The organism is Paenibacillus sp. JT22N15 (genome assembly GCF_059383755.1).
The window spans coordinates 115,344-172,541 of sequence record NZ_JBXENV010000007.1 but is presented as its reverse complement, the minus strand read 5'-3'; the positions used below and the strand labels follow the sequence as shown (position 1 = coordinate 172,541).

The 57,198-nt window shown below is 49.6% G+C and carries 64 protein-coding genes and 1 pseudogene; 3 read left to right on the top strand and 62 right to left on the bottom strand.

Annotated elements, in window-relative coordinates:
- Window positions 1–355 precede the first annotated feature (355 nt).
- The 50 genes and pseudogenes from trpA to AC50X8_RS15425 form a co-directional block, all read right to left on the bottom strand.
- A complete protein-coding gene (trpA, locus tag AC50X8_RS15670) occupies window positions 356–1,162 on the bottom strand; it encodes a tryptophan synthase subunit alpha (protein ID WP_056028778.1) in 807 nt (268 codons plus the stop codon).
- Window positions 1,149–2,354 (bottom strand): tryptophan synthase subunit beta, encoded by a 1,206-nt coding sequence (trpB, locus tag AC50X8_RS15665; protein WP_056028780.1) that lies wholly within the window; start codon window positions 2,352–2,354, stop codon window positions 1,149–1,151. Before trpB ends, trpA begins: the two co-directional genes overlap by 14 nt.
- A complete protein-coding gene (locus tag AC50X8_RS15660) occupies window positions 2,351–3,085 on the bottom strand; it encodes a phosphoribosylanthranilate isomerase (protein ID WP_063892456.1) in 735 nt (244 codons plus the stop codon). The genes trpB and AC50X8_RS15660 overlap by 4 nt, the downstream gene beginning before the upstream one ends.
- Window positions 3,085–3,879, bottom strand: a complete 795-nt coding sequence (gene trpC / locus AC50X8_RS15655; RefSeq protein WP_494880280.1) for an indole-3-glycerol phosphate synthase TrpC — start codon at window positions 3,877–3,879, stop codon at window positions 3,085–3,087. Before trpC ends, AC50X8_RS15660 begins: the two co-directional genes overlap by 1 nt.
- Entirely contained in the window at window positions 3,866–4,921 is a 1,056-nt protein-coding gene (trpD, locus tag AC50X8_RS15650; RefSeq protein ID WP_056028784.1) for an anthranilate phosphoribosyltransferase, read from the bottom strand. Before trpD ends, trpC begins: the two co-directional genes overlap by 14 nt.
- On the bottom strand, window positions 4,918–6,510 hold the full coding sequence (gene trpE, locus AC50X8_RS15645; protein ID WP_056028786.1) for an anthranilate synthase component I: 1,593 nt from the start codon (window positions 6,508–6,510) through the stop codon (window positions 4,918–4,920). The genes trpD and trpE overlap by 4 nt, the downstream gene beginning before the upstream one ends.
- Before the next feature lie 407 nt (window positions 6,511–6,917).
- On the bottom strand, window positions 6,918–7,286 hold the full coding sequence (aroH, locus tag AC50X8_RS15640) for a chorismate mutase (RefSeq protein ID WP_056028788.1): 369 nt from the start codon (window positions 7,284–7,286) through the stop codon (window positions 6,918–6,920).
- Between the two features lies 1 nt (window position 7,287).
- On the bottom strand, window positions 7,288–8,385 hold the full coding sequence (aroB, locus tag AC50X8_RS15635; RefSeq protein ID WP_494880277.1) for a 3-dehydroquinate synthase: 1,098 nt from the start codon (window positions 8,383–8,385) through the stop codon (window positions 7,288–7,290).
- A gap of 3 nt (window positions 8,386–8,388) precedes the next feature.
- Window positions 8,389–9,558: a chorismate synthase gene (aroC, locus tag AC50X8_RS15630; RefSeq protein ID WP_056028792.1), complete on the bottom strand. Its 1,170-nt coding sequence runs from the start codon at window positions 9,556–9,558 to the stop codon at window positions 8,389–8,391.
- Window positions 9,559–9,926: 368 nt separating this feature from the next.
- Window positions 9,927–10,094, bottom strand: coding sequence for a hypothetical protein (locus tag AC50X8_RS15625; protein ID WP_150131589.1), 168 nt, complete (start codon window positions 10,092–10,094; stop codon window positions 9,927–9,929).
- A gap of 66 nt (window positions 10,095–10,160) precedes the next feature.
- On the bottom strand, window positions 10,161–10,946 hold the full coding sequence (locus AC50X8_RS15620; protein WP_056028794.1) for a CheR family methyltransferase: 786 nt from the start codon (window positions 10,944–10,946) through the stop codon (window positions 10,161–10,163).
- A 33-nt stretch (window positions 10,947–10,979) separates the two neighbouring features.
- Window positions 10,980–11,423, bottom strand: coding sequence for a nucleoside-diphosphate kinase (ndk, locus tag AC50X8_RS15615; RefSeq protein ID WP_430156383.1), 444 nt, complete (start codon window positions 11,421–11,423; stop codon window positions 10,980–10,982).
- 27 nt (window positions 11,424–11,450) lie between these two features.
- On the bottom strand, window positions 11,451–12,425 hold the full coding sequence (locus tag AC50X8_RS15610; RefSeq protein WP_056028798.1) for a polyprenyl synthetase family protein: 975 nt from the start codon (window positions 12,423–12,425) through the stop codon (window positions 11,451–11,453).
- Window positions 12,426–12,433: 8 nt separating this feature from the next.
- Window positions 12,434–13,288 carry a menaquinone biosynthesis protein gene (locus AC50X8_RS15605; protein WP_494880274.1) on the bottom strand — a complete coding sequence of 285 codons (855 nt, stop codon included), beginning with the start codon at window positions 13,286–13,288 and terminating at the stop codon, window positions 12,434–12,436.
- Entirely contained in the window at window positions 13,278–13,913 is a 636-nt protein-coding gene (locus AC50X8_RS15600; protein WP_494880272.1) for a UbiX family flavin prenyltransferase, read from the bottom strand. Before AC50X8_RS15600 ends, AC50X8_RS15605 begins: the two co-directional genes overlap by 11 nt.
- A complete protein-coding gene (locus AC50X8_RS15595; protein ID WP_056028804.1) occupies window positions 13,907–14,782 on the bottom strand; it encodes a UbiA-like polyprenyltransferase in 876 nt (291 codons plus the stop codon). The genes AC50X8_RS15600 and AC50X8_RS15595 overlap by 7 nt, the downstream gene beginning before the upstream one ends.
- Window positions 14,779–15,495, bottom strand: coding sequence for a demethylmenaquinone methyltransferase (locus AC50X8_RS15590; protein ID WP_056028806.1), 717 nt, complete (start codon window positions 15,493–15,495; stop codon window positions 14,779–14,781). The genes AC50X8_RS15595 and AC50X8_RS15590 overlap by 4 nt, the downstream gene beginning before the upstream one ends.
- A gap of 10 nt (window positions 15,496–15,505) precedes the next feature.
- Window positions 15,506–16,375 (bottom strand): heptaprenyl diphosphate synthase component 1, encoded by an 870-nt coding sequence (locus AC50X8_RS15585; protein WP_056028808.1) that lies wholly within the window; start codon window positions 16,373–16,375, stop codon window positions 15,506–15,508.
- Window positions 16,376–16,517: 142 nt separating this feature from the next.
- Window positions 16,518–17,141, bottom strand: coding sequence for a hypothetical protein (locus AC50X8_RS15580; protein WP_494880271.1), 624 nt, complete (start codon window positions 17,139–17,141; stop codon window positions 16,518–16,520).
- A gap of 398 nt (window positions 17,142–17,539) precedes the next feature.
- A complete protein-coding gene (gene mtrB, locus AC50X8_RS15575) occupies window positions 17,540–17,761 on the bottom strand; it encodes a trp RNA-binding attenuation protein MtrB (RefSeq protein ID WP_046232031.1) in 222 nt (73 codons plus the stop codon).
- A gap of 179 nt (window positions 17,762–17,940) precedes the next feature.
- Complete coding sequence (locus AC50X8_RS15570) at window positions 17,941–18,516, bottom strand: RNA-guided endonuclease TnpB family protein (protein ID WP_081418560.1); 576 nt, start codon at window positions 18,514–18,516, stop codon at window positions 17,941–17,943.
- Between the two features lie 6 nt (window positions 18,517–18,522).
- Window positions 18,523–18,675: pseudogene (locus AC50X8_RS15565) on the bottom strand (transposase); the annotation flags it as partial.
- A 72-nt stretch (window positions 18,676–18,747) separates the two neighbouring features.
- Window positions 18,748–19,059: an HU family DNA-binding protein gene (locus AC50X8_RS15560; RefSeq protein WP_074904845.1), complete on the bottom strand. Its 312-nt coding sequence runs from the start codon at window positions 19,057–19,059 to the stop codon at window positions 18,748–18,750.
- Window positions 19,060–19,206: 147 nt separating this feature from the next.
- A complete protein-coding gene (locus AC50X8_RS15555; RefSeq protein WP_494858735.1) occupies window positions 19,207–20,193 on the bottom strand; it encodes an ABC transporter permease in 987 nt (328 codons plus the stop codon).
- Window positions 20,193–21,707: a sugar ABC transporter ATP-binding protein gene (locus tag AC50X8_RS15550; protein WP_494880268.1), complete on the bottom strand. Its 1,515-nt coding sequence runs from the start codon at window positions 21,705–21,707 to the stop codon at window positions 20,193–20,195. Before AC50X8_RS15550 ends, AC50X8_RS15555 begins: the two co-directional genes overlap by 1 nt.
- A gap of 49 nt (window positions 21,708–21,756) precedes the next feature.
- Window positions 21,757–22,881 (bottom strand): sugar ABC transporter substrate-binding protein, encoded by a 1,125-nt coding sequence (locus AC50X8_RS15545; protein ID WP_494858731.1) that lies wholly within the window; start codon window positions 22,879–22,881, stop codon window positions 21,757–21,759.
- Between the two features lie 279 nt (window positions 22,882–23,160).
- Window positions 23,161–24,639 (bottom strand): stage IV sporulation protein A, encoded by a 1,479-nt coding sequence (gene spoIVA, locus AC50X8_RS15540; protein WP_056028826.1) that lies wholly within the window; start codon window positions 24,637–24,639, stop codon window positions 23,161–23,163.
- A 305-nt stretch (window positions 24,640–24,944) separates the two neighbouring features.
- Window positions 24,945–25,703 carry a YphF family lipoprotein gene (locus tag AC50X8_RS15535; RefSeq protein ID WP_494880266.1) on the bottom strand — a complete coding sequence of 253 codons (759 nt, stop codon included), beginning with the start codon at window positions 25,701–25,703 and terminating at the stop codon, window positions 24,945–24,947.
- Between the two features lie 28 nt (window positions 25,704–25,731).
- Window positions 25,732–26,076, bottom strand: a complete 345-nt coding sequence (locus AC50X8_RS15530; protein WP_099519924.1) for a 2Fe-2S iron-sulfur cluster-binding protein — start codon at window positions 26,074–26,076, stop codon at window positions 25,732–25,734.
- Window positions 26,073–26,690: a nucleotidyltransferase family protein gene (locus AC50X8_RS15525; protein WP_056028832.1), complete on the bottom strand. Its 618-nt coding sequence runs from the start codon at window positions 26,688–26,690 to the stop codon at window positions 26,073–26,075. The genes AC50X8_RS15530 and AC50X8_RS15525 overlap by 4 nt, the downstream gene beginning before the upstream one ends.
- 110 nt (window positions 26,691–26,800) lie before the next feature.
- A complete protein-coding gene (locus tag AC50X8_RS15520; protein WP_046232022.1) occupies window positions 26,801–27,097 on the bottom strand; it encodes a 2Fe-2S iron-sulfur cluster-binding protein in 297 nt (98 codons plus the stop codon).
- A gap of 54 nt (window positions 27,098–27,151) precedes the next feature.
- A complete protein-coding gene (locus tag AC50X8_RS15515; protein WP_056028836.1) occupies window positions 27,152–27,331 on the bottom strand; it encodes a DUF2768 family protein in 180 nt (59 codons plus the stop codon).
- A gap of 151 nt (window positions 27,332–27,482) precedes the next feature.
- A complete protein-coding gene (locus AC50X8_RS15510) occupies window positions 27,483–27,758 on the bottom strand; it encodes a stage VI sporulation protein F (RefSeq protein WP_056028838.1) in 276 nt (91 codons plus the stop codon).
- Between the two features lie 102 nt (window positions 27,759–27,860).
- Window positions 27,861–28,895: an NAD(P)H-dependent glycerol-3-phosphate dehydrogenase gene (locus AC50X8_RS15505; protein WP_494880264.1), complete on the bottom strand. Its 1,035-nt coding sequence runs from the start codon at window positions 28,893–28,895 to the stop codon at window positions 27,861–27,863.
- Window positions 28,896–28,902: 7 nt separating this feature from the next.
- Entirely contained in the window at window positions 28,903–29,511 is a 609-nt protein-coding gene (plsY, locus tag AC50X8_RS15500) for a glycerol-3-phosphate 1-O-acyltransferase PlsY (protein WP_494858726.1), read from the bottom strand.
- A gap of 12 nt (window positions 29,512–29,523) precedes the next feature.
- Entirely contained in the window at window positions 29,524–30,846 is a 1,323-nt protein-coding gene (gene der / locus AC50X8_RS15495) for a ribosome biogenesis GTPase Der (RefSeq protein ID WP_056028842.1), read from the bottom strand.
- Between the two features lie 78 nt (window positions 30,847–30,924).
- Window positions 30,925–31,104 (bottom strand): capping complex subunit for YIEGIA, encoded by a 180-nt coding sequence (locus AC50X8_RS15490; protein ID WP_056028844.1) that lies wholly within the window; start codon window positions 31,102–31,104, stop codon window positions 30,925–30,927.
- A gap of 2 nt (window positions 31,105–31,106) precedes the next feature.
- The gene (locus AC50X8_RS15485) at window positions 31,107–32,012 is read right to left on the bottom strand and encodes a YIEGIA family protein (RefSeq protein WP_494880263.1); all 906 of its coding nucleotides are present in this window, start codon (window positions 32,010–32,012) and stop codon (window positions 31,107–31,109) included.
- Window positions 32,009–32,704: a YphA family membrane protein gene (locus AC50X8_RS15480; RefSeq protein WP_056028848.1), complete on the bottom strand. Its 696-nt coding sequence runs from the start codon at window positions 32,702–32,704 to the stop codon at window positions 32,009–32,011. The genes AC50X8_RS15485 and AC50X8_RS15480 overlap by 4 nt, the downstream gene beginning before the upstream one ends.
- Before the next feature lie 47 nt (window positions 32,705–32,751).
- A complete protein-coding gene (locus AC50X8_RS15475; RefSeq protein WP_494880262.1) occupies window positions 32,752–34,116 on the bottom strand; it encodes an SMI1/KNR4 family protein in 1,365 nt (454 codons plus the stop codon).
- Between the two features lie 130 nt (window positions 34,117–34,246).
- Window positions 34,247–35,476 carry a 30S ribosomal protein S1 gene (gene rpsA / locus AC50X8_RS15470; RefSeq protein ID WP_056028850.1) on the bottom strand — a complete coding sequence of 410 codons (1,230 nt, stop codon included), beginning with the start codon at window positions 35,474–35,476 and terminating at the stop codon, window positions 34,247–34,249.
- 106 nt (window positions 35,477–35,582) lie between these two features.
- Complete coding sequence (locus tag AC50X8_RS15465) at window positions 35,583–36,161, bottom strand: lysophospholipid acyltransferase family protein (RefSeq protein ID WP_494858719.1); 579 nt, start codon at window positions 36,159–36,161, stop codon at window positions 35,583–35,585.
- Window positions 36,162–36,164: 3 nt separating this feature from the next.
- A complete protein-coding gene (gene cmk, locus AC50X8_RS15460; RefSeq protein ID WP_056028853.1) occupies window positions 36,165–36,860 on the bottom strand; it encodes a (d)CMP kinase in 696 nt (231 codons plus the stop codon).
- Window positions 36,861–37,033: 173 nt separating this feature from the next.
- Complete coding sequence (locus AC50X8_RS15455; protein ID WP_056028855.1) at window positions 37,034–37,264, bottom strand: hypothetical protein; 231 nt, start codon at window positions 37,262–37,264, stop codon at window positions 37,034–37,036.
- 59 nt (window positions 37,265–37,323) lie between these two features.
- Window positions 37,324–37,977 carry a flagellar brake protein gene (locus tag AC50X8_RS15450; RefSeq protein WP_056028857.1) on the bottom strand — a complete coding sequence of 218 codons (654 nt, stop codon included), beginning with the start codon at window positions 37,975–37,977 and terminating at the stop codon, window positions 37,324–37,326.
- A 59-nt stretch (window positions 37,978–38,036) separates the two neighbouring features.
- Window positions 38,037–39,404 (bottom strand): germination protein YpeB, encoded by a 1,368-nt coding sequence (gene ypeB / locus AC50X8_RS15445; RefSeq protein ID WP_494880261.1) that lies wholly within the window; start codon window positions 39,402–39,404, stop codon window positions 38,037–38,039.
- Window positions 39,405–39,478: 74 nt separating this feature from the next.
- Window positions 39,479–39,637 (bottom strand): hypothetical protein, encoded by a 159-nt coding sequence (locus tag AC50X8_RS15440; RefSeq protein WP_200931577.1) that lies wholly within the window; start codon window positions 39,635–39,637, stop codon window positions 39,479–39,481.
- 56 nt (window positions 39,638–39,693) lie between these two features.
- Window positions 39,694–40,392, bottom strand: coding sequence for a glutamic-type intramembrane protease PrsW (prsW, locus tag AC50X8_RS15435; RefSeq protein ID WP_056028862.1), 699 nt, complete (start codon window positions 40,390–40,392; stop codon window positions 39,694–39,696).
- 383 nt (window positions 40,393–40,775) lie between these two features.
- Window positions 40,776–41,390 carry a genetic competence negative regulator gene (locus tag AC50X8_RS15430; RefSeq protein WP_046232007.1) on the bottom strand — a complete coding sequence of 205 codons (615 nt, stop codon included), beginning with the start codon at window positions 41,388–41,390 and terminating at the stop codon, window positions 40,776–40,778.
- Between the two features lie 198 nt (window positions 41,391–41,588).
- On the bottom strand, window positions 41,589–41,909 hold the full coding sequence (locus tag AC50X8_RS15425; RefSeq protein ID WP_056028864.1) for a hypothetical protein: 321 nt from the start codon (window positions 41,907–41,909) through the stop codon (window positions 41,589–41,591).
- A 193-nt stretch (window positions 41,910–42,102) separates the two neighbouring features.
- Here AC50X8_RS15425 and AC50X8_RS15420 point away from each other — a divergent pair, with 193 nt between their 5' ends.
- Window positions 42,103–42,981, top strand: a complete 879-nt coding sequence (locus AC50X8_RS15420) for a polysaccharide deacetylase family protein (RefSeq protein WP_494880260.1) — start codon at window positions 42,103–42,105, stop codon at window positions 42,979–42,981.
- 254 nt (window positions 42,982–43,235) lie between these two features.
- Here the strand turns inward: AC50X8_RS15420 and AC50X8_RS15415 are convergent, their stop codons facing one another.
- Window positions 43,236–43,841: a CPBP family intramembrane glutamic endopeptidase gene (locus AC50X8_RS15415; RefSeq protein WP_494858711.1), complete on the bottom strand. Its 606-nt coding sequence runs from the start codon at window positions 43,839–43,841 to the stop codon at window positions 43,236–43,238.
- 107 nt (window positions 43,842–43,948) lie between these two features.
- On the opposite strand from AC50X8_RS15415, the gene AC50X8_RS15410 reads away from it, so the two are divergent.
- Complete coding sequence (locus AC50X8_RS15410) at window positions 43,949–44,866, top strand: hypothetical protein (protein ID WP_494880259.1); 918 nt, start codon at window positions 43,949–43,951, stop codon at window positions 44,864–44,866.
- 13 nt (window positions 44,867–44,879) lie between these two features.
- Here AC50X8_RS15410 and AC50X8_RS15405 read toward each other — a convergent pair whose 3' ends face one another.
- Entirely contained in the window at window positions 44,880–45,206 is a 327-nt protein-coding gene (locus tag AC50X8_RS15405; RefSeq protein ID WP_430156474.1) for a rhodanese-like domain-containing protein, read from the bottom strand.
- Between the two features lie 285 nt (window positions 45,207–45,491).
- Here AC50X8_RS15405 and serA point away from each other — a divergent pair, with 285 nt between their 5' ends.
- The gene (gene serA, locus AC50X8_RS15400; RefSeq protein WP_056028876.1) at window positions 45,492–47,081 is read left to right on the top strand and encodes a phosphoglycerate dehydrogenase; all 1,590 of its coding nucleotides are present in this window, start codon (window positions 45,492–45,494) and stop codon (window positions 47,079–47,081) included.
- Between the two features lie 337 nt (window positions 47,082–47,418).
- On the opposite strand, the gene AC50X8_RS15395 is transcribed toward serA, so the two are convergent.
- The 10 genes from AC50X8_RS15395 to ytfJ form a co-directional block, all read right to left on the bottom strand.
- On the bottom strand, window positions 47,419–48,885 hold the full coding sequence (locus AC50X8_RS15395) for an ATP-binding protein (RefSeq protein ID WP_056028878.1): 1,467 nt from the start codon (window positions 48,883–48,885) through the stop codon (window positions 47,419–47,421).
- Complete coding sequence (locus tag AC50X8_RS15390; RefSeq protein WP_046231997.1) at window positions 48,885–49,601, bottom strand: response regulator transcription factor; 717 nt, start codon at window positions 49,599–49,601, stop codon at window positions 48,885–48,887. Before AC50X8_RS15390 ends, AC50X8_RS15395 begins: the two co-directional genes overlap by 1 nt.
- Before the next feature lie 27 nt (window positions 49,602–49,628).
- Window positions 49,629–50,891, bottom strand: a complete 1,263-nt coding sequence (gene ccsA, locus AC50X8_RS15385) for a cytochrome c biogenesis protein CcsA (RefSeq protein WP_056028879.1) — start codon at window positions 50,889–50,891, stop codon at window positions 49,629–49,631.
- Window positions 50,888–52,549 (bottom strand): cytochrome c biogenesis protein ResB, encoded by a 1,662-nt coding sequence (resB, locus tag AC50X8_RS15380; protein WP_494880258.1) that lies wholly within the window; start codon window positions 52,547–52,549, stop codon window positions 50,888–50,890. The genes ccsA and resB overlap by 4 nt, the downstream gene beginning before the upstream one ends.
- 12 nt (window positions 52,550–52,561) lie before the next feature.
- Window positions 52,562–53,095, bottom strand: coding sequence for a redoxin domain-containing protein (locus AC50X8_RS15375; RefSeq protein ID WP_056028881.1), 534 nt, complete (start codon window positions 53,093–53,095; stop codon window positions 52,562–52,564).
- Window positions 53,096–53,185: 90 nt separating this feature from the next.
- Window positions 53,186–53,929: a pseudouridine synthase gene (locus tag AC50X8_RS15370; protein ID WP_046231994.1), complete on the bottom strand. Its 744-nt coding sequence runs from the start codon at window positions 53,927–53,929 to the stop codon at window positions 53,186–53,188.
- Window positions 53,930–53,983: 54 nt separating this feature from the next.
- Window positions 53,984–54,517, bottom strand: coding sequence for a spore maturation protein (locus AC50X8_RS15365; protein ID WP_056028883.1), 534 nt, complete (start codon window positions 54,515–54,517; stop codon window positions 53,984–53,986).
- On the bottom strand, window positions 54,510–55,178 hold the full coding sequence (locus AC50X8_RS15360) for a nucleoside recognition domain-containing protein (RefSeq protein ID WP_494880257.1): 669 nt from the start codon (window positions 55,176–55,178) through the stop codon (window positions 54,510–54,512). Before AC50X8_RS15360 ends, AC50X8_RS15365 begins: the two co-directional genes overlap by 8 nt.
- 103 nt (window positions 55,179–55,281) lie before the next feature.
- The gene (locus tag AC50X8_RS15355) at window positions 55,282–56,460 is read right to left on the bottom strand and encodes a D-alanyl-D-alanine carboxypeptidase family protein (RefSeq protein ID WP_494858699.1); all 1,179 of its coding nucleotides are present in this window, start codon (window positions 56,458–56,460) and stop codon (window positions 55,282–55,284) included.
- Window positions 56,461–56,703: 243 nt separating this feature from the next.
- On the bottom strand, window positions 56,704–57,192 hold the full coding sequence (gene ytfJ, locus AC50X8_RS15350; protein ID WP_056028889.1) for a GerW family sporulation protein: 489 nt from the start codon (window positions 57,190–57,192) through the stop codon (window positions 56,704–56,706).
- Between the last annotated feature and the right edge of the window lie 6 nt (window positions 57,193–57,198).

The window sequence follows — 57,198 nt, the reverse complement described above, 5'->3', positions numbered from 1 at the left end:
TCCCTTCTATAGACCGTCGGTCGGTCTATGTGTAGTATATGCCATTTTTTGAGCATAATCAATGTTATTTTTGAGATGACACAAGCGTAAACGGCTTTCGCCGTCCTCTGGCGGCAAAGCTTCCGTTTCGAGGGTGGAATATAAGCCGATTATAAGAGTGAAACTTATAATTTCTTATATTTTAAGAAAAACGCCTGGCGGCATCCTTTCTATTAGACGCCATCGTTTTGGCGATACGTATAGAGAAAGGATGAGAACATTCATATCCTTTCCTATATTTAAAAAAAGAGATGCAGAATACGTTCGTATTCTGCACCTCTTAAACTATGCCTCCCGATAAGAGGTTAAGTATGCCCTAGCCTTTCAGCGCGGCTACAAACTCGCCGATCTGCTTCAAGCCTGCTGCGCGAGTGCTCTCCTCTTCGAGCAGCGGAATGGATTCTTCAATTTTGCGTACGATCGCGCTGCCAACGACAACCCCGTCGCATTGCTTGGAGAAACGCTCTACTTGCTCGCGGCTCGAAATGCCGAAGCCAACTGCGATCGGCAGATCGGTCGCTTCCCGCACGGTAGCGAGGAAATCGTCGATCCCACTGTGGAATTCAGCCCGCACGCCCGTTACGCCCAGCGAGGAGACGCAATACACGAAGCCTTTAGCTTTTTGCGAAATACGTACGACGCGATCCTTGGAGGTCGGAGCTACGAGCGGAATGAGATGAATGCCTGCCGCTTCCGCCAACTGGCGAACCTCGGCATCCTCTTCGATCGGCAGGTCGGGAATGATTAGACCGCTGATTTCTTTATTTTTGACCAGCTCCATAAAAGCTTCCAGACCGAATTGGAGCACCGGATTGAAATAAGTAAATAAAATGAATGGCAGCTTCACGCCAGCTTCGCGCGCTTGCGCCGCAGCTTCAATGCAGTCGCGCAGCGTAATGCTGCTTCTCAAAGCACGCTCGGATGCCCGTTGAATAACGGGACCATCGGCAAGCGGATCAGAATAAGGAACGCCCAGCTCGATTAGATCGGCGCCAGACTCCTCTAGCTGCTTAATAATGGCCAGCGACGTGTTCAAGTCAGGATCGCCCACTGTTAAAAAAGGGATCAGCGCGGTACGCTTCTCCTCCCGTAGCTTTGCAAATACCGTATCAATGAGATTCATCGACTGCGCCTCCCAGCTTGCTCATAATCGTCTCTACATCTTTATCGCCGCGTCCCGACAGGCTGACAACGATAATTTTATCTTTAGCAAGCGTTGGAGCCAGCTTGACCGTCTGGGCAATCGCATGTGCCGACTCAAGCGCCGGAATGATGCCTTCTGTCCGCGACAGCAATTGCAAGGCATCCATCGCCTCGTCATCGGTAATCGGGAAATATTCCGCACGGCCCGAATCCTTCAAATAGGAATGCTCAGGGCCAATGCCCGGATAGTCAAGACCAGCCGAAATCGAATGCGCAGGCAGCACTTGTCCGTTATCATCCTGCAGCACATAGCTCAGCGAGCCTTGGAATACGCCATGGCGGCCTTTCGTCATTGTAGCCGCATGCTCCTCTGTCTCTACTCCACGTCCCGCTGCTTCTACACCAATTAAACGCACATCCGCATCTTCAATGAACGGGTAGAAAATACCGATCGCATTGCTGCCGCCGCCAACCGCTGCTACTACATAATCCGGCAGACGTCCTTCTTCTGCCACAATTTGCTTGCGCGATTCGTCACCGATAATCCGCTGAAAATCGCGGACGATCATCGGATATGGATGCGGCCCTGTCGCCGAACCCAAAATATAATACGTATCGTCTACATGGCTAACCCAGTAGCGGAGCGTTTCATTACAGGCATCCTTAAGCGTGCGCGTTCCCGAAAGAACGGGCACGACTTCCGCCCCAAGCAGCTGCATGCGGAATACGTTGAGCTGCTGGCGCTTCATATCTTCCTCGCCCATAAATACTTTGCATTCCAGTCCAAGCAAAGCTGCAATCGTTGCCGAAGCAACGCCGTGCTGGCCTGCGCCCGTTTCAGCAATAATTTTCGTTTTGCCCATGCGCTTCGCCAGGACGCCCTGACCAATTGTGTTGTTGATTTTGTGGGCGCCCGTATGGTTCAAATCCTCGCGCTTCAAATAAATTTTAGCGCCGCCAAGCTGCTCGCTCAGGCGCTCTGCATAATAGAGCGATGTAGGTCTTCCCGAATATTTATGCAGTAGATTGCGGATTTCCTCTTGGAATGATTCATCCTTGGAATAGTGGTTGTACGCTTCCTCCAGCTCAAGCAGTGCGTTCATCAACGTCTCGGGAACATAACGGCCGCCAAACTTGCCGAAACGACCATTTTCATCCGGTACTCGGTTCATCGTTGCATCACCTTTCTGACGAATAATCTAATTTTCTCGATATCTTTAACGCCGTCCGTCTCTACTCCGCTGGACACATCAAGGCCACTGGGAGCATGCGCAGCTAACAATTCATGTACATTGTCCGGGTTCAGACCGCCCGCTACATAAAGTGGCACATTCAGCTGCGCTGCCGCAGCCTGGTAGTCATCAATAACTTGCCAGTTGAACGCTTTGCCCGTTCCGCCCCCGGCCGTGTCGATCAGCACAGCATCAACTTTGCCGCTATATGGAGCAAGGCGGGCTGCTGCCTCATTCGCACTAGCATGATCGCCCGTACCCTTGTCGGCTCCCGTGCCTGTGTCCTCCTCAGACTGAACAACCGTTTCATTGCGTATAGAAAATACCTTCCACACCTTCACCGCAAATTGCTCACGCACCGTTTGGCAAAAAGCAGGCGTTTCGCTGCCATGCAGCTGCACCACATCAAGCGGAGCGATAGCGAGCGTCTCGCGCAGTTCCTCCAGCTCAGGATTTACGAATACGCCGACGGTTTGGGGACGCTGCCCATCTGCCGCCTTCAAGGCGTGTACAGCCTCAATCAGCTCCGCTGCTTGCGCAGGCAGCACTTGACGCTTGCTAGGTGCAAATACAAATCCAATGTCATGGAACGGCAGCCCGTCCATTTGCTGAATCGTCTCGGCAATCTTCAGGCCGCAAATTTTGATCCGAGGTGTCGTCTGCGTCTGCACTAGCGGCTCACCGGCCCCATCAGATCGATAATAGCCTGGCCAGCATCGGGTTGGCGCATAAAATGTTCGCCAATGAGAACGCCCTGCGCACCAACGCCTTGCAAATAATCCATATCTGCCGGGCCAGCAATGCCGCTCTCGCTAATAACGGTCACACCTTGCGGCATCAGGCCGATCAGCTGCTCCGTCGTACGCAAATCGGTGACAAAGCTTTTCAGATCGCGATTGTTCACCCCGATAAGCGTCGCTTTATTCAGATCAAGCACCGTCTCCAGCTCCTCGCGGTTATGCACCTCGACCAGCACATCCATGCCAAGCGCCGTTGCCGTATCATACAGCTCCGCCATTTGCTGCTTCGTCAATATCGCCGCAATGAGCAAAATCGCATCCGCGCCAATGACTCTCGCCTCATACACTTGGCGGTAATCAATAATGAAGTCCTTGCGAAGCAGCGGAATGCCGACCGTATCCTTCACGAGCGTCAAATACGCATTGGCCCCTTGAAAATATTGCTGGTCCGTCAGCACAGAAATACAATCCGCGCCGGCCTGCTCATATGCAGCTGCCAGTTCCGCCGGATGAAATTCAGGGCGAATCAGACCTTTAGACGGCGAAGCTTTTTTCACCTCGGCAATGAGTCCAACCGTGCGCTTGCGGCCCGCAGTCAATGCGCGCTCAAAGCCGCGGCACGGAGCAAGCTCGGCAATCGTCCGCTCATATTCCGCTAATTGGAAAGTGGCGGACAACGCTTCTACCTCTTCGCGCTTCGTTACTACGATTTTATCCAAAAACATGGGTCAGCTCTCCTGTCGTTTGAATCAGGCCCAGCAGCTTTTGCTCGGCTAATCCGGAATCAATCATATCCGCCGCAATTTTAACACCATCTGTCAAGCTCGCAGCAGCTCCGCCCACATAAATGCAAGCCCCTGCATTCGCAAGCACGATATCGCGATAAGCACCGCGCTGCTCGCCGCTGAATATGCCGCGAATAATCGCCGCATTGGCCGCAGGATCACCGCCCAGCACCTCGCTGATCGGATAGCGGGTCAAGCCCAGTTCCTCCGGCGTAATTTCATACGTGCGAACCTCGCCACTTCGCAGCTCCGAGACTCTAGTCGGCGCCGAAATGCTGATTTCGTCCAGCCCGTCATTGCTGCTGACGACCATCGCGCGTTTGACGCCAAGCTCTGCCAGCACCGAAGCGACGGTGTCCGTTTTCTTATAATCATACAAGCCGATTAGCTGGCGATCAGCACCAGCAGGATTCGTTAGCGGGCCCAGCATATTAAAAATCGTGCGGATGCCCAGCTCTTTACGCGGAACAGAAGCATGGCGAAGCGATGGATGGTACAGCTGCGCGAACATGAAGCAGATGCCCACTTGCTGCAAGCATTCCTCCGCTTGCTCAGGGGTAAGCGTAATTTGGACGCCCAGCGCCTCCAGCACATCAGCGCTTCCAGCTTTGCCGGACATTGCGCGATTGCCATGCTTGGCTACGCGAATGCCAGCCGCAGCCGCAATAATTGCCGATGACGTTGAAATATTGAACTTATGAATGCCGGAGCCGCCTGTGCCGCACGTATCAAGCAGCCCTTCCTGCTCGGTCTGCACATGGCTCGAATGCGCACGCATCGCCTGGGCGAAGCCTGTAATTTCGTCCTTCGTCTCGCCTTTCATGCGCAGCGCGGTCACGACGCCTGCAATTTGAACTGGCGTCGCTTCTCCGCTCATAATAATATCCATGACGGAGCGGGCTTCTTCCCGTGACAAATGCTCGCTGCCGATTAATTTGGTTAACGCGCTTTGCATCGTAATCGGTGTTAGGCTGTTTGTCATTGTACGAAACCCTCCCCTGCTTTAATGTAATAATCGCTATTGATGGCATTGAAGCTCTGGTCGCGAGCGTCTCCAGGCTTGCCGAACAGCTGCTCAGCGGCCCGAATGGCCGTCAGCAGCGCTTTCGCTTTATTCACCGTTTCGGTATATTCGCTTTCCGGAACAGAATCCCAGACGATGCCTGCCCCGCTCTGCACGTAGGCTTTGCCATTTTTGAAAATGATCGTGCGAATCGTGATGCAGGTGTCGAGCGTACCGCCAAAGCCTAAGTAACCAATGGCTCCAGCGTAGGCGCCGCGAGCTTCATTTTCAAGCTCCGCAATAATTTCCATCGCCCGCAGCTTCGGTGCGCCGGATACGGTTCCGGCAGGGAGACAGGAGAGGAACGCATCGTAAAAATCTTTGTCCTCCCGCAGCTTGCCCGTCACATTCGAGACGATATGCATAACGTGGGAATAACGCTCGATTTCCATGAAGGAATCGCATTTCACCGAGCCGAACTCGGATACACGGCCGATGTCGTTGCGGCCTAAGTCGACGAGCATCAGATGCTCCGCGCGCTCCTTCTCGTCTGCCAGCAAATCCTGCTCCAGCGCAAGATCCTCCTCCGGCGTTTTGCCGCGAGGGCGCGTTCCGGCAATTGGACGGGTTTCCACCTTGCTGCCATCTACTTTAACGAGCGCCTCCGGCGACGTTCCAACGATCACCTCTTCACCCATTTTCAAATAATACATGTATGGTGAAGGGTTCATCGTGCGCAATACGCGGTACACATGCAGCGGATCAACATCCGTCTCAATGCTGAAGCGCTGGGACAGCACCACCTGGAAAATATCGCCGGCGCGAATATACTCCTTCGCTTTGTCGACATTGGCAATGAACTGCTCCTTCGTCAAATTGGACTGCACATCGCCAACCTCGGGCATCGTCGGCACGCCAGCACCGATTGGCACCGGAATTTTCACCTGCTGCTGCAGGCGCTCGACCGTCGCTTCGATTTTGGCAACTGCTGCGTTGTATGCCTCCTCGACGCCGTAAGACTGAACAATGCCCGTCTGCGTCGTCTCCTTCGGCACATGCACATTGCCGATAATTTGCAGCTGCTGCTTGAAGTGGTCGAAGACGATGACCTGATCGCAGAACATAAACTGCAAATCATTCATTTCCAAATCATCAATGCGGTGGGGTGGGAGCTTCTCATAATATTGCAGCAAATCATAGCCGAAAAATCCGATAGCCCCGCCCGTAAATGGTGGAAGATGGGACATCGCCGGACTGCGATAGTAACGAAGATGATCCTTCAGCAAGCTTAGCGGCTTATCGTCGAAGCTGATTTTTTCACCATTTTTCTCAAAAATCATTTCGCCGTTTTTGCCGTACAGCATCATAAACGGATCGGTTCCAATGAACGAATACCGCGCCCATTTCACGCCGCCCTCTACACTTTCAAGCAGAAATGCATGCTTTTCCTTGGCAAAATGCTGAAACAGCCGAATCGGCGTCTCCGTATCCGCCATCATATAACGAACGATTGGAATGAGATTGTATTCCTCAGAGAGCTTGACCACTTGCTGTAATTCACTATTCATCGTTACGTCCCCCTTCTCGATATGTGTAGTCACATTCAAAATAAAAAGCCCCTGCCAAGGCAGGGGCGTTGATTTAAGATGAGGACAAAAAAGTAAAGGCTAGCCAACAAATAAACCTATAGCAGCATCTTGTACAAACATACGCAATGGAAAACAGCTGTCGCCATCTGAAAAGATGGATAGGCTCTTCCCGCAACGAAATAGAATATGATTATAAGCGCTAAACTTATACATCATCTATATTTCATCATCACGCACTCTGCTCTATAGTCTTTATATTCGTAACTTGGCTATGCTCGTCTCTGCTCTGCTCATCTAATTTCAACTAAAACCTGCTCACTTGCTACTCAACTAGTCTCATTCACTTCATCCAATATACAACATCTTGTGCCTGATCGTCAATTAGATTAGGATTGCGATAAATCTGGACGAAGCACTTGGGCTCCTCCCAAGTACACATGTTTAATCTCGGCTTGCGTTTTGTCCGTATTTACAGTAACCATCAGCCTAATGCAGCGAGCAAGGCTTCCCTTGACGGGCACTTCTAGCGCGCACATCAGTGGAACAAGCTCCCACCCGCTCATTTGGCGAATAGCCACGGCCGGAAAAGCATCGTCCAAATCATTCGTCACCGTAATAAATACGCTGCAAATATCGTCAGGCTGAACGTCATTGTCTGCGACAATGGCATGCAGCATTTCAAGTGTTGCTTTTAAAATAGGCTCTTTCTCGTTTGTATCAACGGTAATTGCCCCGCGAATTCCCCTAACGCTCATATTACTCGGCCTCCTGTTTCAATTCCTCCACGATTTCCCGAACCCATGACGCCGGTACATCCTTCTTGATTTCCACTTTGCCGATCGCCGTCGGAACCACGAAAATCATTGTGCTTTCGCTGAACTTTTTGTCATGCATCATCGCATCCATAATCGCGTCCACGTCAAAGTGCTCCGGCAGCTTCACCGGAAGCCCGCATTTAGCAAGCACTCGTTTCGTTGTTGTATAGACGTCCTCAGGCGCTCCATAACGCAGTCCTAGCTTGGCCGAGCCAATCATGCCTATCGAAATCGCCTCGCCATGAAGCAGCTCGCCATAGCCAGCTACAGCCTCCAGCGCATGACCAATCGTATGGCCCAAATTCAAAATCGCACGCAGGTCATTTTCGCGCTCATCCTTGGATACGACTGCCGCTTTTACACTGCAGCCCTTATACAAGGCATAGCCGAGTGCTTCTTGATCAAGCGCCAGCAGACGCTCGGAGTTTTCATCGCACCACTGCACGAAAGCGTCGTCCCAGATGAAGCCGTGTTTGACCACTTCTGACAAGCCTGCACGAACGTCGCGCGGCGGCAGCGTCTGAAGCGTATTAAGATCATACAGCACCATTTCCGGTTGATGGAAAGCGCCGATAATATTTTTCGCCAGCGGGTGATTGACTGCCACTTTGCCGCCAACGCTGCTGTCATGCGCCAAAATCGTCGTCGGAATTTGAATAAACTTCACGCCGCGCATATAAGACGCTGCTACGAATCCAGCCAAATCGCCAACTACGCCGCCGCCAAGGGCTACGATCGCCGATTTGCGGTCAAGCCCTGCCTTAAGCGCATGCGTGACCAAATCTTCCAGCATCGCTAAAGACTTCGAGCTTTCACCTGACGGAACGATTGCTGTCGACGGCTGGAAGCCCGCTGCGCTTAGCGTGTTTGCAAGCGGCTCCAAATAATGGGGTGCCACTTTGTCATCGGAGATGATCAGCAGCGGCGATTTTTTGCTAATGCCGTGCTTTTCGAAAAAAGAGGGAGCCTCCTGCAGGAGACCCTCCCCAATATAGATCGGATAAGAGCGTTCGCCTAAATCAACCGTTAGCTCTCTCATCCTTTAGTACCTGCCTATTTGCTCAAGGTATTGATTCAGGTTCGAGCGGATTTCCTCAATGGAATCGCCGCCGAACTTCTCCAGAAATGCTTTCGCTACTTCAAAAGCCACAACATGCTCCATCACAACGCTCGCTGCCGGAACTGCACAGCTATCGGAACGTTCGACTTGCGCCGTGAACGGCTCCTTCGTGTCAATGTCCACGCTGCGAAGCGGCTTGTAAAGCGTTGGAATCGGCTTCATTACGCCGCGGACGACGATTTGCTCGCCATTGGTCATACCGCCCTCGAATCCGCCCAGACGGTTCGTCGCTCTCGTATAACCTTCCTGCGCTGTGTACAAAATCTCGTCATGCACCTGCGAGCCGCGCAGCTTCGCTGCTTCAAAACCAATGCCGATTTCACAGCCTTTGAAGGCATTAATCGAAACGACAGCGCCCGCGATGCGCGCATCCAGCTTGCGGTCCCATTGCACATGGCTTCCAAGCCCAATTGGCACGCCTTCAATAATGCACTCGACTACGCCGCCGATAGAATCGCCTTCGGCTTTAATTTGGTCAATGTACGCGGTCATTTTTTCTTCGGTTTCTTTATCAACAACGCGTACAGGCGATTCTTCCGTAATGCGAATAAGCTCATCCAGCGGCAATTGGTTCGCCGGCGCTTCGATTTCGCCAATACGGATAACCTGTCCGCCCACTTTAATGCCGAATTCAGCAAGAAGCTGGCGTGCAACCGCGCCTACCGCTACGCGTGCTGCTGTCTCGCGGGCACTGGAGCGCTCCAGTACGTTGCGAAGATCCTTCAAATTATATTTCAAACCGCCGTTCAAATCCGCATGCCCAGGACGCGGACGGTGTACCCGGCGCTTCTCTTCATCTCCGCCTTCAATCGGGGCGATGTTCATTACGCTCGTCCAATGCTTCCAGTCATTGTTCTCAACGATTAGCGCTACAGGAGCGCCAGTCGTCCGACCATGACGAACGCCGCCGACAATGTTCGCCGTATCCTTCTCAATTTGCATGCGACGACCCCGGCCATGGCCTTTCTGGCGACGGTGAAGCTGAAAATTAATTTCCTCAAAATCAATAGTTAAATTGCTAGGAAGACCCTCAATAATGGCGGTCAATTGGGGACCATGTGTTTCCCCCGCTGTCAAATAACGTAAACTCAACCTAAAGCTCCTCCTTCAACGCAAACAACCTAATATGGCCTGGGGCGCTGCAAGCGTGCGCATTTGGCCGATTATTAGGCGCATGCTATCATCAGCTACCCTAAACATCTTTGCTCATTATAGTACAGCCTTGCGGGTTTGACAAGAAATGCGCACCGCCAATCCGCGCTCAAACGCCATTTTTATCTCAAGCGTAAACGGCTGTCGCCGTCCTCTGGCGGCAAAGCTACCGTTTCGAGGGTGGAATATAGAGAAAGGATCGAAAAATCATATCCTTTCCTAATATGTTTAAAAAGAGCAGGATCAAATGCCTGGTATGGCACCTGATCCTGCTCTTTTTCAAACGATGGCCTTCTATGGGCCTTCCCTTAGCTATTCACCGTGCGCTTGCTCTGCGAATCCGCATAGTCGGAAGCGAATTGTTGGGCTTTCAATAATCCAGGCAATTGCCCGCTGTCCAGTCCCAAAATCTGCGCGCACTCCTGAATCGATATAATGCCAAGCTTATAGGCTTGAATCACTTTGCGTTTATCCATCTTTCGTTCCGCCTCCAAATGGTGTTGACTACCACTAGTATAGGAGAACAAGGAAGACGATATACATTAATTGCTCGTTTTTCTGTAAAAGAACGTATCCGCCGTATCAAAGCCATACTGGGCTGGCGAAAAAATCTGCTCCGTGCTGCCGACGAACAAAATGCCGCCCGGCTTCAAAGCTTTTGCAAACTTGTGGTACAAAATGCGCTTCGCATCCTCGGTAAAATAAATCATAACATTGCGGCACACAATGAGGTCGAATCCGCTGTCAAACGTATCATGGAGCATATTTTGCTGCTTGAATTGGATCGATTTTTTCAAATCGTTCGAGACGGCAAAAGCTCCATGATCTGGAGCAAAATATTTTTGACGGAACGCTGGCGGCACATCCTTAAGCGAACGCTCTAAATAAATGCCCTCCTGCGCCTTCTGCAGCACGATATTATCAAGATCCGTCGCCAAAATCGACGATTTGCCAATGGCACCAATCTCCGTCAAAATCATCGCCAGCGTATAAGGCTCCTCGCCCGTCGAACATGCCGCGCTCCAAATTTTCAACCGGCTGTTGTTTTTCAGCATTTCAGGAAAAAACTGATTTTTCAGCACTTCCCACCGGTTCGGGTTACGCCAAAACTCCGAGACGTTAATCGTCATCCGGTCGAGAAATTCATTCATCAAAGTACGGTCATTCTCCAGCTTTCTCCAGTATTCATCGAATGTCTGGAATCCATGCTTCATGCGCAGCGTCGTGAGCCTGCGTTTCATTTGCGCTTCCTTATATTGCGATAAATCAATGTTGGTCTTATCTCTCATCTTCTGGATAAACGTTGCAAAATCCCGATCGTCCGTCATTAAGCCTTCAGCCTCCGTTTGTATTGCAGCTGGCTAAACCCAGCGCTGCATCGTTTGTTCGTATTCCACAAGCTGTTCAGGAGTGAAGAAAATGGAAATTTCCCGCACGGCATTTTCGGGAGAATCGGAGCCATGAATCAAATTATAATTCGTATGTACAGCAAAATCAGAACGAATGGTACCTGGAAGCGCATCCACTGCATTCGTCTTGCCAATTAAAGCGCGGGTTAGCGCAATGACGTTATCGCCTTGCCACACCATCGCAAACACGGGGCCAGACGTAATGAACGCCAGAAGCGGCTCATAAAAAGGCTTGCCTTCATGCTCCTCGTAATGCTTTTGTGCCAGATCGCTACTTACGGTCATAAACTTGGCTGCAACCAATTGAAGCCCTTTACGCTCAAAGCGAGACATAATTTCTCCAATGAGGCCACGTTGAACACCGTCAGGCTTAATCATTAAAAAAGTTCTTTCCACTAGTAGCAGCTCCTTTTCGCATCGTGATTAATAATTGCGTTTGCCGACAAAATGTGCGATATCGGATAAGTTCTTCTTCGCCGGAAGGGATGGCAAATCCTTCAAGGCAGCGAGCGCTTTCTCTACATACTTTGCAGCAAGCTGCTCAGCGACATGAATGCCCTTGCTATTTTTGATCAAATCGATCGCTTCTCGCGTATCCACATTGCCATTGTGCTCGCGAATACGGGCGATTTCCACAAGCAGCCGCTCACGGGTCGCCTCATCCTGCAATGCCAAAATAACGGGCAATGTAATGTTGCCCTGTCTAATGTCAGAGCCTGGCGGCTTGCCGATCTGCTTCTCGGTTCCGAACAAATCAAGCAGATCATCGCGAATTTGAAACGCCATTCCTACATTGTAGCCATATTCATAAAGCCGGTTAGCCGTCTCTCTATCCCCATCGGCTGCAATCGCTCCAAGCTGACAGCTTACTGCAATGAGCAATGCGGTTTTGCGCCTGATGCGCAGCAAATAATGGCGGATGGTTTGGTCCGTATTGAAAAAATAACGGATTTGCTCCATTTCGCCAATGCCCATTTGCACAATTGCTTTGGACAGCACCTGATGAATTTGCGGGTTGCCGAGTTCCGTAGCGATAACGAGCGCTCTTCCGAAAATATAATCTCCGGTATACATCGCAACCCGATTATCCCATTTAGCCTTGACGGTAGGCTGGCCGCGTCTGGTAGCTGCGTCATCAATCACATCGTCATGAACAAGCGAGGCCATATGGATCAGTTCAAGAGGCACGGCGATTTTTTTCATGACCTCCAGATTGTAGCGCCCAAACTTGCCGGCAAGCAGCACAAAAACAGGACGCAGCCTTTTGCCGCCTGCCTTGAGCAGATGAAGGGATGCCTCGCTGAGCAGCTTATGCTCGAAAGTGACGCTGCGTTCAAGCTCCTTCTCTATTTGCGTTATATCGCCTTTTAATTTTGCGTACATATCTAATAGTTTCATTCTTTCACCTATTCGGCAGAATTGTCTTCGTAGAACGCCAGCTGAACCTCATGGTCCAGCAGACCTAATTGTGTCGCATAACGGAAATACAGCGCCAGTCCCTCGCGCAGCTTCTGTCCGAAATCATATTGCAGACATGTAAAATAGTTCAGCCAATACGCGCGTTCGCCGCCAAGCTCCTCACAAGCCTTGTCCACAAGTGGTGACAAGTCGGCAAGATTGTGGCGCTTAGTCGCAAGCATCGCCTGATGCAGCTCATGGATTTCCCGAGGAAAGGCAGCTGCCGCCTCCTTATGAACCGCCACAACCGCGAAGGTCATGCCGAGGCCCGTCCAGCGATGCCATAGCTCGCCAAGATCGATGATGTGCAGCTCTTCACTTCTCCACGAGGCATGAATAGCTGGGTCACCAATGATGAGCGCCCCATCCGCATTCTCAAGCATCTGATCAAGCACCGGTTCAGCAGCGATATATTCCGCATCAAGATCGTAATAAAGCTTCATCACAATTTTGAGCAAATTGACGGAAGTGGCTGAAGCGGTTGTTACCGCAATTCGCTGTGGACGCACTTGCTCAATCGGCTGCTTAAGGAACAGCAGCACCGAATTAACCCGGCCTTCCGATCCTACACATAGCTCCGGCAGCAGCAAATAGTCTTTGCTGTTTAAGCCGTAAGCATAGGATGAGACAGCCGAAGCCTGAAGCTCTCCTTCGCGCAGCTTGCGGTTCAGCTCTGCCGGAATGCGGGAGCACAGCCCCAGCTCAGAAGCGTCAAGACGCTGATCAAGGCCAACAAAGAGCGGCCATGCATTCGCGTAATCAATTTCTCCAATCATTAGGGGCAAGCTGTCTTTAGTCAGCATCAGGCCCATCCCCCCATCTTGTAAACAAAGCATGCTCAATTCCCATGCAGTCTAATAATTTGCCAACCAGAAAATCAATCATGTCTTCCATCGACTGCGGCTTATAATAAAAGGCTGGCATTGCTGGAACAATCGTTACGCCCAGCTTTGCAAGCTTCAGCATGTTTTCCAGATGAATAGCATGCAGCGGTGTCTCCCGAGGCAGCAGAAGCAGCTTGCGTCCTTCCTTCAGCATCACGTCCGCTGCCCTCGATAGCAAATCATCGGATATGCCGTGAGCGATGGATGCAAGCGTCCCCATGGAGCATGGCGCAACGACCATTCCCTGTACCCGGAAAGAGCCGCTGGCAATGCTTGCCCCGATATCTGAATTCGGATGCAAAACAAGCCGCTTCGCCTGCACTGCCTCTGCAAAATGCAGCTCGACAGCAGCTTGTCTGCGGCTCGTCATCCAGCCCAGCTCTTCCTTAAGCACTCGCCAGCCAGCCTCGGTCACCACAAGATGGACGTCAAAGCCTGTTTTAAGCAGTTCCTCTGCCAGCCGAATGCCGTAGATCGAGCCGCTCGCCCCGGTAATGCCGACAACCCATCTGCCTGCCGCGCCAGCAGTTCCGCCCCCTACCATTTGTGCAATACCATCAAATCAACAATGGCAAACAAAAACAGAACGACGCTTAATGTGCCATTCATTCCGAAAAACGAAAGCTGAACGCGGGAAAGATCGTTTGGACGCACCAGCCAGTGCTGATAGAACAGCATAACGATGGCAAGCAGCGTTCCAAGCAAATAAACCCAGCTCAAATTTGTCAAAATAAATAACGTAATAAAACCGACTGCCGTCACTATATGGAAACTGCGGGCAATCCACAGCGCCTTCGCTACGCCAAACCGGGCAGGAATGGAGTTTAAGCCTTCCTTGCGGTCAAACTCGTAATCCTGCGTTGCATAGACGATATCGAAACCGGCAATCCACAGCGCAATCGTCACATAGAAAACCCATGCTGCCGTGTTAAAACCGCCCGTAACAGCTACCCAGCCGCCAAGTGGCGACAGCCCGATCGTCAAACCGAGAAAAACATGGCACAACCAAGTGAAACGCTTCGTATAAGAGTAGAGCACCAGTAATACGACAGCAATTGGAAGCAGCTTCATCGCAAGCGGAGCCAGATTGGCCGCAGCAATAAACAATAGGACGAAGGATACAATCGTAAACAAAAGCACCTCCGCTGACTTCAGCAAGCCTGCCGGAATGGCGCGGTTGCTGGTGCGGGGGTTGCGCAGATCGATCGCCGCATCAATGAGTCGATTGAGGCACATCGCAGCGCTTCGCGCGCCAACCATGGCTAATGTAACCCAGCCGATTTCCGCCCAAGAAGGAAGACGCTGCTCCATAACAACAGCGCCCAGAATCGCTCCCATAAAGGCGAAGGGAAGCGCAAATATCGTATGCTCAAATTTGATCATTTCAAGAATAATGCGTATTTTGCGAATCATGTTGGCTTCTTCTCCTTTATGCCTATATGCAGCGCAGCAATGCCTCCAGTCAGCGGGTAGCCTTTTACCTGCTCGAGCCCTGCTTCTTCAAACAAGGCGGACAGCTGCTTTAGGTCAGGAAAAAGCTTTAATGAGTCCGGCAGCCATTTGTATTCTTGGAATCGCTTGGCTACCAGCTTGCCGATCATTGGCAAAATCCGTTCAAAATATAAATAATATAAGGCCTTGAATGGCTGCCAGCCCGGCTTTGAAAGCTCCAAGCATACGACCTGTCCACCCGGCTTCACGACGCGGTGCATTTCCTTAAGCACCTGCAAATAGTCGGGTACGTTGCGCAGGCCGAAGCCAATCGTTACATAATCAAACGAATTATCCTCATAAGGCAATTGCATCGCATTGCCCTGCACGAGCGTAATTTGCTTGTCGAGCGACAGCTGCTTCACTTTCTCGTGGCCGACATTCAGCATATTTTGGCTGAAATCAAGGCCACTGATTGCCCCGCTCCCGCTGGCCTGAGCTAGTGATATTGTCCAGTCACAGGTGCCGCAGCACAAGTCAAGCGCAGTCTGGCCACGCTGTACATTCATTTTGCGCATGGTGAATTTCCGCCATGCCTTATGACGCCGAAAGCTTAGCAGGTCATTCATTAAATCATATTTGGGAGCAATGTTTTCAAATACAGCGTGTACATGCCCCTTGGAGTTTGCATCCATTCGTCTAAGGTCACCTCGTCTCGTTGAGAGCGGGAGCAAATCCCGCAATCTTGTAAAGCACTGCATCCGTAATATGCTGCAGCTCCTGAACCAGCTTGTCTGACTCCAGCTTGGCCGCAATCATCTGGACATCTTCCACAGCCTGCTGCAGCAGCGCAGCAAGCTTGGCATGAATATCATATTTGTTATAAAGACCGCTAATGAAACCAGCCTCAATCTGCTGACCTTCCAGCGTTTGTTGCTCTTCCAACGTACCTACCTGCAGAACATGCCAGTAAGCCCAGCTCTGGTGAAAAAGTGCAGGCACCTTGCTGCGCGCAAGCTCCTCCAGTACAATCTCGCAGCGGCTTAAAGCGTGGAGCAGCTCCGTCCAATAAAGGGCCGCTGCACCTTCCAGCAAATCCTGAAAGGCAAGAAACAATCCGCTTTTCAGCTGCACCATGCTGCTCAAATAATCGTCAGCCTGCATGACAGCCTGCTGCATACGTAAATAAAGGGTTATTTTCAGCCCGTTGACTTCGCATACCGCCTGGCTAATCTTGGCTATCATTGCTATTTCACCTGCTTGTGCGAGCAGTTGATAGAATCGGCCGCTGAAATAATCGCCGGCCAGCACCTTGAGCTGCCTTGAACGCATTTCGCGCTCCGAGCGACTTCCATCCTCTACATCAATTTCATCATGCGTATCCAGCCCTAGCTGCAATAAAGACAGCACGAGCGCAAATAGCTCGGCCTTCTCGGCATAGAAGCTGGTTTCGCTAAGGAATGCTTGAAGCAGGTGCAGACGCGAATCGGGAAAAGCAGGAAGCTGCGTATGGTTTTGAATCATGTCATAATCGACGTACTTCTTCGCTAATTGTGGTACACGATACGGTTTCATGGGGTAAGCCTCCGAACAGAGAAGCAGATATTGCCGCTCAATAATCTAAACTATTATAGCACAACTTTATGTAAGACGCATATGAAGCTGCCCACAGGATTGGCATTTTTTCAAGCAGAAAGGCGGAGCAGGCCATTAACCTTTACTCCGCAGCAGGTCTAGTAGAATAAGTAGGCACCGGCCCATACCATTTCTTCCACTCCGATGTGCTGCTCATGCGCAGCCTCTCCCGCCATATTTCATCATGCAGCGGATCAGCGCTGCCAAGCTCCCCAAGGCTTGCAAGCCAGCTGTCTGTGCGCCGAATATCCGCTGCAAGCAGCAGCCGTGATTTCACTGAGCTGTCTGCAAGCTCAGATTGCCCTTCCCTTGCTTTGCCGGCATTGCTCGGCAAAGCGGCCTTATCTGCTGGCACAGCGTAGCGGATCAGCACCCGGTTCACATTTTCCATCTTCACAAAAGAAAGCCGCAGCAGTTGCTCTACATCGCGAGTCCATTCGACTGGCAGCCCTTTTGCTGCGTTCACTTTAAACTCCACCGTAAGCAGTGAATTCTCCCACTCCACCCGTAAAATAGGCGTAGCCAGCTGTAAGCCAATCAGCAGATCAACAAGATTGCTGTTCGTCAGCCTTGTTGCAGCAGATGGCCGAAATACAGCCACTTCCGTCCCCGACTCGGATTTTCGCATATCCGGCAGCAGGGAAAGTCCCGCCATTACAGCAAGCACAAAAACCAGCGACAGCAAATAAGGCCTAGCCATACGCAATATTACCGCCCCTTTCAAGCGTAAACGGCTTTGTCAACTTAGTGACAAAAGCTCGTTTCGCGAAGAAATATAAGCATTATGATGAGTGACATGCCTCATTCATTCTTATATTTCAAGCGTAAACGGCTTTGTCAACTTAGTGACAAAAGCTCGTTTCGCGAAGAAATATAAGCATTATGATGAGCGACATGCCTCATTCATTCTTATATTTCAAGCGTAAACGGCTTTGCCATCTTAGTGGCAAAAGCTCGTTTACACCCTTTTATACCAAGTGTGTACGCACGAATATGTCCTCATACCCATTGTACAAACATTTGGTCCCGCCTATGCCTGGAGCGGCTGCTTCCGCCATAAAAAAACTCCCGCCCTGCATCAAGGCAGAAGGGAGCGGCAGGTCGCTATTGGTCGGTCTCTATTTGGCCATGCTTCGTCATAATGACCGCTTTTCCCCGCACCTTAATGGCTGAAGTATGATCCGTGAATTGTACGATCAGCACTTCGTTGCGATCCAGCTTTTCGGTGTGATGAAACTTCGTATCTTGCCCGCGGGTCAGCCCGATAACCTGTACCCCTTGATCCTTCGCCTTAATGACGATAAAATCGCTGTTTGTCGGCTCCATTCTCCATCCCCCTTATCGTTCCTCTCTGATAGACAGGTCGTTTATAAGTGTCACACTTATAAACGCATATCTATGTGAACTACCAACCACCTAAGAGGTGGTGGCTTCTTGGTCAATGAAGCTACTGCTCCAAGTTTACCCAAGCTTACAGGCTAGATTCCTAACCCAATAGATGCCATTTACATGGCTAGTTTCAAAAGGTTTAGAGCAGCGTTCACGTCTCTGTCATGATGCGAATGACAATTTGGGCATGTCCATTCACGCAACGCAAGATTTTTCACCTCTGCATGTTTGTAACCGCAACATGAACACAACTGACTACTTGCGTAGTTCTTTGGTGCAACAATCAATTCTCTTCCATACCATGCAGACTTGTATGCAAGCATCGAACGGAACAGGCTCCAAGCTACTTCACTTATCGCTTTTGCAAGCTTGTGATTCTGCATCATGTTCTTCACACATAAGTCTTCCATCACGATGACTTGGTTATCGTTTATCATTTTGGCAGACGTTTTGTGCAAGAAGTCTTTACGCTGATGGCTAATTTTTTCATGTAGCTTGGCCACTTTCAGCCAGTCGAATTCTTGCTTGTATTGTGCTGGTGTATTTTTGAGCATCGTTTCCGTTTGCTTGTAATGTTCAATCTTATCTGCAAGCATTCTGTTGTAGATGAAGCGAACACAGCCGAATACTTTAGCTAGATATTGTTGTTGCTCATGGCTTGGGTAGATGCGGTATTTGTAGGCTTTCAGCAATTCCGATCATCCATTCATGCCTTGGTTTTCGATGTATGTTTTGATTTCGTCTATTGGCGCTTCACCCGTTGTAAGCAAGCAATAGGAACGTGACCAAAAATGCTCTTTCCATAGCGATTCTCGGAGGATAGGAAATTCTTTCTTAATAAGCCTAGGTGATAATTCTGACTACTAACAGTTAAAAAGCGCCCGAACGCTAACGTCCGGACGCCGATTTAACGAATGCTGCTGTTAGTTGGATACGAGATCCTTAAGCGATTTGCCTGGCTTGAAAGCCGGGATTTTGCTAGCCGGAATATCAATTTCCAAACCGGTTTGCGGATTGCGTCCTTTACGAGCTTGACGCTCGCGAACCTCGAAGTTGCCAAAGCCAACAAGTTGGACTTTGTCGCCGCCTTGAAGCGCATCAGAAATGGCATCAAATACAGCATCAACTGCTTTAGTCGCATCTTTCTTGGACAGATCGGATAATTCAGCAACCTTGTTGATCAAATCCGTTTTATTCATTCGTTTCACCTCCCTATTAGGCAAATGAAGAGTCATCTTATCCCTCTTATTAACGGAATTACCTAAAAATATACATGCCATAGTTTTCTATGCATTTACCAAACCTATAGTAATACAGCCGTTTAGCAATTTCAAGTATTTCAGCGTGTTTCAGCATTTTTTCACGATTCTCATTAAAATCAGCTAGCCATTTCGGCGTTTGTTCAGATGAATGAACGTAACGGCGAGCGCCAAAACGAGCACGACACCTTTAATAATATCATTGGAATAATACTGCACCTTCATCATCGTCAAACCGTTCAATAGCACCCCGATCAGCAGCGCTCCAAAAAAAGTACCAATCACATTCGGCTTGCCCGCGCCAAACACGGAATATCCAACAAATACGGCCGCGACGGCCTCCATCATCATAGGCGCTCCAGCGTCAATTTGCCCGGTTCCAACACGTGCGGCAAACAATACCCCGCCAATCGCAGCAAAGACCCCTGAAGCCACATAGGCGGCTGTACGAATGCGGCGAACGCGGATGCCGGACAAGCGTGCTGCTTCTTCATTGCCGCCTGTCGTTTGCATTTGACGTCCCCATTTGCTGTATTTGAAAAACAGATGGACGACTATAACAGCGATGACCATCAAAATAACAGGCACCGGAATTTGGCCGATTTTGCCTTGCCCCAGCCATAGGAACGAGCTGTTGAAAACGCCTGGCGCAGTCGAGCCGTCAGGCATCGGCATATTGTTGTAGATCGAGTAGCCCTTCGTATACGTTTTGTGAATGCCGGCAACAATGTACATCACAGCAAGCGTAGCGAGCAGATCCGGAATCCGGATGCGCACGATGAGCAGCGCGTTAAGCAGCCCTACCAAGGCGCCGATCGCGATTGCCACGATAAGCACAACAACAAGCGGCTGCTCAAACCACACCATCATAGCGGCGGTTACAACCGTCGTCAGCGACACCGTCGAGCCTACCGACAAGTCAAAGCCGTCTACTGTCAGCGAAAAGGTTACGCCAATCGCAACAAAGGTCACGATAGAAATCGAACGCAAAATATCAGAAAGATTGGCATAAGTGAAAAAATGCTCATCCCATAATGAGAAAAATAAGATGACAATTGCAATAACGATGAGCGAGCCATATTTAAATAAAAAGCTTGAAAACTTCTCCATTACACCGTTTCATCCTTTCCACCGCTGGCATATAGCATCAGCTTCTCCTGCGTCGCTTCACCGCGTCCAAACTGCTTGACGAGCTTCCCGTCGCACATGACCATAATCCGGTCGGCAATCCCGATCGCCTCGGCAAATTCACAGGTCAAATATACAATAGCTTTTCCTTGGGTTGCGAGTGTTCCGATTATTTTGAAAATGTCGCTTTTGGCGCCAATGTCTACACCTTTTGTCGGCTCATCAAACAAATACACGCTTGCGCCGGTAGGCAGCCATTTGCCAATGGACACCTTCTGCTGGTTCCCCCCGCTCAAATGCGCGACCTTCTGCTCTGGCGAGGAGGTTTTGACGCCAAGCCGCCCAATTACAGCTTCAGCATTATTCGTCTCGCGTTTCCCTGACAAAAAGCCGAGCTTGGATAGCACACCCAAAATCGGCAAGCTGAGATTGTTTTTAACCGATTCCTCTACCAAAATCCCCTGCTTGCGGCGCTCCTCCGGCACAAGCACAAGCCCGCCTTTAAACGCATCCGCTGGCGAAGCCAGATTGACGGCCTGTCCATTTACGCTTACCGTACCGCCATCCGCTTTGTCTGCACCAAACAGCAGACGGGAAAGCTCCGTTTTTCCCGCCCCTACAAGGCCGACTATCGCAACGATTTCACCGCTCTTCACATCAAAGCTGACATCCTTAACCTGATGTCCCCGCTGAATGCCGTTTACGTTCAGGAGCGGCTTCCCAATTGTCGCATCCAGCTTCGGATACTCCTCCTCGAACACTCGTCCGAGCATGGCGTGGACGACGTCCTGCATCGTCATGGCGGCTGCAGCCTCGGTAACGATCCTCTCTCCATCACGCATAACGGTTACACGATCGCAAATTTGGAATATTTCCGGCAAGCGGTGGGAAATGAATACGATGCCGATACCTTCTGACTTAAGCTGGGCAATAACACGGAATAACCGCTCCGCTTCTTCCAAACTCAAAGGGGCGGTCGGTTCATCAAAAATGACATATTTGGCTTTCTCGGTCAGCAAGCGCGCAATTAATACGAGCTGTTTTTCTGCAAGCGTCAGCTCTCCTGCCTTCCTCCGAACGGGAATACGCGCACCTAAACGAGCCAGAGTTTCCTCTGCCTCCTTCTCCAGCTTGCTCCAGTTCAGCCACGCCTTGCTTCCTTTCGCCGAAATGCGATCCAGCATGACATTCTCCACTACGCTAAGCTGTGCAACCAGTGCGGTATCAACCTCCTGATAAACACAATGGATGCCCAATGACTTGGCATCCCCTGGCGAACTGATATGAGCTTGCTGTCCATCGATTACGATGGTTCCTTCATCCTGGCTGTAGGCCCCTGATAAAATTTTCATCAGCGTGCTTTTGCCCGCGCCATTGGCGCCAAGCAGCGCATGGACCTCACCGCTTTGCAAGATAAAATCAACATTCCGGAGAGCGGGAATGCCGGAAAAAGCTTTCCGGATTCCCTTCATTTGCAATTGTTTGTTTGCACTCATCGTTTGCATCTCTCCATCCCTGCATGTGCATATTGCTTAGGGCAAGCCCTTATTTCAATGCTTCCAAATCTTTCATCCAATCCTCATAACCTTGTGTGCTGCTTCCCCAGCCTTCTACATGCTCGGAAAGTTGTGTAGTGCTGACTTTCTCTTCTGGCAACGCATCACGGTGAACGTATACCGGCTCCAGAACGACTAAAGGCTCATTTGCATCGCCTTTGAATTCTTTGTACAAAATACGAACTTGTACGCGGCCGATATCTTTAGGATCAACAGCTGCCGAAGCGACCCAAGGGCTCGTTTTGTCTTGAATCATTTGCAGATCCTCATCGCTCATGTCGATGCCGTATACTTTAATTTCTGTACGGCCAGCTTGCTGAATAGCACGGGAAGCGCCTTTTGCAAACTCATCCCAAGCCGCCCATACTGCTGTAATATCGCCTTTGTTCGGGTATTGGCGCAAAATGGCTTCCATCTGCGATTGCGTATCAAGCGCCGGGTTGTTGGCATTACCGAAAGCGGCAATTTCTTTAATGTCAGGATATTTCTCTTGGAACTGCTTGTAGGCCACTTGGCGGCGCTCCATTGGCGCAAAGCCTGCTACCCATACTTTAACGATATTGCCTTTGCTGCCAGCATCTTTAGCGAGCTGCTCCAGCGTAATTTCAGCCATTTTCTGGTCATCCTGCTGCAATACAGGCACGCCATCCACTTTCACATCTGCATCGAATACGACAACAGAAATGCCTTGCTCTTTCGCTCTTTTAATTCCCGCTTCGAGCGCCGCAGCTTGTCCATGGTCAATCAAAATGCCGTCAAAGCCTTGGTTGATTGCTGCATCAAGGTTAGAGGACATTTTCGCCAAGTCATTGTCGGATGCGAAAACCGTTACTTCTCCGCCAAATTTTTGAGCTTGCTCTTTCACCCCTTCTACATATTGAGATGAAAAGGTTCCTGTATTAAATTGCATAACAAGCGCAAGTTTTTTACCCTTTAATGCTGCCAAATCGCTGCTTCCGCCAGCTGCATTGTCTGCTGTAGCTTCAGCTGATGCTGTCGGCGAGGCCGATGCTTCACCTGCCGGCGCATTGTTTTTTGCCGCTCCGCAAGCCGATATTACCAGCAGTACTGCAGCTAGAAAAATTGTTAACGAAAGCTTACCCCATTGTTTCATGTTCTTTCCCTCTCCCCATCTCATGTCTCTATCATCAGTGTATTGCTTCTTTGCAATCATATCATTTTATCCCACTATGTCAATCGGAATTTAGTATATTGTCGAAAAAAATCGTTTGACGCGACAATTGTCATTATAGTAACGCTTTTCAAAAATTGCAACCTCATTTTAATAGCTGCAATTGCCCGAGCACCAACCGCCGCAAATGCAAAGCAGCCGCTGCTTGAAAGCCCGTTAGGCCTTTCAAGCAGCGGCTGTATTCAACTATGTCCGAATGCTTTACAAAATTATGGCGATCAGGCCACCGGAACCCTCGTTAATAATCCGGCCCAGCGTTTCCTGAAGCTTGTAACGCGCGTTGTCCGGCATCATCGCAATTTTGCCCTGAATGCCTTCTCTTACGAGCGAATGCAGCGAGCGGCCGAAAATGTCGGACTCCCAAATTTTGATGGGATCGCTCTCGAAATCCTGCATCAAATATCGTACGAGCTCTTCGGTCTGCTTCTCCGAGCCTATAATCGGCGCAAATTCCGATTCCACATCGACGCGGATCATATGGATAGATGGAGCTGTTGCTTTCAGCCTTACGCCGAATCTTGAGCCTTGGCGAATGAGCTCCGGCTCCTCGAGCGCCATCTCTGCAAGCGTCGGAGCTGCAATGCCGTAGCCCGTAGCCTTAACCATTTCCAGCGCTTCGGCGAATCGGTCATATTCCCGCTTCGCGTGGGAAAATTCCTGCATTAGCTGAAGCAAATGATCTTTGCCGCGAATTTCTACGCCGACCACTTCCATCAAAATCCGGTCATACAGCTCATCCGGCGCATACAGGTCGATCTCGGCTACGCCCTGCCCCATATTCATGCCGCTGAGTCCCGCCCGGGCGATAAAGTCGTAATCCATAAACTGCGCGACTACCCGGTCCACATCCCGTAAACGGCGAATATCCTTTACCGTATCGCGGACCGAGTTTTCATAGTTGCTGCGCAGCCAGTGATTTTCATTAAGTACCATTACCCAGCTTGGCAGATTCACATTGACTTCATGAACAGGGAACTCGTAAAGCACTTCGCGCAGTACCGAAATAACTTCCTCTTCCCCCATCGTTGCTACGCTGAGCGTAATGACCGGAATATCATATTTCGTTTGAAGCTCGGAGCGCAGTTGCAGCGCTTCCTCGCTGCGTGGACGCGTCGAATTAATAATCAGCACAAACGGCTTGCCTACTTCCTTCAGCTCGCTGATGACCCGCTCCTCGGCCTCTACATAGGAGCTGCGCGGGATTTCTGCGATAGAACCATCAGTCGTTACGACTACGCCTAATGTAGAGTGCTCCTGGATGACTTTGCGCGTGCCGATTTCCGCTGCTTCCTGGAAAGGAATCGGATCATCGAACCACGGCGTTGTAATCATCCGCGGCCCATTTTCATCCTCATAGCCTTTCGCACCTTCTACCGCATAGCCGACGCAATCGACCAGCCGTATATTTACTTCCAGCCCTTCGGCTACTTTCAATTGCACCGCTTGGTTTGGCACAAATTTTGGCTCGGTTGTCATGATGGTTTTGCCCGCGGCGCTTTGCGGCAGCTCGTCTACGGCTCGTATACGATCAGCCTCACTCGTAATGTTAGGGAGCACCACCGTTTCCATGAACCGCTTAATGAACGTTGATTTGCCCGTCCGGACAGCCCCTACAACACCGAGGTAAATATCCCCACCGGTACGTTCGGCTATGTCCTTGAAAATGTCTACTTTCTCCACTGAATATCCCCTCCCAATTGATTTCCCGGTTCGCCGCCTTCCACCGGACAAGAGGGCAGGCCAGCGACGCAACTCGTACAGCTTTTAGGACTAGTAATATCCTATTGTTCCAACTCTCCGATTATGACGATTGTTATGAAATCTTTTAAAGCTTCTTTCACGTTCTTGCCCTTCCAAGATTGAGTTATATGAGAAATGCCGCTGCAGTATGCCAATACAGCAAAAAATCCTCCAAACCGATTCTTGAGGAATCAAGCTTGGAGGATGCCAAAATCATAGCCTATGAACATCAATTGATATGAAATTTACGATACCGCCTGCGGCTGCCCGTCCACCCAATTATAGACGGGAGCCTTTACTGGCACAAATACATCCCGCTCGACCAACAGCCTGCGCAGGTCGAAATCGGCGGCGAAGGACGTTTCGCCATCCTTCTGGATCGCCTGCATGAGATCAGGGCCATAATCCGCATAAATCTGGCCTTTCTCGTCCAGCATTGCCGCCATCGTCAAGCCTGAGTAGCTGCTGACAATCGTAGGCGCTTTTTTGCCAAGCAAATTGTAATCCACATAATAAAAGCCCGGGTAAGCCTCGTCGCCCTTCGGCAGCTTGCCCGCATTAGCAGTGGAATACGCCTGCACCCAGCTCGAAATATCGTTAATCTGCTGATAAATGCGCAAATCCATCAATCGAACTTTAGGATCTGTTTCTTCATCCGTAATTAAAAAATAATAATTGCCGCCCTTCTCAAATGCCGCGGACGGAATGTCACCCAAATACCCTTTTCCTTGCAGCGGAACGAAATCAAGGATGAACTTCTCATATAACGGCGTTTCAGGCGTGCTATTCTTAATTGGCAGTACACCCGTATCTGCCTTATACTCATCAATTGCGGCCTGTACATTGCGGACCGCCTCTTTCGGAGCGCCTTGATTTTGCGATAGGCGATCATTCGGATACATGCATCCAGTTAACACCAGCAGCACGGCGGCAGCTGCCAGCAGCGCTGCCCTCCGCGCCCATAGCCCGCGGCTAACTGGATGCGCAAGCACGAAATTAAACATTTTAACGCGTCCCCCTATCTCTCCAGCCTTACCAAAGCTTATCATCTTCCTCGGCCTGTTTTGCCAGCTGCCTAAGCACCGCTGCGCGCAGCGGGTCCATCGGAATTTCGGCCTGCACCTTGCCTTTCACACGCGCCTGGCAAGACAGCCGTATGCCGTCTTCCATGCCTGCAAGCTTGCGCCGTTCTACATCACCGATTGGCATCAGCTCGCTGCCTGGCTTTACTTCCATTTTGCACATAAAGCAAGCGGCATTGCCATCGCAGCGCGTTCTTACCGCAATACCCGCTTGTCTTGCAGCGTCCAGCAGCGTTGTACCAGGGCGCACCTTAATGGTTTTGCCAGCAGGCAGAAACGTCACCTCGGCGCTCATATCAGCTGCCCTACCCGCTGCTCCGCAATCCAGCGGCGCACTTCCGCTTTCAGCGCTGCACTGAGCTGATTGCAGCTTTCCAATTGCTCTAGCGCTGGTTTATGGCGGGCTTCATCCTCGCAATACGCTTCAATAATCAGTTCATAACGATCTGGACGATCACGAAGCACATTAAACCATAGCTCATGGGCCAGCGGCACAACAGACACGGTCGCAGCGGGTGCAGAGCCGCCTCTGCCAACCTTTATCTGCTCTGCGTAAGGCAGCAGCAGCGAACGCACCTGCGTCTCGTAGCAGCTGTCGTGTGCTCGCACAACAAATCCGCCTACAAGCTCAACGGGTACCCCGTCGATGAGATAGTGGCTCAGCCTGGAACGGTAAATACCCGTCTCATCCAATACAGGCATATCTGTGGAAAAAGGCTGCAGCAAGGCATGAAGACGAGCGACGTCAGCCTCATCGGTGTATAAATCCAAATCTCTAGGTTCGCTGTTCAGCGCCGTGCCTCTCAGCATAAGCCCTGCGCTGCCCCCAACGATCCAAGGAGCACCGCTTCCGGCTGTCAGCTGGGCAATGGAGGTTAACGCTTGCTCGATTTGTCCTCTAATGCTCATCACTTGCACTTCCTTCATCAAATTAATGGCGGCGCACTCTACTCTATCAACTCCAACTACCCGTTAAAGCAGCAAATGACGAGGTGGTGAAACTTATAAATGCTTATATTTTAAAAATAAGGCTTGTTAACCGCTTTAATGGTCACATCAACCGACTTTACAATTGCCTGGCAAGCAAGGCGATAGCCTTCTTCAAACTCTTCCGGGTCCATACGATCCCATTCCTGATCCGTTATCCCTTCAAGCCCGCTAGCCCCTTCGATCACTTGACAGCGACAACGGGCGCAGGTGCCCCGCGTGCAAGAGAAAGCAAAATCCACATTATGCTTCATGGCCAAATCCAGCAGCGACAGCCCGTCCTCCGCTTCTACAATCGCTGTTTTCGTTCTCCCCGTAAGCTCAATCATAAACGCAACCGTCCCCTTCTCTATCTGGATGTATGTATGCCCCTCGTATAACCGTTAAATAATGGAAATAACTCCGCAAATAAAACCAATGACCAGCAAAACAAAAGCAATCAGCGATAAAATAAATTTGACGATCCCCTTCGTCTTAATCCGGGCAAATGTAATGATAACCGCCGAAATGGCCATTAAGCCGATGCCGATCAGCGAAACCCACATTTTCATCATAGCATCCATAGTCGACTCTTCTCCCACTCTTCACCAATATAATAAATGCAATCCATATTATATCATTGACTGCAAAAAAGGACAAAAGGCGCAAAATTGCCGCTGCGGAATCGCTCCGCTGCAGCAAAGCTTTGCGCTTTTGCCCAAATATAAGGATTTGTTACTTCTTGATCATCATTTTGACAAGCGATTCCATGCTGCCCATATTCATGCCGGTCGCCTTAACGGCTTTGACAATATCGTTTATAGTCGATTCCGCAACAGGCACCTTCGCCATCTCTGCCACTTGCTTGATCAGCTTGCGTAGTTCGGCTTCGTTCTGCATTGTCGAATCCGTTACACCGCTGGCCAGCTTCTTGACCGAGTTTTCGGAAATATTTTTGCCCGTTTTTTTATTGATTGCGCCGAGCACGTCTTTTGAAATATTTTTTCCCATGCACTAACCTCCCATCGCAATCGCTTCAGCTCGTTGCTCTTAAGCTTTAGCTCCGATGGGATATCATATGAGCAAGGAAATCGTTTGGTGTAGGCGCCTGTCTTAGCCGATGCTTTCAATCTCATGGGTTTTTAACCGGCCCATAAGATGCTCAACGGCTGCTTTTGGCGAAAACTCCTCAAACAGCACCTTATACAATTGCGCGGTAATCGGCATTTCAACCTCATAGCGCTTCGCCAGCTCAAACGCGGCACGCGTCGTACGCACGCCTTCAACGACCATGCCCATCTTGGTGAGCACCTCGCCAAGCGGCGTACCATCCGCCAGCATATGCCCCGCACGCCAGTTGCGGCTGTGCTGGCTCGTACAAGTAACGACCAGATCGCCAACGCCGGCAAGCCCAGCGAAGGTGAGCGGATTGGCGCCCATGGCAGCGCCTAAGCGTCCAATCTCTGCAAGGCCTCGCGTCAGCAGTGCCGCTTTGGCGTTATCGCCGAAGCCGAGCCCGTCGGATAAGCCAGCACCGAGCGCGATAATATTTTTAATCGCGCCAGCTACTTCAACGCCTACGACATCCGGATTCGTATATACGCGAAAATCGGAGCTCATGAAAGCATCCTGTGCTTGCTCGGCAGCTTTCATGTCCGCCGAAGCGACAACAACGGTTGTAGGCTGGCGTTTTATGACTTCCTCCGCATGGCTTGGGCCAGACAGCACCACAATTTGCTCAGTTGTACGGCCTAGCTCTTCGGAAAGCACCGTCGTCATCCGCTTCAGCGTATCGGCTTCAAAGCCTTTCGTCGCATGGACGCAAAGCGTCTCGGCTGCAAGAAAAGGAGCAGCCTGCTTCGCCACTTCCCGCATGGCGCCGGATGGAGCAACGAATAGGGCAAGCTCCGCTCCGCTGAGCGCTTCCTGCAAATCGGTCGTTGCCTTAAGGCCTTCCGGTAGCGTTACGCCTGGCAAATATTTCGCATTCATGCGGCTTTCATTGATGCTGCTAGCCTGCTCCGCATTACGCGTCCACAACAGCACCTCATAGCCGTTGCGAGCCAGAACGGAGGCAAGCGCTGTTCCCCAGCTTCCCGCTACAAGCACCGCAGCGCGGCGCGCTTGTTCGGTCTTTGCTTTTGCCATATTGGACTCACATTCCTTTCTTTGCGCCAAGCTTGTTCTCCGTTCCCTTAAACAGCTTCACAATATTCGCCTTATGACGAACAAACGCGAATACGCATAATACAAGGCTCGCGCAAAGCAGCGGCAAAGAGCTAGTAAACAAAGCAATAAAGATCGGCGTCAATGCTGCGAACAGCAAGGAACCAAGCGATACGAAGCGCGTAATGGCAATAGCAAGTATAGCGACGATACCCGCAAGCAGCGCTGGCAAGAAAGCAAGCGTTAAAATGACACCAACGGTTGTCGCGATGCCTTTGCCGCCTTTAAAACGAAACCAAATCGGCCAGTTATGGCCAATAATAGCTGCAAGGCCGCATAAAGCAGGCGTCCAGCTTGCCGCGTCGCCTCCGCTGAGCCACTCTCCCAGCAGTACAGCTACTACCCCTTTTGCAATATCCAGCAAAAAGACCGTAATACCCGGCCCTTTACCAAGCACGCGAATCGTATTCGTCGCCCCGGCATTGCCGCTGCCATGCTCGCGAATGTCAATGCCTTTCAGCCATTTCGCGATGACGATGCTGAATGAAACGGAACCTAATAAATAACTGATAATAACTGCAATGGCTGAGTACAGCACGCCTCTTCTCCCCTAATCCTCGTCTGACTTGCGACGTGTAAATAACCGTAGCGGCGTGCCTTCGAAATTAAACGCTGCCCGTATTTTATTTTCCAAATAACGCTCATATGAGAAATGCATCATCTCTGGCTCATTGACGAAAATGACAATCGTCGGCGGTTTTGTCGCCACTTGTGTCACATAGTTGATTTTCAGACGTTTGCCTTTGTCGGTTGGCGGCGGGTTGTAAGCAACCGCATCTCCAACAATATCATTCAGCAAATGCGTCTGAATACGCAAAGCATGCTGCTCCGAAACGTGATTCACGACAGGCAGCAGCTTATGCAGACGGGACTTCGTAAGCGCGGATAAATAAACGATCGGCGCATACGACATAAACAGGAAGTGGTCGCGAATCGTCTGGGAGAAAGCTTGCATCGTTTTCTCGTCCTTCTCGACGACATCCCATTTGTTGACGACAAAAATAGATGCTTTGCCCGCTTCGTGCGCATAGCCTGCAATATGCTTGTCCTGCTCGATAATGCCTTCCTCGCCATTAATTAGGATGAGGGCAACGTCAGCGCGTTCAATTGCTTTCATCGCACGCATAACGCTGTATTTTTCCGTGGATTCGTACACTTTGCCGCGCTTGCGCATACCAGCCGTGTCGATCAGCACGTACTTCTGTCCATCGCGCTCGAAAGGCGTATCAATAGCGTCGCGAGTTGTACCTGCTACATTGCTGACGATCACGCGTTCTTCGCCAAGCAGCGCATTTACAAGCGAGGATTTGCCAACGTTTGGACGTCCAATCAACGCAACGCGAATAACATCTTCCTCGTATTCAACATCTTCGATTTCTGGCAGCTTCGATACGGCAGCATCCAGCAAATCGCCAATGCCCATGCCGTGGGAACCGGAAATGGCAATCGGTTCGCCAAAGCCTAAGCCATAAAACTCGTATACCTCGTCCATACGTCCCGCATTGTCTACCTTGTTAATAGCGAGTACGATAGGCTTGCGGGAGCGAAACAGCATTTGTCCCACTTCCTCATCCGAATGGGTGAGGCCCGCTTTCGCATCTGCCATAAAAATAATGACATCTGCCTCTTCAATTGCCAGCTCGGCTTGCATCCGAACCGATTTCATAATTTCATCTTCACCATCAATTTCAATGCCGCCTGTATCTACAATATTAAAGGCTATGCCATTCCATTCTCCGGTGCCGTACAGCCGATCCCTCGTAACCCCCGGCTTATCTTCTACAATTGCCAGCCTGTCGCCGACTATCCGATTAAATATGGTAGACTTACCCACATTCGGGCGCCCGACGATGGCGATAACAGGTCTTGCCATAGTTATCGATTCACTCCTTCAGTAATTCTCACGCTTACCATCATAGCAAAAAACAGCCGCCTTGGCTAACTTTTCATGTTAAAGGTGATTAACGAGGATAATGACGCCATTTTTTAGATTATGGGCATTGGCATTCAAAATCTTCTCCAGCAGAAAAGCTGTCTGCTCCAGTTCCTGTTCATTGTCTGCAAAAAAGATCGGTGCACCGCCTCCTGCGACATCCCGGTTGCTCGAAACGACTGCAACAATATTCGCCATGTTCAGCCCTCCTGCTTATTGACTTTCGCTTCTGTAGGCATGCGCACAGCCGATTCGAGAATCGGAACGCGTCCGATCACCTTGAGCGCCTTGCTCTTGTCCCTGTCCTGCGGAAGCATAAATACGGCAAGCCTGCCGTCCTTCATATCGAGCTTCGCCATTGGAATTAAGGCCGGTTCGCCATCATCCCGGTAAACGCCCAGCATCGTAGCCAAATCGTACAAAATCGCTTGGCGCTGGCCCAAATTACCCATTGTAACCTTGCTGTTCGCGTTGAGAGGCGTCAATATAAAGCCCATTCCGCGCTCGCGAATGATATCCTGATTTGACTTAAGCCCCACATTCATAATATAAATGTCGCCAACGAGCAGATCCGGCCCATCCATACGCACTTCCGCTGTTTCCGCCGAAATAATATGGGACAGCGTTTTGCCCGAACGAAAATGATGGACGATCAGCAGCGATAAGCCTCCTGCCAGCAGGCCGACCCAGAGATTGACTATTACCGCAAAAAGGCTGGTAAGCAGCGAGGACATGATTACGAGGTAATTGCGCCCTTCAAATACCATCGCGATGCCCTCGATATAAGTCGCTCCGCGGCTGACGAGCTCCAAGCTGTCGATTTTCGTCAGCGTCTCGCGCTCCATTTTTCTGACATCCCGAAATTGCTGTGCTGCTAATGATAAAAAGGTAATAGCCGTATAGTCTTTACTATATAGCGCAGGAACGGCTACTGCACCGAGTGCCGCCGCAATAACGCCTAGCGAAATATGGATAATTCGGCCGTGAGGATAAGTCGGATATTGGCGATAATCGGTTCTTAGCATCAGCAGCCTCGCAATAATACCGAATGCCATTCCAAGCAATACGCCAAGCAAATGCTTATTCGCAATTAAATAATGGCTCATTTTGGGGAGCTCCCTCCTTTATTTCTCCAGCCCGCTTCCGCTCCCGCCACCTTGCTGTAAGAAGCTCGGAGCAAGTGGAAAGCTATACTGATGAGCCTCGCACAGGCAAAAGCGAGCCAAAAGCTGTCCCACCAAGCCAAGGAGCCAATGCGAGCCATGTAAGTGCCACTTGATAAGAGCCCATTCGCCAATTCCGCCATAGCAGCCGCCAGCAGCAAAATACCAAATTGATGGCCCGGCTTCACTGAAAAAGCGGCTACGAGCAAACCGCCGAGCAGCCCTCCATCCCAAGCGGGGTCAAGCCAAAAAAACACCGGATCAAGCCGGTATAGCTTTTGGATGGCACCCAAAATAATACCGGTCAAGCAAGCACACAACAGCAGATATCGCCTCGATTCTCCGCCTGCCCCTCTGCGAAACGACCAGCAGACAGCGACTGCCACAATCATTATGCTTGCATAAATCTCAACGGCCGTCCCATAAATGGTTACATGATAATGAAACGGCTGGGCAAACAGACATAAAACGGCAACGATCAGCTTTGAACGCCCTGCTCCGACATATTCCGCCCAGCCAGTCGTCATTAATATGAATGCCATAATCATAATCCAGAACGACAAATATCCTTCGTTCACAGCCAAATCACCCCACGTGAAGCTATTATGCGCCAAAAAAAAGAGGCTATTCCTCATTATGAAACATAAGGAACAACCTCTTCTTCACCTTATTCACGGACTCCTTACAAATGTTTACCTAATAATGCTCTAACCTGTACCAAAGAGGATGGCAGCAACTTATCCATTTGCTTCTTGGATTTGAACTGAAACTCCTCCAGTCTCCGAAGCACGTTGGAGCGAATATAATCTTTGTCTGTCTGGTGCCGCTCCAGCAAACGCTCATAAATAGGCAAAAGCGCGGGATCTATTATCCCTGTCAGTGCCTGTAGAGCAATAAGCTTTACTCGTACTTCTGAATCGTCGAGCCTCTGGATAAGTTCGCTTGCATACATCCCTTTTTTGCTAGATTGGCCTGCCTGGTAAACAGCATGAACTCGAATTTCCACATCCGGATAAGTGAAAAAAGGCAGCAGCATAGGCAGCATTTCAACTTCCGCTGCATGAAGAATGTAGCAGATGAACCGAAACGTTTCAGCATCTGCCGCCGCTGGCAGCATGCTTATGAGCTCTTCATTAAATTGCTGATCCCCTTTGGGCATATACCAGTGAATGGCCTGGATGGCACACAATCGATTTTCAACACTGCTGCTCGTTAATTCTTCATGAATGAGCCTCGCGGCCTCGGCAAAATTTTTCTTGGCCAAAATTTGCAGACATAATTGGCTTACTTCGTTTGAAGAGCTTTCATATTGCGAGACCAGAAAAACAATCGTCTCAGCCGTTATATTTTTCAGCTTGAACATTCCGTTTAATGCCTCAAGCTTTACAGACTCATCTAATGTAGATTGATAGAGCTCGGTGAGTTCCCGTTCATCTCCGCCACGCCGCATACCGAACCAGCTGGTTTCATAGCCAGCAATGATTTCATCGAGCCAACGCTCATACCAATCCAGAAAATTTGCTTCAAAGGTAACGACTGGCTTTTGGTAGTCGAGATCGATATAAACGACCTTACCGCGATGCTCGCCTGTTATCATTAACATCGTCTCATACGTGCAGCCCTGCTCCCCAATGTTCAGCAAGCCTTGAAAAGCTTTCGCCTGCTCTTCTTCATACTGCTCGTCACTTATATTGCTATCATCATGCAGCGCAGGGTAGTCAGCTTTCCATTGCTCCTTGGTCAATTCAGGACGTATAGAAGATGGCTTATCCATTCGCCCAAGCTCAATGGACTGTTTTTCCCCTAGAGGGTGAATGCCATAATAAGGCCCTGCTCCCCCGTTGCCAATATTCGTCAAAAAAGCGGCATATTCCACAGGCAAAACGATGCCGTGTTTTTGCTCAAATTCGCGGAGCTCCTCTAGTCCAAGCGGTTCATGCAAACGATATTGATGACTGTTAGCTCCAAATAGCTGATGGTTTGCATCCACCTTAGCCGCGTCCTTTAGCTTCCGCTTAATACGCTCTAATTGATTATGTATCGTCATTTTATTCCACCTTTTCGAGAAGGCTGCCCGGCTGTATTCTGAAATGTTAAAATGCAAAAGGCCAAGCTGCTGCTTGGCCTTTTGAGCGAACATATATACGTCAATGCTCGCTGTAAAACGCAATAACGTATTATTTCAATTTATTCAGTTTGTCGCCGAAACGCTCAGCCAGCGAGTAGCTCATGCTTTGGCTGTTCAAGCTAACATTAGGATTGTTCAGTTCCTCTTGTTTAGGAGCGCGCTCGCGTTGTTGTCTTTCTGGCTTTTGCGGTTGCTCAGGAGCTTCTTCTGTTTCCTTGATGCTCAGGCTAACGCGTTTTTCAGCAGGGTTGAAGTCAAGAACTTTCGCTTGAACTTCTTGCCCTTCTTGCAATACCTCGAAAGGAGTCGCAATATGACGGTGAGCGATTTGGGAAATGTGTACCAAACCTTCAACGCCTGGAGCAATTTCAACAAATGCGCCGAAAGTAACGAGGCGACGAACTGTACCTGTTACGATATCGCCAATGTTGAATTGGCTTCCAGCTGTTTCCCAAGGACCTGGTTGAGCAGCTTTCATGCTCAGGCTGATTTTACCAGCAGCCGGATCAACTTTAAGAACTTTAACCGTTACCGCTTGACCTTCAGCTACTACATCTTTAGGATGAGCAACGTGCTGCCATGAAAGCTCAGAAACGTGAACGAGACCGTCAACGCCGCCGATATCAATGAATGCGCCAAATGGTGTCAAACGTTGAACAGTACCTTCAAGCTGCTGGCCTGGCTCAAGAGCCGCGATCAATTTTTGTTTGTTGCCTTCAAATTCTGCGTCCAATACTTCTTTCGCAGACAAAATGACTTTGCCGTTCTCTTGGTCGATTTCTTTCACTTTTACGCGAAGTGTGCGGCCTTTGTAGTCGCTGAAATCTTCTACAAAATGACGCTCAACCATCGAAGCCGGGATAAAGCCGCGTACGCCAACATCAGCGACAAGGCCGCCTTTTACAACGTCAGCTACGACAACTTCAAATACTTCGCCGCTCTCGAAACGAGCTTGCAGCGAATCCCAAGCGCGCTCGCCATCTACGCTTTTCTTGGAAAGAACAAGCTTTTCTTTCTCGTCATCAATGCTGATAACTTTAAGCTCAACTTCTTGGCCTACTTGTACGGCATCGTTTGCATTATCCAATTGAACTGCGGACAGTTCGCGAATCGGGATAACACCGTCATATTTATATCCAAGGCTTACGTAAGCTTGGTTATCTTCGATTTTGACGATCGAACCTTTAACTGTATCCCCTTTTTTCAAGGATACGAAATTATCCATAGCCTCTTGATTTTCCGCTACTGCGGACTCTTGCACATTGGTTTCTTCTGACATTGAAATAACCTCCTCAATTCATCCAACAACTTTTCAACTTACAAATTTATTTAAATCCGCCAACGTTCTAAAGTGAAACATTAAGCAGCATTTAAAACAGCTATGTTTATTTGTTCGCTGCAATAAGGGCGCGAACATCCTTCATAATCGCATCCGTAAGGCGGTCCAGCTTATCCGGTGAAGAATCATCAATAAATGCGGTAAGATCAACCGGCTTGCCATAATAAACCGTTACTTTGCGAAACAAGGAATAATTACCCACAATTGCCACAGGTATAACAACCGCATTGCTGCGAAGCGCAATCATTGCCGCCCCCTTCTTCGCTTCCCCGCCTTGATTGCGGCGAGAGCCTTCCGGGAAAATACCCATTACATTGCCTTCCTTCAGCAGGGTGATCGCTGATTTGATCGCCTCTTTGCTTACGCCTCCGCGCTTAACTGGAAAAGCTCCAAATGCCCGAATGAGCGGTCCGAAAACCGGAATTTTAAACAATTCCGCTTTCGCCATATAATGGACTTTCCGTGGAACCTTGACGCCGACCGTAGGCGGGTCAAAATTGCTGACGTGATTGGCGCATAAGATGACCGGCCCGTCAGCAGGTATATTCTCAAGCCCTTTGGCTTCAAGACGGAATAGGCATATATAAAGCACGCGGAGAAGAAATCGGAACAACAGGTATAACATAGTTTACTTCGCCCCCGCCAATTTGGTTCTGCTTAATTTGACAATAGCTTGAGCGACCTCTTCAATCGACATCGCCGTGCTGTCCAGCAGGATTGCGTCTTCAGCGCGGACGAGCGGTGAAATTTCCCGCTGTTCATCCAGTTGGTCACGCTGCGAAATTTCTTCTGCAAGCTGTTCCAGCGTCACCGGCTGCTTGCCGGCTAGCTCCTTGTACCTGCGAAGCGCACGCTCCTCAACGGATGCTGTTAAAAAAACCTTCAACTCAGCGTTCGGAAGCACATGGGAACCGATGTCCCTGCCATCCATTACAACACCTTTTTCCTCAGCCAGCCTGCGCTGCGCTGCGCCAAGAAATTGTCTGACCGCTTCATTCGCCGCATAATGAGACACATTCAGCGTCACATCGCGTGAACGGATTTGTTCGGTGACATTTTCCCCATTCAAAAATACAGTCTGTCCATTGTCGCCTGCCTGCAGCTTAATGTCCAGATGCGTCACATGGTCAGCAAGCTTGCCAGCTTCCTGCGGCTTAATGCCCGCCTGCTGCGAACTATAGGTCACGGCTCGATACATAGCACCTGTATCAATGTATACATATCCTAATTGTTCGGCAACTTTACGCGCTACTGTGCTTTTCCCTGCCCCAGCAGGTCCATCGATAGCAATGTTGATCCGCTCGCCGTCACCGTCTTGCTGCATCACTAAAAGTCAACCCCCCTTATGTCGAGATGGCTGGCTTGATACACCGTGACAGATGCGACGCTAACCTCTCAATAAAAAAGCAGGCTTTGCCTGCGGACGTGAAAATTATACCACACTATACGAGCGGATGCAAAAACACCCTCCACCTTGCTTTCAGGTATTTGAACGCATTATGAAGAAACCTGTCCTTGCAGACGGGTTCCTTCCATGCGCTCGGCTCCCGACAGCAAGTGTCTGACCGTGCTGCTTTGCAGCACTGTTTGCGCAAGCAAACATGCGATAAGCAGCGCGGCAGCCACGATGCCGAGCCCTTTTCCTATTTTATCAAACGGAACTGAAAAAGACTGGTTAGGAGCTTGTCCCTCCAGCCGTTTCCAGCTTTGCCCAGACGCGCGAGCCATGCAATCATTCCCTTCTATCCCTGTTAAAGGATAGCATGCGTAGAGGGCGGCCCAGCTATTCAGCGGTTGCGGAATTCCAGCTGGCGCTCAAAGCAATAGCGAATAATCCGCTGACGGTCTGAATCATTAATGCCGGCAAATTTAATCATCACCTGATTGCGCCCCGTTTCAAGCTTTACAACCCGCACGATTTCCGCATTGAATGACGCATGCTCGATGGACCCATTTTTATAAGGAACAAGCAGCCAGCACTCCAGCACCTGACCTTGGGAAATCGGCCATTTCCCATCGCAAATGAACGAAATTCCGCCGCCCCCAACATCATCTGTAAGCGCCACGAAGCGGACCTGATCCGGCGTTTTCACTGCGATTTCAAGCTCGGCAGCTACCCGCAGAAAATTGCGCCGCTGCACCTTTGTAATCTGATCAAGGTCCGGCTTCCGAATTTTGACCAGCTTGACGACGTCTTCCCGGAAACCAAGAACGTGGGAATTAAAGAAATGCTTGATTCCATCCTCCGATACAAAATAGACCGAAAGCTCGTCTCCCAAAAACATTCTTTTCATTCTGCCATTTTGGCTATTTATCGGGTTCTCAATCAAAAAACCTTCATCCAGCACCTCGGCAATACGCGCCTTGTACTCGATGGCAGCTTCTGCTTCATCAGAAGAAGCAATTTGGAAAAATAACATTTGATTAATTTTCGGCAACAAGTTGGCTCCCCCCTATAATGCTGTCATTATAACACGACATATAGAGAGGAGCCATATGGTTATTTACCGGAACTTGCCACTTTGTCAAGCGAAGACAGCACTTCAATCGATTCTTCCATGCCGCTTTCTGCATTAATGTAAATGCGGTAATCGCTATCATTGATCCGGCCCGTATATTCATAGCACAGCACTTCATTGCCATCATCATTTTTGATCAGCGCCATCTGCTCTTTGGACACTTTCATATCCGGGTTCAGCGCCTTGCGCGCGTCTGCTTTGGAGATGCCTGCCTTCGGCAGCGTCCGCTTATGATGCTCGAACACATATTCATTCGCTTGCAGCGCCGCTATATCTCCATTATCAAGCGCAATCTTGACCGTCAGCTTGTCTGGATAAATCAGCACATCGTCCTGGTTGCCGACAAAGCCGAACGTTCCTGCATTATCATAGGCGTCATAGCTAACCGCCTTCATGCCGTCAAAGCCATGCTCTTTCAAAAACTTTTCAGCCGCAGCCCGCGCCTGCTCAATGTCCAGCTGCTTCTCTCCAATTTCACGGGGATCCATATAAGCGATCAGTTGGCCGCCCTTTTGCGAAAAATCCATATGGATCGTATTGCCCGACTTATGCTCGGACAACACTGCGGAATACGAAGCATATTCCGTGCCTTTGCCATTTTCAGCAACGCGAATTTCTTTGCCATCGCCTTTTTTGCCGGCAAACTTGGCAGCGCGCTGCTTAATTTCTTCCGGCGTAACAGCTTTACCGCTCAGCATGCTGATTGGGCGCTTCTCGTACATGCTTGAAACCGAAGGACCCCAGTTAATTTCCGGATAGCTACTTACCTTCTTATCGACACCTTTGAAGCCGTCGACAATTGTCTGATCGCCCTTGGCTTCCTTCGCAGCCAATGACAGCTCAACGTCCATCCAGCGCAAATGATTCGAGAGCACTTTTTCCTGCATGCCCTGCAAATCTTTTGAAATATCCTTGGAGTTGGCGTACAGCGTTTTGAGGGTTTTGAATTCATCCTCAGACAGCGGCTGCTTCGTCAAATCGCGAACGGAAGTTTTATAGGCAAAATTGGAAATGCGCGACAAAAACTCCTCCGCCTTGTCAAATGGAAGCATCGAAAGCGGCAGCTGGCTAATTTCGTTCTGCGCCTCGCTTGTTAGCCGCCATACGTTAACGAGCCCTTTTCGGTGATACGCTTGTGAGGTGGAATTGACGGCTAACGTATTGCCAAGCTGCTGATGCAGCTTATCCACATGGTAAGTTAAATTATGGAACGCCCGTTGATACTGATTTTCCGCCTTCATCAATACAGCGTTTTTCTCCTGATGCTCCTGATAGCCCCAATAGAGCGAACCTACAAGCAAAATAGCCGCAATTGGGAACAGCACCGCGCTTATCCGTCTATAAACCATACAAAAAGCTCCTTTCTTGTGCAAACCTGGTGTTAGTTTGGTTTGCTGAAAGGAGCTTTATGCATTCAATTTGTTTAAAAACTATGTTCTTCAATATCAAGATCGTCGATGTTGTTGCAAATGCACTGCTTGAAACCAGTATCTACGCCGCTGCTTTCGCGCTTGCCCCGCAAAACAAACTTCTCGCCACATACATTGCAGCGAATGGTCACTTTCACTCTGACTGCTTCCATCCCTACCTCCAGCTTACCCTAAAAATGTACTCTAGCTTTCAGTATGGACGGCTGCTTTACAATTTAACCTCTTCATCGCGCTTCAAAAAACGAAATGGCGATCGCGAGTTGGCCCGCTGCATTTTTCGGAGGCCAACGACCCATAGCACCGCCATGAACGGAATGATGAACCAGATCCAGCTGGAACGCATCGTGATCATAATCCAGTCATAGCTGCCGTGCAGCATTATCGGCAGCAGAAACGATACGATAATATAATTTCTGCGTTTTTTGCCATTGCTCTCGAACTTCGCTTTGCCTACGTAATAGCCCATCATAATGCCGAAGAGGGCATGTCCCGATACGGGAAGCAGCGCCCTCATAACGAGCGAGCCGAACGATGCGGGAGCCAGGAAGGCATACATCACATTTTCGAGCGTCGCAAATCCTAGCGATATGGAACCGGCGTACACGATGCCGTCGTAAGGTTCGTCAAACTCCGTATGATTGTAAATAAAATGATAAAGAACGAACCATTTTATAAATTCCTCTACGCCAGCCGATTGAATAAATGAAAAGACGACTGGATTATCGCCCCACCAAAGCTGCAAGCCGCGCTGCACAACCATAATCGGCAGCACGATCAGCACGCCCAGCAAGAACATCCGGACGACCATATGAATAGGCTCCGTATCGTATTTATCCTTTAAATATAAATATGTCAGCAGTGCTATTCCTGGTGCCACCGCTGCTGTCAAGACAGAGATCCACATCATCGCCGTTCTTCACCCCCCCCATGCCGTGCCTGCTGCAACCACCCTCAATAACGGGAGGCCGCATATCTATTTCTACATCATCCCTGTAATAGCCCTCATTATTTTGCATCCATTCAGTATAGACCAAGATTTCGTGTCCTATTGCCCAGCGAATCCTGCTTGTCCAACCAATCAGGGATGTCCAGTTCCTCTTCATTATACAACGCTATAGACACATCGGATATACCTTTTATTATATTGACAACACCTCGCGCCATTGCCGTTTCCCTGACTCTGGAGCAGGCCAGCGCTTGTACGATTACATAAAAAGAAGAAGAGCATCAGCAGGCTTGACAGCTCCTGCAGATGCTCCGTTCATTGCGCCCTCTTCGCTTAAGCATTGCCTAGTTGAAAAAATGAGTGCATATTTCTTTCACAGCCTCGGAAGGCATGATTACTTTCCCGTATTCCTCCAACATTGCATAAGTGACCGATGTGGCTTCGCCGTATTCAGCCAGCAGGGCGATAACGGCATTGTGGCGGGACGTTTCAATCAAAGCCGGTTCCAGCGCCAGTATATATTTATTATTGTAAGCATACAGGCGCCCATCTTCTGTCAGGGCAGCGGCTTGCAGCTGTCTGCAAACCTGTATAACATCCTCGAAATCCCGAAAGGAATACATGACGATATCGCTTTGCTCAAGCGTCACTTCCATTTCGTAAATTTCGTCATCTGCGTCATCATCATCGGACGTTCTCTCTTCCGAGCTTCCGTTCATTTTGCCGCGAGTGACAATCACGACCATACCTTGGGCCGGTAGGGCAAACACTTCGACCGCTAACGGTCCGCTGGCATCGAATCCAAGTTCACTGTATGCTTGATCCATCATTTCACTGAATAGTTCGTGCACCTTTGGAATTTCGCGCCACATGTCGTCCTTCTGGATCCCTCGTTCCAGCAGGTCGTCGAACGTCAGAAATATTTTTATCTTGTCCTGACTAAGTCGTTCGATCTTCATGACAGGATCCTCCTCTGCAGCATCTGTTGTAACAGCGTATGAAATTTATAAGAAGATGTGACCAAAATGGTCAAATCAAACTATGTAACTACTTTATCATGTTCAAACTCGGATTGCACCTAAAATAGGCAAAAAGAATCGTTCGAATCTGCACTTTTTCAGTGCCTCGTTCAAACGATTCCTTCCAGAAACTGTTGGTTAATGTGTCTTGTTCGACGATTCCGCCATGATCTCCTCGGCTTGCTGTTTCAGCTCTGGATCACTGTTCATCATTGCTTCAATCTGAACCCAGCCGTCTCCGAATTTTCCGGCGGTATCGTCTGTACGCTTTGGGCCCTTGTTTACAGCCTTTTTCGTCCAATCGTTATTCCACAAGGACATCGCCTTGTGGCCAATCGTTGAACAAGCGCTCGCCAGCACGCCAGCTGCAAGTGCAGCTGTACCTGGACGCTTGCGGGCAACATAGAGAGCAGCGGCTGCCCCGGCAAGCCCTCCGAGAAGAAATCCTCTTAGCCTCATAGTAGGACAAAACCTCCTTGATTTAGGGCCCTAAAAAATCCCCATTCAATATTCGATTTCACCCTTTAGTGTGGCTTGCCTCCTCTTATTTATCCTGCTTAATAAAGGAAATCCCGCGGCCTCCAAAACACAGCATGATTGATTATGCTACAATAATACCCATTGACAACTACAACATAAATGGAGGTTCATTATGTTTAAACGAATGACCGCATCGCTCGCTGTTCTTTTGGGAGCTGCATTAGTTGCTGCGGCTTGCAGCCAGCAAAGCGTCCCGTCTGGCAGCAATCTGCCGCAGGAAGGTGCTTTGGCACAGGAAAGCCCAGCAGCCGAGCAGTCGCCTGCCGCTTCTCCTGTCCTTCAGCAAGAGGAGCCAACGGCTTCGCCCCTTGCAGAAGAAGCAACGCCGTCGCCAAGCGAGGCACCGGCTGCCAAGCTGTACAAAATGGACAGCGTATACCGCTTCAAACCGCTTGACAAAGGAACGACCGATAAGGTTGTGCTGCTGACCTTTGATGATGGCCCGCACAACAAGGAGGTGCTGACCAGCCTGCTCGATACGCTCGGCAAGCATAAGGCTAAAGCGATCTTTTTCGTGAACGGCTACCGAGTTAAAGCGAACCCTGATTTGCTGACGCTCATTCATGAGCGCGGACAGACGATCGGCAACCACTCCTGGGACCACATCAACTTGAAAAAAGAATCCGCCGCCAAAGTGGAGCAGCAGGTTGCTGATGTTCAGGATACCGTCATGAAGCTGACCGGCGAAGCGCCAAAGTTTTTCCGGCCCCCTTATGGCTCCGGCAACGATAGCGTTAAAGAAATCGTCAAAAACCACGGCATGCTGTACATGACGTGGTCCAATGGTTCGCTTGACTGGGAACAGAAATCTCCCGGAAATCCTGACAAAGTTGTCGAGAGTGTGCTGGAACAGCTTCACCCAGGCGCCAACATTTTAATGCATGAGCTGGCCTGGACCGCTGAAGCGCTTGACAAGCTGCTGACGCAGCTTGAAGACAAGGGCTATGGCTTCATCGATCCGGCTGCAATTGATACGGACCTCACGAATTAGAAGCTTGGGGCAGCTAAGTGCTCCGGCAGCTTAATTCGCATATTTCAATCCGTACCAGAACAATCCTGCGACCAAACTCAAAAAGAGAAAAAACAATACATTATAATACCATCTCGTTACTTTGCTAGCGCCCGAAGGGAACTTTTTCCGTCTTGGGGGAAGGATCTCCCTTCCCTCTTCATCGATTCGGGGAGCTTCCGTTTTCTCGGGCGACGGCCCTTTGCGCGTGGCTTTCCCGAATTTTTGTACCCTGCTCATAATTGCCCTTTCGGTTCCCTCCTGAATCTGATAATAAAGCCCATAATCATATCTATCGCAAAGTGTGCAAGAATTGGGGCCCATAAGCTGCCAGTTTGTATATAAATCCATCCTAAGCCGTAACTGATGGAAAACACAAGTCCAGTTGGAATCCAATGCTTTAAATACCGGACATGAATGGCTGCAAAGATGATGCTTGTCCAATATGGCCCGAAAGCGTGCTGCAAAGCGCCCCTGAAGAGCAGCTCCTCGCATACCGAGACAACGAACGACAATACGATAATATGCCAAATCGGGCGTTCACGGAAAATCCGGTCATTTACGCCGCCATCATCGGCTGCTTCATCAGGCACAAAGCGGGAAATGGACAAATCTACTAGCAGTACAACTGCCGCCAAACCTAGTCCAAACCACAAGACATTAAGCTCTTTTGGAAAATGAAATAAATGAATTATGTTTTGACGCTGAAATAAAACCCATATCAAGCCGATAATAAAAGTAAGTGCTTGCGTCATGTACAAATTAATGAGCAGCATGCGATCGTCAAGCTCGTCAACGGTCACCTTGCGCACTCGTATTTTACGGATGTCGAATTTTTTCATAACTTCCCGCCCGTCCTGGAGGTTCGTATTTTTGATGTAAATTCACCTGTACGCACAGGCAGCAAAAGAGAGCAATAATGAATACATACATAAAAGGGAGTTTTGTTATGGAAAAGCAGCTAACCCGTTCCGCCATGTTTTACAGCATCGGTTTTATTTTTATGCTGGTTTGCGCAGTCGGCGCATTTTTCTACGGAGTACAGTACGGCAGTGAGCAGACTAAAACCAGCTACGAAATGAAACAGTTAAACAGTGAGGCTAAATCCAAGTCGACTCCGTATCAGCAGCAAGATCTTGTCTCCTACTATCATACTGTATTTCTGCCCTACCGTGAATTCCAAAACGAATGGTTCAATGCTTTGAAAAAACTGGAGCAGGAGGATTCAGCCGATGGCAACGCCATGTTTAAGGATTTGTCCAAGCTAGCCAAGAAAAAAGCCGGCGAGGTCGCTTCCTTCAATATGCAGCAATCGCCACTGCTCGGTGAAGCACAGACGAGCGTTATTAAAAGCCTTGAATTGTTTGAGCAAACGTCAAACAGAGCGGTGAACAAAGCGAAGACGCTCAATACTGCGAAGCTCATCGCAGCCGTTAATGACGATTCCATTTACCAGGCAGCTGTGAAGCAATCCCTTTCCTCGCAGCAATCGTATTACAGCGCGATGATGAAATGGGCAGCTACCGTAAACAGCGACATTCCTAACGAATACAAGTTCCCGAATATTTTGGAAATCAGTAAATGGAATAAGCTGCCCCTTATTGTGAAAAACAAATTGATGGCTGACCATTTGTTGTCGCATAAGCAATTAACGAACTTCTATCCACAGGATCTGGTTATCCGGATCGATGAATTTATTAAGACGGGGCAAGCGAGCAAAATGAAAATTCGCTCCATCGCTGCCATTGCTGAGCTGCTGATGAATACAGCCGCCGTACGCAACGGCGACTACAGCAGCGGATCAGAGCAAATGTACAGCAAGGAAGTGCTGCCGCTGCTGCCTTTCTTCACTACTACCTCGTCTTAAAAGACTGCTTGTGCTAGTCGTATTGAAACCCTTGAAGCAGGGCTATGGCCGCCATTCCTCCGGTTACATTGTGGAGGCTGCCATAGCCCTGCTTTTCTAAATATCCGCATACATTAGCGCTGCGTACGCCATGTGCGCATACGATATAAAGCGGCTTGTCATCCGCTAATTGTCCCAAGTGATGAGGAATCGTATTCATCGGAATAAGCGTAGATTGCTCCAGATGATAATAGTCCCATTCAAATGACTCCCGAACGTCAATGACTTGCCCTGCCTCTATATGTCCTTTCTCCAAAAGCTGCAAAAAAACATCCGCTTCGATCTCTTCCCAATTGTTCATGTCTCGTCTCTCCCCTTTATCTATTTAAGCAGGCAATGCATGAATCATATCAAAAAATTTCACATTTGATCAAGTTTGAGGATTGCAATTGTCCATGTTAATGCTTTAAAATGATAAAGGCTATCCTTTCTGTCATTCGACATGATTCGAGTAGCCGTTTGACTATATGAAACTCTCGCCTCGCATGCGTATGTGTGCAAGGGCGGTTTTTATTTTAGTATCACACCTGATGTAGCTTACGAAATGATTTTTACATTCGCAAAAATTTTAGGGGGCAATCTACTTATGTTTAAAGTGCTAGTATCCGATCCCATCAGCGATCTGGGCATCCAACAGCTTGTAGACGCGGAAGATATCATTGTCGATAAAAAACCAGGTTTAAGCGAGGATGAGCTCGTAGCCATTATTGGCGAATACGACGCTCTGCTCGTTCGCAGCCAAACGCGTGTAACAGCACGCATTATGGAAGCCGGCAAGCTTCTTAAAGTCGTTGGACGCGCAGGCGTTGGCGTAGACAACATTGATCTGGACGCTGCAACGCAGCGCGGAATTATTGTTATTAACGCTCCTGACGGCAATACGATTACAACTAGCGAGCACACTTTTGCCATGATGATGGCTGTAGCCCGCCATATTCCTCAAGCCTATATGAAAACGGTCAATGGCGTTTGGGATCGCAAATCCTTCCTTGGCGTAGAGCTTCGCAACAAAGTGCTCGGCGTTCTTGGCATGGGTCGTATCGGCAGCGAAGTTGCAAAACGTGCAAAAGCTTTCGGCATGGACATTCTCGGCTACGATCCGTTTATGACAGAAGAGCGTGCAGAAAAGCTTGGCATCAAGCTTGCATCGGTGGACGAAATTGTCCGTAACGCGGATTTTATGACGGTGCACACCCCGCTTACACCTGAAACTCATCATATGATTGGCAAAGACCAATTTGCTGTTATGAAGCCTGGCATGCGCATCGTAAACTGCGCTCGCGGCGGCATCATTGATGAAATTGCTCTGGTTGATGCGGTTGACCAAGGTATCGTCGCTGGAGCAGCATTCGACGTATTTGAAGTTGAGCCTCCGGCTGAGGACCACCCGTTCCTGAAGCATCCGAAAATCATCGTAACGCCTCACCTTGGCGCATCGACAGTTGAAGCGCAAGAAAACGTTGCGATCGACGTTTCGGAGCAAGTGCTGCACATTTTGCGCGATGAGCCGTTCAGCAATGCCGTTAACATGCCGCCAATTCCGGCTGGCCTGCAAAGCAAGCTTCAACCGTATTTCATTCTTGGAGAGAAGCTGGGCAGCTTCATTTCCCAAATGACAGACGGTCCGGTACAGGAAATCGTTGTCGGTTACTCCGGTGATCTTGCAGAAGTAGATACACAGCCACTGACTCGCTACGTTGTCAAAGGCATTCTGTCCCACCACCTTGGTACGGAGCAAGTGAATGTCGTCAACTCGATGCATCTTGCGAAAGAGCGCGATGTTAACATCGTCGTTCAAAAATCGCATATTGCAAAAGACTTTACGAATCTCGTAACCGTATCGCTGCGCACGAAGAAGGAAGATCGCACTGTTGCCGGCACGCTGCTTACTGGCTATGGCCCGCGTATCGTTCAAATTGACAATTTCCCTGTCGATGTTACGCCAGAAGGCAATCTAATCCTGATCTCGCATAACGATAAGCCTGGAATTATCGGCCGCGTAGGTACGTTGCTTGGAACGAATGACGTGAATATTGCAACGATGCAGGTTGGTCGTCAGCTAGAGGGCGGCTCCGCGATTATGGTATTGCGTGTTGACAAAGGAACGCCTAAAGAGGTTCTTGAGCAGCTTACGAACTTGACTGAGCTGAACACTGCAAAAGAAATCAAAATCTAATACGGACTTCTGTCCATGCGAAAAACCCCGGAGTGGTCGTTGTTGACCGCTTTGGGGTTTTTGTTTGCCACTGGCTTGCTATACCCTGCACTATTCTACTCCTACTCCTATATTCCATGCCTATACCTGACAACAGGCTGCTATACACCTTCTGATCAGCTTCTACAGCCTTAAAAGTCTTGGCGTGCTTGGGTATAGCAATGCTCCGATATCGACGAGATTGAGCGCCTCAGGCCCCGTGACAACTCTATTCCATTTATTCAAATGTTTCACGAGCAACAAGATTTAATGCTTCTTTTCAACAAAAAATAGCGCTCCTATCGGAGCGCCTTGACAGCTAATGCTTTGTTTCGACAGGCAGCAGCAGCGTAAAGGTCGTCCCTTTGCCGAGTATGCTGTCTACTTCTATTTGTCCATTATGCTGGGTGATGATGTTTTTGACGATCGCAAGGCCGAGTCCTGTTCCTACAGAGGTGCCGCGCTTTCGCGATTTATCTGCTTTGTAAAAGCGTTCGAAGATATACGGCAAGTCCTCGCTAGGAATGCCTTGTCCCTCGTCTTTAATTTGCATTTGGATATAATCGGTATGGTTAATCGTCATTGGGCTTGCTGCAATCGTCACAGATTTGCCAAGCGGCGTATGCCGCAGCGCATTATCGAGCAAATTCGTCAGCACCTGTTCAAGCCGGTCTTCATCCGCCCCTAGCAGCAGCAGCGGCATATCAGGCAGCTCGGTCTTGAACATGACTTCCCGCTCCTTGGCAAATACCTGAAACTTGCGATGCACACGCCTGATTATTTGCTGCAAATCGAACTGCCGCAAATTCAGCTCCACATGCCCGGCTTCCATGCGCGCCATATCCAGAAAATCATTGACCAGCCTGCCCATGCGCAGCGATTCATCATAAATGACTTGCACAAGCTCCTTGCGCTCCTCTGGGGAAGCCACAATATCGTCTAGCAGCGCTTCGCTGTAGCCTTGCATCATTGAAAGCGGCGTTCTAATCTCATGGGAAACATTCGCCACAAAGTCACGCCGCAGCTTCTCCAGCTTATGTTCCTCCGTCACGTTCCGAATGACCGCGACCGCTCCGCGGGCAACGCCATCCAGCAGCAGCGGAGCCATGACGACAGACCACATGCTGTTGTGCACGTATACTTTATTCGAAACATCGCGGCCTTCGTCCATGACCTTCTCGAATATATCAAGCAGCGGCCCAGGAACAGATGAGTATGGCTTTGTGCTATCGTAAAAAGCATCGCCCCACTCCTGATTCAGATCAGCCCAGCGGTTTATAAGCAAATGTCCCGGCGGATTTGTCAAAATTATTTCGCCTTCAGCATCGAACGTAATAACTCCGTCACCCATACTGCGCAGGATGCTCGACAAATGCTCCTTCTCATGATTAAGATCATGAATGAGCTTATCGACCTGCTCAGTCATATTATTGAACGTATTCGCCAGCTCGCCAATTTCATCATTTGAGCGAATTTTCACCCGCATCTGATAATTTCCTTGCGATATCGAATCCGCAGCTTCCTTCAGCTCAAGCAGCGGCTGCTGAATTTTACGCGATAGAAAAAAGGCAAAGAAGGTCGACATCAGAAAACCGATAACTGCAACGATGACGAACAGCAGCATCACTTCATGGCTGGCATCATTTTCAAATAAATATCCGATATACGGAATAAGAAATACGCCAAGCGTCAGCAGCACGACGGCCACGAGCAAAATAATCGTCACCCACAGCTTGCCAACGACGCTATGCCACAGTAGAAAAGGAGAGTACTTCCTCCAGTTCATTACTTTGGCACCTCAAGCTTGTAGCCGACGCCCCATACCGTCGTAATCATGGCAGCTGCGTCGCCCGACACCTTGTTCAGCTTCTCGCGCAGACGCTTGACATGCGTATCAACGGTTCGGAGATCACCGAAAAACTCATAGTTCCATACATCCTTAAGCAATTCCTCACGGGAAAACACTTTATCCGGAGAAACAGCCAAATAGTGCAAGAGCTCATATTCCTTTGGCGTCAAGCTCACTTCCTGGCCTGCCGCTGTTACGCGGTGGGCATCATGCTCAATGACCAAATGCGGGAATACGATATTGTTGCTGGAATTGACTTCCTTCGTCAGAAAAGCAGTAGCCGAGGAGCGGCGCAAAATCGCCTTCACCCGATAAATGACTTCGCGCGGGCTGAATGGCTTAACAACATAATCGTCAGCACCAACTTCAAATCCTTGCACCCGGTTCATTTCCTCGCCTTTCGCCGTCAGCATAATGACAGGCGTCGCTTTCACTTGACGAAGACGGGAGCACATTTCCACGCCGTCAATGCCCGGAAGCATAACGTCGAGCAAAATAAGCGCATAGTCCGTAGCCGTAGCCATTTGCAGCGCAGATTCTCCATCTTCCGCTTCATCAATGACGTAGCCTTCCTTTTCCAAATACATTTTGAGCAAACGGCGAATCCGTTCTTCATCGTCAACAACCAAAATTCGGCTGGCGAAATTGGACATATTCATTAACCCCTTTCCCAATCGCGATTAATTCGTTCCCGCGTAAGAATGAAGGCCCGCTATTACCAGATTTACGCCAATCAGCGTAAATAAAATAACGACGAAGCCGATGACCGCGAGCCAAGAGGACCGCAGGCCCTGCCAACCGCGCGACAATCTGAAATGCAAATAAGCACTGTAGTAAAGCCAGGAAATAAGCGCCCAAACTTCCTTCGGATCCCAACCCCAGAATCGGCCCCATGCAATATTGGCCCAAATCATGGCAAAGATGAGCGCGCCGAGCGTGAAAATCGGAAAGCCTATCGCAATGGCACGATAGCTGATTTCATCCAGATCATCCGGGTCAACACCCTCCATGACTGGATGAATGACTGCGCCAAGCGGCTTGCGGAATACAAGGCGAAGCAAGCCATACAAAATCGTTCCGGCAATAATCGACCAAATAACCGTATTGAGCTTGCGGCCGGCATTAACGCCGTTCATCCATGATGGTGCCTCAAGCTTCGTATCCGTCATGCCGAGGAAGCTGTCAGCATGGACGACCTGGCTGTTATAAGGCTTCACAATTGGGGGCAGCGTATAATCAACCGTTTCGACTTTAGATGACTCAATCCCTTTAGAATCGATTGTCGACAGCTCTTGCGAGAACTGCGCTTCATAACCAGCGGAGCGGAAACCAAATACCGCAACGAGAAAACCAATAATAATAATAATCGTATATAGCGAGAATTCGACCCAAAATCGTGATCTCCGCGCTTCCTTCGTCTCGCTTTTAAAATCAACAACCCGCAGCAAATACATAAGCCCGGCAGCAAAACCGACGGCAAAAAAGGCTTCGCCGAGCGCAGCTGTCGTGACATGCACTTTAAGCCAAATCGAGTTAAGCGCTGGAATAAGCGGCTGAACCTCCTGTGGAAAAACCGAAGCATAAGCCACGATAATAACAGTTAGCGGCAGGGAGAACATGCCCAGCAGCGCTTTACGATAAATCGCATATATAATCGTAAAAGCAATCATAATCGCCATGCCGAGGAAGGTCATAAATTCGTACATATTACTCGTTGGAATTTGACCGCTTCCTGCCCATCGTGTGAAGAAGAAGGTCAGATGGGCAGCCAGCCCCAAGCTTGAAGTGATAAACGCAATGCGTCCCCAGCGCTTCTCATGCTGAAACGGATCGCGGTTGCTCCACTTTTTCCCCGCAATCGCAATGACATAAAATAAAAAGGCAAAGCAATACAGAAAAAAAGCGGCTATAAAAGCATCACTGCTCAAATCAACTAAACTCACGCGTTATTCCCTCCGTTATCTAGCGACTTTGGATCTACGGTCACGCCATTTTTTTGAAGCGCGCCCGCCACATCCGCCCGCATGCCGTACCAGTTTTTATTCGTGTGTGCGCCAAGAGACAGCTGGCCATCATCAATGCGCAGCCAAATTCTACGATGCTGCCAATAGGAGCCCATCAATAGGCCAATCATTGAAATAGCTGCGCCGACCCAGACGAAGTTCAATGCCTTGTCCACACGAACGTTAAGCGAGGTAGAAGCTTCTGAGAAGTTGACATTTTGCATTCCGTCGACCTTGATCTCAAACTTGCTTGCTAAAGCGCCATTAATTTGATCTTGCCCGAACTTCTCCTTGTCCTTCTGCATCGGGAAATACATGTAAGGCTGCCCGGCTTCAGGCAGTCCCGGCCCGGTAATCAGAAAGACGAATGCAGGCGCATTCGGCTCACGTCCAAGCGTCGTCGGTTCGCCGTTCTCGCCAACTGCAAAATCCATGTAATTGGCGATCAGCCGCATCTTGTAAGGACCGAGCTCATAATTAAGCTCCGCATCCTTCATCGTCAGCTCGAACGGCCCGTATTTCTCGCCGGTCTCTTTGTTGATCAGCATCGGCTTGACACTGATCAGCTTGGGCGTCAGGTCGAAGTCAAACTGATAAAGCTTCAAGCCCTTATACTTCAGCGGGCTGTTGACGATAATATCATGTTTGGCTACTTCCTCAAGCACCGGCGTCTCGCCAGCCTCGCAGCCGCTTGTACATGTATAAAGGACAGCCGCCGTTTCATAGAGCTTTGCCCTAGCTTGTCCCTTCAGCTCTGGCGGAAGCTCGTCATCCGTATAAAAATCAACGGTAAACTTTTCATTTTTGACAAAATAGTTGGTGCCTTCAATCGGTACGGTCGCGCCGTCAGCAACGGAAATATAGCTGTCCATTTGCCAGCCTGGCAAGCTGCGGGCGAGTATCGAGAGCAGAAACAAAATAAGGCCGATATGATTAATATAAGGCCCCCATCTACTAAATCGGTTTTTCTCCGCAAGCAGCGCTGAACCGTCCATATGAACGCGGTAGCGCTTCCGCTTTAGCTGAGCCGCAAACTGCTCCACCCAAGCTTCGGCAGGCTCGTCCACTTTTGCGGAATAAACCGTCTTCTGCCGATTGATGAACTGGAGATGCTTGCGAATTTGCTGCTTGCTCAGTGCCCGATATAACGGCAATATCCGGTCCAGGCTGCAAATGACGAGCGACGTTCCGATCATTACAAGCAGCGTAATGAACCACCAGGACTCATAAGTGTGCGACAACCCCAGCATATGATAAATCTTCCCTGGGGTGCCGTATGTACTTTCATAATAAGCCGCAATATCAAAATTGTTAATAAACGTGTTTTCCTGCGGGTAAATCGTTCCGAGAGTAGCGCCGAGAAACGTCAGCACGATCAAATAAATCGCAATTTTGACGGAAGAAAAAAAGCTCCAAATCCGATCGATCGGATTTTGGTTTTTCTTCTGCGAACGCCGGGCAATGCCGTCATAACGCATTTCCAGCGGCTCACTTTGCTGCTGGTCCTCCATAAGCGGCTTGCCGCAGCTTTCGCACAGCACAGTTCCAACCGCGTTCTGATGCCCGCATTCACACTTGGTGTTATGTATAGATAACACGGAAGAAACCTCCTAATACGTTAACAGCTTCTCAATACGCTCATCGATATATTCCTCTGTCATTCCGCCAACTGTAATATCCATAATGGTGCCATCCGGCTTTACGAAAAAAGTAGTCGGATACGACTTAAGTCCATACTTTCGCTCCGTCTTCCTGTCAACATCGCGCAATATCGGATAGTTCAGCTCAAACTGGCGGACGAAATTGTTGACGGTGAGTGTATCCTCACTCAAATTAATAGCCAGAATTTCGAGGCCATCGTTTTGCCATTTGGCAAATTGACGTTCGAATTCCGGCATTTCCTTCACGCATGGCGGGCAGAACGTTCCCCAGAAATTAACGACGATCGCTTTGCCCTTATAATCGGACAACTGATGCACGTTGCCCTGCAAATCTACAAGCTTAAACTCCGGCGGTGTGCCGCCCACCTTCGGAATGCCCCCGCTTTCGCCCGAAGCAAACAAAGTTGTTCCAATCGCATACCCCCCGATTATGAGCACGGCTGACAATATGACGATTTGCATAATTTTGCGTGACGATTTCATAGGGCTTTCATCACCTGCATTTCGGTTAGTGTGTCAACATAGATAGTTCCATTATAACGAAAAGCTGGCGGCAATTGCCGCTGCCGCCGTCTACTTTTTATGAACTTTATGTGACTTGCGAGCAGCTTCGCGCAGCTCCTTCACTTCTACAGGCGTCAGATGGCGGAATTGCCCCCTTGCCAAATTGTGCAAGCCCAGCTCGCCGAACTTCACCCTTCTCAAGCGAACGACAGGATGGTTAATCGCTTCGAACATCCGTCTAACCTGGCGATTGCGGCCTTCATAAATGGTAATACGGACAGTCGATGTATTCTCTTCCGTATTAACATCCTGGTACTCAACCTCAGCAGGAGCGGTCATGCCGTCTTCAAGCTTAACGCCCTTCTTCAATTGGTCCAGCAGCGTTCCGTGAGGCACGCCCTTTACTGTCGCATAATAGGTTTTCGGTACATGATGGCTCGGATGCGTCAGAAGATTGGCGAACTCGCCGTCATTCGTCAGCAGCAGCAGCCCTTCCGTATCATAGTCCAAGCGGCCTACCGGATACACGCGCTCCCTGATGCCTGGCAAATAGTCAGAGACGATTTTGCGGCCTTGCGGATCGCTCGCACTCGTAATAACGCCCTTCGGCTTATTCAGCATCACATACACTTTCTTCTCATTTCGGATCGGCTTGCCATTCACGAGAATGACATCGACAGCTGGGTCTGCTTTCACACCAAGCTCGGTCACTTTCTCGCCATTGACTTCCACCACTCCGGCCAAAATCATTTCCTCGCATTTTCTTCGGGATGCGATGCCCGCTTGCGCTAATATTTTCTGTAAACGTTCCAATACTTTCACCTCAAACTTTATCATACCGATATGAGGCGCAAAGCACAAGCACTGTTAACCGAATATGTACATGCAAATGAAAATTGCCGCCAAAAAACCGATTAGATCGGAAAACAAGCCCACTTTAAGCGCATATTTGGTTTTTCGAATGCCGATAGCGCCAAAATAAACGGTCAGCACATAAAGCGTCGTATCCGTGCTTCCTTGAATGGTAGACGCAATCCGGCCAATCATCGAATCCGGCCCATAGGTTTGAATCAGGTCTGCGGTAAAAGCAAGCGACCCTGCCCCCGTTAGCGGCCTGAGCACCGCAAGCGGCAATACCTCGCTCGGTATGCTGAGCCAATCGAACAACGGACGAACGGCGCCAATCATAAAATCCATCGCGCCAGAAGCGCGAAACATGCTGATCGCGACCATCATCCCAACGAGATGGGGAATAATTGCAATGGCCGTACCGAAGCCGTCCTTGGCTCCTTCTGTGAAGGTCTCATAGACGGGCACTTTGCGAAAAGCCGCATAAAGCGGAATAAATACGATAATAGCGGGTATCAACCATGCCGATGCTCTTGTAAAAGCGTCAAGCAACGCCGCCACCTCCCCCCGAAGCTGCCGCAGCTCCCGGCTTGGCTGGAGGAGCAAGATGCTGGGATGGGCCTTTAATAATAGGCGGCTTTTGCCTGCTGCGGTACCAGCGATCAGCTGCAATCGCCGCGGTGGTGGCAATAAATGTTGCGGCGAGCGTCGTGCCGACGATTTCCGCCGGATTCGCCGAGCCGTAATTCATGCGAATCGCAATTAATGTCGTAGGAATAAGCGTAATGCTGGACGTATTTAGCGCCAGCAGCGTGCACATGGCTGGAGTAGCTACAGCCGGATCTGGGCTCAGCTTCTGCAGCTCCTGCATCGCCTTAATGCCCATCGGCGTTGCTGCATTGCCTAGTCCGAAGAGGTTGGCGCTGAGGTTGCTCATAATATAGCCGAGTGCCGGATGGTTTTTGGGCACATCGGGAAATAGAAAGCGGACGATGGGACCGAGCAGCTGTGCCATTTTCTTCAACAGCCCGGCATCCTCCGCTATTCGCATCATGCCAAGCCAGAACACCATAATGCTGATCAGCCCAAAGCTGATCGTCACGCCGGCCTGCGCTCCTGTGAACGCGGCTCCGGCTACTGCATCGATTTTGCCATTGAAAGCACCGACAACGACGCTAATGACAATTAAAAACAGCCAAATAAAATTAACCATGCTTCCCGCCTCCCCAAGCAGTCAAGCGTAAACGGCGGCTTTCATCTTCATCACGAAGCAGCCGTTTCAGATTCCATTTAAAGTGGTATACTGCAGACTTATATCAACTAAACAACGCCCGAATGGCTTCGCCAGCCGCCGCCAAATAACTTTCTTTCCTTAGCCCATCGTTGAAAAAGGCATCCGCTTCGGCCTTTTTGCGCTCCGGAAGCGTAAGTCTGCTGCTTCCCGTATCATAGATTGGTACAGCTCCTATTTTCGCCCCGTTCATATACCACTCCAGCGTTCCTCTTTCGCCTAATGCATAACGCGTCGTTGCCGCATTTACCACGACAAGCCGCGAAGTCAGCTGGCCTTTTTCCTCCTCCGTTAAGGGGTAGCTGAAGCTTTGCCCTACAGCGTAAGGATAGCCGGCAAGCGCCTGTCCTTTACCCGCTATTTGGGCTAGCGGATAATGCTCGAAGCCCCAATCAAGCATATGGCGATGATCCGCCCAATCGTCTCCATCGCTAAGCGTGACAGCTGCCAGCTGCTGACCGTCACGGGTGGCGGAGCTGACAAGGCAGCGCAGCGCCTGCTTGGTGTAGCCGGTTTTAACACCATCTGCACCCTCATACATTTGGAGCATTTTATTTTTGTTCACCCATTTGTACTGCCACTGCTCATGCGGATTTGGAACCTGCTTGACCGGTGTGCTGACAATTTTGGCAAACACGGGATTGCGCAGCGCATAAGCTGCCAGCTTAGCAAGATCGTTAGCAGAGGAATAATGCCCCTCCTCATCAAGGCCATGCGGGTTTTTAAATTGGGAGTTTTTCATTCCCAGAAAAGCAGCTTTTTCATTCATCAGCACAACGAAGCCTTCCTCTGAACCGCCGACATGCTCGGCAATTGCGGTTGCTGCATCATTTCCCGAGCGCAGCATGAGGCCATAGAGCATGTCCTGCAATTTCATTTCTTCATTAAGCTGCAAATAAATCGAGGACCCTTCCTTGCCTACTGCACGCTTGCCCGTCTTGACGGTGCCTGACAGGTTGCCATGCTCTATCGCTACGATTGCGGTCATAATTTTGGTTAAGCTGGCTATAAGCATCGGCTTGTCACCGTCCTCGCTGTAGAGCAATCTGCCTGAGGTGACATCAATCAGCGCCGACGCTGATGCATGTGTGCTCAGCGGTTCTGGTTCAGCCGCGTAGCCTGGCGCTGGCAGGCTTGTCTCTGTCAAGCAGAGCGCCAAACCTAACAAGAGCAGTAATCGAGCTATTTTCACATTGCTAATCATTCTTCGCGGCCCCTTTCCTATGTGTAAGTCTGATATACAAGGAAGGACTTTCCTACAGACTTTTAAACGCCTTGTACACTATATGCTTGTCTCGGCAAAATAAGACTGTAAAGTGTAGCCCGCTTACGCCCTAGCTGACGTTCCAGTACCTAACGAGCGCAGCAATATTACAATATCTATATAGGCTTAACTTTTAAAATTTATACTTTAAACGAAAAACTGCCCTTGCGGGCAGCTCTGGCCTTAAATAATGGTTGTGTCAGTTGTGCTCATATAGCCTGAGTTCATAGTGGTGCCAGTTAATTGGCTTGCACCACTGGACGAGCTTCGCATCATCGATTGCACCTTGTCAAATACATATGGTGTCGAATCAATAATTCGCTCCAGCAAATGCGTGTTGTTGTCGAGCGGCACGATTTTGACGCCTTGGGTGCCGACAACGAGGAAGGCAATTGGTGTAATGGATACGCCGCCGCCGCTTCCTCCGCCGAAAGGAGTTGCTACGGTAGCTTTGTGACTGTCATCGGAGCTGCTGGACGAAGCCGAGCTGTCACCGCTGAACCGCATATCACTGCCTCCGGCTACAAAACCGAAGCCAACTTTACTGATCGGCATAATAATGCTGCCGTCTGGCGTTTGCACAGGGTCGCCTACAATCGTATTGACGTCGACCATTTCTTTAATATTTTCCATTGCTGTCTGCATAAGGCCCTGTATTGGATGCTCTTGCACAACATC

Coding starts and splice junctions, on each gene's coding strand:
- AC50X8_RS15505 (WP_494880264.1), bottom strand. CDS start 28,895: ATGGCAAAAGCAAAGACCGAACAAGCGCGCCGCGCTGCGGTGCTTGTA.
- AC50X8_RS15390 (WP_046231997.1), bottom strand. CDS start 49,601: ATGTCCAATTTCGCCAGCCGAATTTTGGTTGTTGACGATGAAGAACGG.
- serA (WP_056028876.1), top strand. CDS start 45,492: ATGTTTAAAGTGCTAGTATCCGATCCCATCAGCGATCTGGGCATCCAA.
- AC50X8_RS15440 (WP_200931577.1), bottom strand. CDS start 39,637: ATGGAAGCAGTCAGAGTGAAAGTGACCATTCGCTGCAATGTATGTGGC.
- trpA (WP_056028778.1), bottom strand. CDS start 1,162: ATGAATCTCATTGATACGGTATTTGCAAAGCTACGGGAGGAGAAGCGT.
- AC50X8_RS15555 (WP_494858735.1), bottom strand. CDS start 20,193: ATGGAGAAGTTTTCAAGCTTTTTATTTAAATATGGCTCGCTCATCGTT.
- AC50X8_RS15560 (WP_074904845.1), bottom strand. CDS start 19,059: ATGACTCTTCATTTGCCTAATAGGGAGGTGAAACGAATGAATAAAACG.
- AC50X8_RS15420 (WP_494880260.1), top strand. CDS start 42,103: ATGTTTAAACGAATGACCGCATCGCTCGCTGTTCTTTTGGGAGCTGCA.
- AC50X8_RS15485 (WP_494880263.1), bottom strand. CDS start 32,012: ATGAGCCATTATTTAATTGCGAATAAGCATTTGCTTGGCGTATTGCTT.
- AC50X8_RS15610 (WP_056028798.1), bottom strand. CDS start 12,425: ATGAAACTATTAGATATGTACGCAAAATTAAAAGGCGATATAACGCAA.
- AC50X8_RS15595 (WP_056028804.1), bottom strand. CDS start 14,782: ATGATTCGCAAAATACGCATTATTCTTGAAATGATCAAATTTGAGCAT.
- AC50X8_RS15515 (WP_056028836.1), bottom strand. CDS start 27,331: ATGGATGCTATGATGAAAATGTGGGTTTCGCTGATCGGCATCGGCTTA.
- AC50X8_RS15620 (WP_056028794.1), bottom strand. CDS start 10,946: ATGACGGACGATCGGGATTTTGCAACGTTTATCCAGAAGATGAGAGAT.
- AC50X8_RS15590 (WP_056028806.1), bottom strand. CDS start 15,495: ATGGATGCAAACTCCAAGGGGCATGTACACGCTGTATTTGAAAACATT.
- AC50X8_RS15530 (WP_099519924.1), bottom strand. CDS start 26,076: ATGAGCGCCGAGGTGACGTTTCTGCCTGCTGGCAAAACCATTAAGGTG.
- mtrB (WP_046232031.1), bottom strand. CDS start 17,761: ATGGAGCCGACAAACAGCGATTTTATCGTCATTAAGGCGAAGGATCAA.
- AC50X8_RS15425 (WP_056028864.1), bottom strand. CDS start 41,909: ATGAGGCTAAGAGGATTTCTTCTCGGAGGGCTTGCCGGGGCAGCCGCT.
- prsW (WP_056028862.1), bottom strand. CDS start 40,392: ATGATGTGGATCTCTGTCTTGACAGCAGCGGTGGCACCAGGAATAGCA.
- AC50X8_RS15405 (WP_430156474.1), bottom strand. CDS start 45,206: ATGAACAATTGGGAAGAGATCGAAGCGGATGTTTTTTTGCAGCTTTTG.
- cmk (WP_056028853.1), bottom strand. CDS start 36,860: ATGCAGCAAGACGGTGACGGCGAGCGGATCAACATTGCTATCGATGGA.
- AC50X8_RS15360 (WP_494880257.1), bottom strand. CDS start 55,178: ATGGTTAATTTTATTTGGCTGTTTTTAATTGTCATTAGCGTCGTTGTC.
- AC50X8_RS15510 (WP_056028838.1), bottom strand. CDS start 27,758: ATGGGAAAAAATATTTCAAAAGACGTGCTCGGCGCAATCAATAAAAAA.
- trpD (WP_056028784.1), bottom strand. CDS start 4,921: ATGACAAACAGCCTAACACCGATTACGATGCAAAGCGCGTTAACCAAA.
- AC50X8_RS15605 (WP_494880274.1), bottom strand. CDS start 13,288: ATGCTGACTAAAGACAGCTTGCCCCTAATGATTGGAGAAATTGATTAC.
- AC50X8_RS15455 (WP_056028855.1), bottom strand. CDS start 37,264: ATGGCTCGCGCGTCTGGGCAAAGCTGGAAACGGCTGGAGGGACAAGCT.
- ypeB (WP_494880261.1), bottom strand. CDS start 39,404: ATGGTTTATAGACGGATAAGCGCGGTGCTGTTCCCAATTGCGGCTATT.
- AC50X8_RS15550 (WP_494880268.1), bottom strand. CDS start 21,707: ATGAGTGCAAACAAACAATTGCAAATGAAGGGAATCCGGAAAGCTTTT.
- AC50X8_RS15375 (WP_056028881.1), bottom strand. CDS start 53,095: ATGAAATCGTCACGCAAAATTATGCAAATCGTCATATTGTCAGCCGTG.
- AC50X8_RS15585 (WP_056028808.1), bottom strand. CDS start 16,375: ATGAAACCGTATCGTGTACCACAATTAGCGAAGAAGTACGTCGATTAT.
- AC50X8_RS15520 (WP_046232022.1), bottom strand. CDS start 27,097: ATGATTGAGCTTACGGGGAGAACGAAAACAGCGATTGTAGAAGCGGAG.
- der (WP_056028842.1), bottom strand. CDS start 30,846: ATGGCAAGACCTGTTATCGCCATCGTCGGGCGCCCGAATGTGGGTAAG.
- AC50X8_RS15480 (WP_056028848.1), bottom strand. CDS start 32,704: ATGAGGAATAGCCTCTTTTTTTTGGCGCATAATAGCTTCACGTGGGGT.
- AC50X8_RS15475 (WP_494880262.1), bottom strand. CDS start 34,116: ATGACGATACATAATCAATTAGAGCGTATTAAGCGGAAGCTAAAGGAC.
- trpE (WP_056028786.1), bottom strand. CDS start 6,510: ATGAATAGTGAATTACAGCAAGTGGTCAAGCTCTCTGAGGAATACAAT.
- AC50X8_RS15410 (WP_494880259.1), top strand. CDS start 43,949: ATGGAAAAGCAGCTAACCCGTTCCGCCATGTTTTACAGCATCGGTTTT.
- AC50X8_RS15625 (WP_150131589.1), bottom strand. CDS start 10,094: ATGGATAAACGCAAAGTGATTCAAGCCTATAAGCTTGGCATTATATCG.
- AC50X8_RS15430 (WP_046232007.1), bottom strand. CDS start 41,390: ATGAAGATCGAACGACTTAGTCAGGACAAGATAAAAATATTTCTGACG.
- AC50X8_RS15535 (WP_494880266.1), bottom strand. CDS start 25,703: ATGTTTAATTTCGTGCTTGCGCATCCAGTTAGCCGCGGGCTATGGGCG.
- AC50X8_RS15415 (WP_494858711.1), bottom strand. CDS start 43,841: ATGAAAAAATTCGACATCCGTAAAATACGAGTGCGCAAGGTGACCGTT.
- AC50X8_RS15525 (WP_056028832.1), bottom strand. CDS start 26,690: ATGAGCATTAGAGGACAAATCGAGCAAGCGTTAACCTCCATTGCCCAG.
- AC50X8_RS15395 (WP_056028878.1), bottom strand. CDS start 48,885: ATGAACTGGAGGAAGTACTCTCCTTTTCTACTGTGGCATAGCGTCGTT.
- trpB (WP_056028780.1), bottom strand. CDS start 2,354: ATGAACCGAGTACCGGATGAAAATGGTCGTTTCGGCAAGTTTGGCGGC.
- trpC (WP_494880280.1), bottom strand. CDS start 3,879: ATGTTTTTGGATAAAATCGTAGTAACGAAGCGCGAAGAGGTAGAAGCG.
- aroH (WP_056028788.1), bottom strand. CDS start 7,286: ATGAGCGTTAGGGGAATTCGCGGGGCAATTACCGTTGATACAAACGAG.
- aroB (WP_494880277.1), bottom strand. CDS start 8,385: ATGAGAGAGCTAACGGTTGATTTAGGCGAACGCTCTTATCCGATCTAT.
- AC50X8_RS15490 (WP_056028844.1), bottom strand. CDS start 31,104: ATGGCGAATATTGTTGCAGTCGTTTCGAGCAACCGGGATGTCGCAGGA.
- AC50X8_RS15355 (WP_494858699.1), bottom strand. CDS start 56,460: ATGATTAGCAATGTGAAAATAGCTCGATTACTGCTCTTGTTAGGTTTG.
- AC50X8_RS15465 (WP_494858719.1), bottom strand. CDS start 36,161: ATGTTATACCTGTTGTTCCGATTTCTTCTCCGCGTGCTTTATATATGC.
- AC50X8_RS15600 (WP_494880272.1), bottom strand. CDS start 13,913: ATGGTAGGGGGCGGAACTGCTGGCGCGGCAGGCAGATGGGTTGTCGGC.
- rpsA (WP_056028850.1), bottom strand. CDS start 35,476: ATGTCAGAAGAAACCAATGTGCAAGAGTCCGCAGTAGCGGAAAATCAA.
- AC50X8_RS15545 (WP_494858731.1), bottom strand. CDS start 22,881: ATGAAACAATGGGGTAAGCTTTCGTTAACAATTTTTCTAGCTGCAGTA.